A 57,270-nucleotide genomic window follows, 5' to 3' on the forward strand; every position below is an offset into this window, starting at 1 on the left:
CAGGTGGCCCAGGCCACGATCCCGACGCCGCCCGCAGGCCCCGACATGGTGTGGCGCTCCGGCGCCCAGTCGCTGCGCGGCGCCCAGCCGGGCGCCGAGGCGGGCCTCGCCGCCGTCTCGTCGATCCCGACGCCGCGTCCCCGCCCCGCCGCGCCGCAGAGCGCGGTGGCGGTCTTGGCCGCGATCCCGACGCCGACCCCGGTCGAGCGCCAGCCGCGCCAGATCGACGCCGCGACGGCCAGCGCCTATCAGGCCGAGGCGACCATGCTGCCGCCGCTGCCAGACGCCTTCCTCTCGAAGCGTCAGCCGCAGCCGGAGATGACCCTCGCCTACGCCGCGCCGCAGGCCACCGCGCCTCAGCCGACCGACAACCGCTCCCGCGCCGTGGCCGCGCCCCAGGCGCAGCACAAGGTCCCGGCTCCGGTCGTCGCCGCCGACCCGAACGTCCGCGTGCTGTCGCCGGACGCGACGCCCGCCGCGGTTTACGCCGCCGCCACCGCGGTGCGCCGCGCGGTGCTGCCGACGCCGACCGAGCCGATGGTCAGCGCCCGCTTCGAGGACGCGGTCCGCGTCGCCGTGAGCGCGACGCCGGCCCTGCGCGACGCCGACGACGCGACCTTCGTGCATCCCGACCAGACGCACGTGGCCAGCCTGATGACGGCTCCCACCGCGGCGCTGGTCGGTGGCTTCGGCGCCGACCCGAGCCACGGCGCCCGCATCGACAGGTTCTCGGGCTCGTCGGTGATGCTCCTGAGGGTGCAGTCTTTCGCCCCGGCCGGGTCCAGCACCGCGAGCCTCGCGCGCTCCCGCGGCTAACGCTGTCCCGAACGCCACACGAAAAAGCCCCGGACGTCGCCGTCCGGGGCTTTTTCGTTGGCGCCTGCGCGTCCTCTCAGGTCGTGGGCATGCCCAGCGCCTGGAGGTAGAGGTCGAGAATCGCCTCCATCTCGGCGCGCTCGTCCGCGTCCTGCTTGCGCAGCGAGATCACCTTCCGCAGCACCTTGACGTCGAAGCCGTTGCCCTTGGCCTCGGCGTAGACCTCCTTGATGTCGTCGGAGATGCCCTTCTTCTCCTCCTCGAGCCGCTCGATGCGCTCGACGAAAGCGGTCAGCTGATCCTTGGCGATATCGTCCGGATTGACCGTGCTCACATGCCTCTCCTCGAAATTTGGAGCGTCCGGTTCGCAGAACCACGCTCGGCCGTCAAGCCGGGAGACATGCGCCGTTGTGCGTCTCCGTTCCCCTCGGATCGCCGGACGCGACGGTCCGGAGAAGCGGACTGCCGCAGCGCGCGCCCCTCAGTGCTTCGCGCGGGCCTCGAAGGCGGCCTGCTGCTCGGGAGTCGCCTCGCTCTGGAAGCGCGCCTTCCACTCCTCGTAGGGCATGCCGTAGATCGCCTCGCGCGACTGCTCCTTGCTGACGTCGAGGCCGCGGGCGTCGGCGGCGTCCTTCATCCAGTTCGAGAGGCAGTTCCGGCAGAAGTTCGCGAGATTCATGAGGTCGATGTTCTGCACGTCGGGGCGGTCGCGCAGGTGCTTGACCAGCCGGCGGAACACCGCCGCCTCGAGCTCGGTGGTGGTCGCGGCGTCGACGCCCGGCAGTTCGGACGGCGGCAGACGGGTGAGATCGACCTTGGGGGCGTCGGTCATGGGGTTCTCCTGCGCGTGTCGGTGCGCGAGCCGAAGTGGGTGATCCGCCGCATCTCGGGCCGCTCGAGGATCGGCGGCAGCAGCCGCGCGAACCGGGCGGCCCAGCCGGCCTGGCCGGCCTCGTCGGCCACCAGGTCCTGCCGAAGTTCGACCAGCACGTGCGGCAAGCCGCGCTGGGTGCCGTGGCGGTGCATGGTGTCGCCCTTCAGGGCGCCGTCATAGGGCTCGTTGTCGCCGACGACGAGATCGCCCTCGGCTTCGAGGGCGGCGAGGAGGGGCTTGGCCAGCCGATCGTCCCGGTCCCACAACAGGCCCGCATGCCACGGCCGCGGACGGCCCTTCCAGGCCGGCGTGAAACTGTGGAGCGCGATCACGACGGGCGTCTCGCCGGCGTCGATCATGGCGTCGATGCGGGCGGTGATCGCATCGTGATAAGGCCGATGATAGCGTTCGAGACGTCGGCGGACCTCGGCGGCGTCGATACGGGCGTTCCCCGGCACGACGGCGCCGTCGGAGAGTCGCATGACCAGCGTCGGGTCGTCCTCGCCGCGGTTGGGGTCGATCACCAGCCGCGAGGTGGTCGACAGCACGGCCGGAACGCCGAGCGTTTCCGCCAGCCGCAGGGTCACCTCCCGCATGCCGATGTCGTAGGCGATGTGACGGTCGAACTCAGACGGCGGAAGCCCGAGGTCGCCGAGCTCCGGCGGGACGCGGGCCGAGGCGTGGTCGCATAGCAGCAGCAGCCGGGCGTCCGGACGGCCTTCGACGACCTCGAACGCGGCGTATTCGTCTTTGGTTGCGGGCGAAAATGGGTCGCAGAGCATGGTCCTGAGGACTGTAGTGACGCGCGCCCGTCGATGCCATAGGAAGGGCCGCCCGTCCCGCCGGACGGAGCCGACAACGACGAGAAGACGCCGGAGAGGATGACGACCATCGGGGGAGCGGCGGACAGCCGCGGAGAGCCGCTCGCCGGAGCCTATGCGGCGCTTCTGCTGGGCGCGCTCGCGATGGGCGCGTCGCCGATCCTCGTGCGCCTCGCCGAGGTCGGGCCGTTCGCGAGCGCCTTCTGGCGCGTCGCGACCGCGCTTCCGCTGCTTTGGGCCTGGAGCCAACTGGAGCAGCGCGGCGACGCCAAGCTCGCCCGAGGCGTCACGAAGCCCGTGGCGTTGGCCGGCCTGTTCTTCACCGGCGACCTCGTGTTCTGGCATCTCGCGATCATGAACACGACGGTCGCCAACGCCACGTTCTTCGCCACCACCTCGCCGATCTGGGTCGTCGTGTTCTCGGTGCTGCTGCTGCGTGAGCGCGTCGCGGGCCGGACGCTGCTTGGGCTCGCGCTCGCGCTCGCGGGCGGGGCCGCGCTGATCGGCGAGAGCATGAGCGTCGATCCGGCGCGTCTCGCCGGAGACCTCTACGGCGTGGTCACCTCGGTGTTTTTCGGCGCCTATTTCCTGGCCGTCAGCCGCGCCCGGCGCAGCCACGGCTCGGGCCGGCTGATCTTCCTGTCGTCGCTGATCACCGCCTCGGCCCTCGGCGCGATCGCCTTCGCCTTCGAGGACCGGCTGCTGCCCGCGAGCCTCAGCGGCGCGGCGGCGCTGCTCGCGCTCGGGATCGTCAGCCACGCCGGCGGCCAAGGGCTGCTGGCGGTCGCGCTTGGGCGGCTTCCGGCGACCTTCTCGTCGCTCGTGATCTTCCTCGAGGCGATCGCCGCCGCCCTGCTCGGCTGGGCCGTGCTCGGCGAACGCCTTTCCGCCGTCCAGGCCTTGGGCGGCGTCGTTATCCTGCTCGGTATCTACGTCGCGCGACCGCGCGCCGTTCCTGTGGAGCCTCATCCATGACGCCAGACGAACGCCGCCAGCTTCTCCGTCGCGCCTTCGACGCCGGCGTCGCGGCCGCCCACCCGGCCGTGTGCATCCCCGCCCACCTCCCGGCTCCGCCGAAGGGCCGCGTGATCGTGCTGGCCGCCGGCAAGGGCGGCGGCGCCTGCGCCGAGATCGCCGAGAAGGTCTATCGCGAGCAGTACGGCCTCGGGCCGGACCGGCTGATCGGTCTCGCCGTGACCCGCCACGGCCACGCCCGGCCGACCGAGTGGATCAAGGTGATCGAAGCGGGACACCCGGTGCCGGACGCCGCCGGCCTCCAGGGCGCGGCCGACACGCTCGCGCTCGCCGAACAGGCGGGTCCGGACGACCTCGTGGTCGCGCTGATCACCGGCGGCGGCTCCGCCAACTGGGTCGCGCCGGCGGCCGGTCTCGACTTGGCGGTCAAGCAGGGGACAACCAAGGCCCTGCTGCGCTCCGGGGCGCCGATCGACGCCATTAACACCGTGCGCAAGCATCTCTCGCGCATCAAGGGCGGCCGCCTCGCCCGCGCCGCCTACCCCGCCAGGGTGGTGACGCTTGCGATCTCCGACGTGCCGCGCGACGACCCTTCGGTCATCGCCTCCGGCCCGACCGTGCCGGACGCCTCGACGCTGGCCGACGCCCGCGCGGCGCTGGAGCGGTACAAGGTGACGCCGCATCCGGACGTCGCTCGGGCGCTGTCGGATCCCGCAAACGAAAGCCCGAAGCCGGGCGACGCCGCGTTCGAGCACGCGAGCTTCACCGTCGTGTCCCGCCCTGCGGACGCGTTGGCCGCGGCGATCAAGACGCTCGAGGACGCGGGCGTCGAGGTGCGGGTGGTCGGAGCCGACCTCGAGGGCGAGGCGCGCGAAGTCGCCGCCGAGCACGCCGCGATCGCACGTGGGCTCGAGGCGCTGGCGCGGCCGGTCGCATTGATCTCGGGGGGCGAACTCACGGTCACCATCCGCGGCCAGAACGGGCGCGGCGGACCGAACCAGGAGTATGCGCTGGCGCTGGCCCATGCGCTCAGGGGCGTCTCGGGATGGGCGGCGCTTGCCGGCGACACCGACGGCGCGGACGGCGGCGGCGGATCGCCCGAGGATCCCGCCGGCGCCGTGGTCGATCCGGGCACGCTCGAACGCGCCGACGCCAAGGGTCTCGATACCGCCCACTTCCTGGCGGAGAACGACAGCACCGGATTCTTCGAGCAGACGGGGGACGGGCTCTACACCGGCCCGACGTGCACGAATGTCAACGACCTGCGCATTCTACTCGTTGACAGCGTTTAACCATCACCGCACAAAGCGCCCCTGACGCGTCGCAACGCCAGCGTTCCCCCGCCGTATGACGATTCGCTTTCCAGAACGCTCGCGCGCATCGCGCCGCCTCCCGCATCTCGCGGTTGCAGCGGGCGTCGTCGCGGCGGGCGTCGTGGCGGCGGGCGCGGCGCAGGCGGACTTCCGGCTTTGCAACAAGACCGACAGCCGCATCGGCGTGTCGATCGGCTACAAGGACAAGGACGTCTGGTCGACCGAGGGCTGGTGGAACGTTTCCGCCAACTCCTGCGAGACGCTGCTTCGGGGGCCGCTGGCCGCTCGCTTCTACTACGTCTACGCGATTGACTACGACCGCGGCGGCGAATGGAACGGCAAGGCTTACATGTGCACCCGCGGCAAGGAATTCACAATTCGGGGGATCGAAGACTGCCTCGCGCGCGGTTATGACCGTTCCGGATTCTTTGAGATCGACACCGGCGAACAGAGGAGCTGGACGGTGCAGTTGACCGAACCGACCGCGAGGGCGGCCGACCCGGCCCAGACCCAGCCGGCCCCGCGCGCGGCCGTGCCGCCCGCCGCGACGAACGGCCTCAACGCCGGCGTCCAGCTGGGCGCAGCGGTCCGATGAGGCGGCTGCGACGCGTCAAGATCCTCGCAACCCTTGGTCCGGCGTCGTCGACGCCGGAAATGGTCGAGAAGCTGTTCCGGGCGGGAGCCGACGTCTTCCGCATCAACATGAGCCACACCAGTCACGACCGGATGCGCGAACTCGTGCAGACGATCCGCGACGTCGAGGACGAGGTGGGCCGTCCGATCGGCATCCTAATCGACCTTCAGGGCCCGAAGCTGCGCGTCGGCAAGTTCGCCGAGGGCGCCGCCATGCTGAAGGCGGGCCAGAGCTTCACGCTCGATTCCGACGAGGCCCCGGGCGATGAGAACCGGGTTCGCCTGCCGCATCCGGAGATCCTCGAGGCGCTGGAGCCCGGCCACACGCTGCTCCTCGACGACGGCAAGATCCGCCTCGTCGCGCGGTCCTGCACGCCGACGTCGACGACGGCCGAAGTGGTCGTCGGCGGCCGCCTGTCGGACCGCAAGGGCGTCAGCCTGCCGGACACGCTGATCAAGACCTCGGCGATGACGCCGAAGGACCACGCCGACCTCGAGGCCGCGCTCGCGACCGAGAGCGTCGACTGGATCGCGCTGTCCTTCGTGCAGCGGCCGGAGGACATCTCGGAGGCCCGCGACATCATCAAGGGCCGGGTCGGGGTGATGACCAAGATCGAGAAGCCCCAGGCGATGACCCGGCTCGCCGAGATCATCGAGCTGTCGGACTCGGTCATGGTCGCGCGCGGCGACCTCGGCGTCGAGATGCCGCTCGAAAAGGTGCCGGGCCTGCAGAAGCAGATGACCCGCGCCTGCCGCCGCGCCGGCAAGCCGGTGATCATCGCGACGCAGATGCTCGAATCGATGATCACGCAGGCGACCCCGACCCGCGCCGAGGTGTCTGACGTCGCGACCGCGGTGTTCGAGGGCGCGGACGCCATCATGCTGTCCGCCGAAAGCGCCGCCGGCGCCTACCCGGTCGAGGCGGTCGCAATGATGAACTCGATCGCGACCAACGTGGAGAGCGATCCCTACTACCGCTCGATCATCGACGCGCAGCACGCCGAGCCCGAGGCGACAGGCGCCGACGCGATTTCCGCCGCCGCGCGGCAGATCGCCGAGACGCTCGACCTCGCCGCGATCATCTGCTGGACAGCCTACGGCACGACAGCGCGCCGCGCCGCCCGCGAGCGGCCGAAGCAGCCGATCATCGCGCTGACGCCGAGCCTCGAGACCAGCCGGCGGCTCGCGCTCGTCTGGGGCGTGCATTCGGTGCTGACGCACGACGCCCATGATCTCGACGACATGGTCGACCGCGGGTGCGACATCGCCAAGGACCAGGGCATCGCCCAGGACGGCGAGCGCGTGATCATCTCCGCCGGCGTCCCGCTTCGAACGCCCGGCGCGACCAACATGCTGCGCATCGCCTACGTCGACGGCGACCACACGCGCGACTGACGAGGCGAACCGCATCTGAGACCGAAAACGGCGCGCCTGCGAAGGCGCGCCGTTTCACTTTTGAGCGGGCGTCTTCATGGCCAGCGCGTCGATCTCGTCGACCACGCGGTCGGTGGCGCTCCAGTGCGGCATGTGGCCGACGCCGGGGATGACGACCAGCCGAGAGCCCCGGATCTGCCGCGCAAGCGGACGCGAATGCACCTCCGGCGCCACGATGCCGTCCTTGTCGGACGTGACGATCGTCGTCGGTACGCGGATGGCTCCGTAGCGCGGCGCCTGGACGCGCAGGAAGGCCTTGAGATCAGTCAGATCCTGGGCGTTGGCCCGAAACTCCGACGGCCGCAGGATGAGCTTGGCGTCGGTGCGTTCGACGTAGCCCGGCGGCGTGGAGCGAGGCGCGAACACGCTCGCGATCGAGCGGTCAAAAGTCGCGAGGCCGACCGGCGCGACGATCGTCGCCACGAACAGGTCGCCGATCAGCGGCGTGGCGGCGAGGCTGTTGTACCAGGCGACGCCGCCTGGCCAGGGGTGCGTCGCGCCCGAGAGCAGCGCAAGCCCCGACACGTGATCCGGATGGTCGAGCGCGAGCTTCGTCGCGACCGAACCCGCCCAGGAGTGGCCCACGACGACGACGCGGCCGACCTTCAGCGCTTCCAGCGCCTGCACGACCGCGTCCGCCTGCGCCGCGGGCGACGCCATCTCCCGTCCGCCGAGACGATCGCTGCGGCCGTGTCCCGGACGGTCGACGAGGATGACGCGGTGACGCGCCGCCAGCCGCCGGCCGATCGACTCCTCGAGGTCCTTGAGGTTTCCGCTCGCGCCGTGGAGGAGAAGCAGCGTGCGGCCGGACGGGGCGCCCTGCGGATCGAGGATGACGACATTGAGCGTGCCGCCCCGCACGGGCACGCGCAGGGTCTCGGCGTTGGTCTTGGCGGCGAGCTGCTCGCCGCGACGGGCCTCGACGGCGGACGCGGCGGCCAGCAACGCCGCAAGCGTCAGCGTCGCCGCGATGACGAAGGTCGCCACCTTTGCGGGGCGCATCAGATCGGCTGGCCTTCGACCTTCAGCGTCAGCTCGTCGATCGCGCGTTTCAAGCCATCGGCGGCGGGATAGAGCGCATAGGCCTTGCGGTAGGCGCCGAGCGCCTTCGCGTCCAGACCCGACTCCTGAAGGATGCGGCCGAGTCCGATCCACACGCCGAAGTGGCGCGGCTCCCGCAGCAGCGTTTCATGCATGTCGACCATCGCCTGGTCGTAGTCGTTGGCCGCGACGTGGATCGCCGCCCGGCGGCTCCAGCCCTCGGCGAAGTCCGGCTTGAGGCTGACGACCTCGCCCAGGATCTTCAGCGCCATGCCGGTGTTGGCCTTGCGCTGCGCCTCGAGCGCGCGGGTGGTGAGAAGATCGACCGTGTCGCTGCCGGAGCGCGTCCAGAGCGCCTGAACGGCGGCCGCGATGCGTTTGGCGGTCTGCGGGTCCTCGGTCTTCGCGAGACGACCGAGCAGTTCGTCGACCGCCTTGCCGCGCCCGTCTCGCGCGTTCTCGCCGGTCGCCGCGGGATCCGCGGCTGGCGGCGACGGGGCCGCGTCGGGCGGCGCAGGGAGAATGGGAGTCGTGGTCTCCGGCGAGCCGTCGAGCGGCGGCGCGGGCTGCGCGGAGGCTCCTGCGCAGCCGAGACCGAGAGCGACGGCAAGCGCCGCAACCAAGCGAAAACGCATCATGGCCCGAAGCTTACGCTCCGGACCCGCGCGCCGTCAAAACACATGAGCCTTCAAGACATGCACGCGGCGCGTGCGCCGCGAGGGCGATCCGCAACGCGGCGGACGCCGTAGAACGCCTTCAGCCCTGGCGGGCCTTGTAGCGCTTCTGGGTCTTGTTGATGATGTAGACGCGGCCCTTGCGGCGCACGATGCGGTTGTCGCGGTGGCGGTTGCGCAGCGACTTCAGCGAGTTGCGGATCTTCATGGCTCTCGTCCTCAAGACGCCGGCCGCGTGCGCGGCGACTTGCGTCGGTCGTGTTCGTGTCTGTCGGGGCGGACAGGACGCGGATCGGCCGCGACCACGGCGACCGCCGGTTCGGGCCGCCTTCTAGTCGGACGCGGGGCAATTTGCAAGGCCGGAGACGCAGCGTCCCCCTTCGCACGCGCCATCTCGCACCTGCGAAAGGCGAGATTGTCCGCGCGGCGCGCCTGTGGTCTAGGGGGCGTCAACGACAAAACAGAATAGGGGATGCGGAAATGGCCTCGGACCTGCGTTTGCGCCGCAGCGTGCTCTACATGCCGGGCTCCAACCAGCGCGCGCTGGACAAGGCCAAGACCCTTCACGCCGACGCCCTTATCCTCGACCTCGAAGACGCGGTGGCGCCCGACGCCAAGGACATCGCCCGTGAGCAGGTCTGCGCCGCCGTGAAGGCCGGCGGATATGGCGACCGCGAGCTCATCATCCGCGTGAACGCGCCGCAAACGCCTTGGGGCGAGGCCGACCTGCACGCCGCGATCGAGGCCAAGCCGGACGCGATCCTGATGCCGAAGGTCTCCTCCCCAGCCGTGCTCGAGAGCATCGCCAACCGCCTCGAGGCGCTCGACGCGCCGGAGAGCGTGAAGATCTGGGCGATGATCGAGACGCCCGCCTCGATTCTGAACATCCGGGAGATCGCGGCCTCCCGGCGCCTTCTGCCGGGCGCCCGCCTCACCTGCCTGGTGCTCGGAACCAACGACCTCGCCAAGGACACCTGGGCGCAGATCGTCCCCGGTCGCGTGCCCATGCTGCCGTGGATCATGCTGGCGCTCGCCGCCGCCCGCGCGGAAGGCCTCACGATCCTGGACGGCGTGTTCAACGACATCGCGGACGTCGACGGCTGCCGCGCCGAGTGCCGGCAGTCGCGCGACCTCGGCTTCGACGGCAAGACCATCATCCACCCCGACCAGATCGAGCCCGCCAACACCAGCTTCGCGCCGACCGACGAGGAGGTCGCCCGCGCCCGCAAGGTGATCGACGTGTTCGACGAGCCCGAGAACGCCAAGCGCGGGGCCATCAAGATCGACGGCCGGATGTACGAACGCCAGCACATCGGCATGGCCCGCCGGGCCGTCGCCTGGCGCGAGGCGATCGACGCGAAGGGCTACTGAAGGCGCGCCTGCGGCTTGCGGATCGCAGGCTGGCCGGGGTCATATCGCCTGCAATGATCGACCTCTCCCTCATGGAGGCGCGGCGGATCGCGCTTCTTGCCTGCGGCCTCGCAGGCCCGCGGCCCGCCCGCGCCGGCCCCGCCGCCCTGACCGCGCTCTACGACCGGCTCGCGATGACGCAGATCGACAGCGTCAACGTGCTCGCCCGCGCCCACCTGATGCCGGCGTTCTCGCGGCTCGGCGGCTACGACGTGGCGCGGCTCGACCGGATGCAGAGGGGACCGAAGCGGGCGCTGTTTGAATACTGGGGGCACGAGGCCTCGCTGATCCGGACGGATCTCCAGCCGGCGCTGCGCTGGCGCATGGCGCGGGCGCGCGAGGGCCGCGGGATCTACGCGGGGCTCGCCCGGTTCGGGCGCGAGCGAAAGGACTTCGTGGAGGCGACGCTGGCCGAGGTCGCCCGGCGCGGGCCGCTGTCAGCCGGCGAACTCGGGGCGGGCGCCAAGGGCGAAGGCGGCTGGTGGGGCTGGAGCGAGGCCAAAATCGCGCTCGAGTGGTTGTTCTGGGCGGGCCTCGTCACCACCCGCTCCCGCCGCGGATTCGAGCGGATCTACGATCTCACCGAGCGCGCCCTGCCCCAGGCCGCGTCCCTGCCGACGCCGGCCGAGCCGGAGGCGCAGCGCATCTTGCTGCGGTCGGCCGCCCGGGCTCTCGGGATCGCGACGGCGAGCGACCTCAGGGCCTACTGGCGCATCGGACCGGAGGACGCCAAGGCGCGGATTCCCGAACTCGTCGAGGCCGGGGACCTCGTCCCGGCGCGCGTCGAGGGCTGGTCGCAGCCGGCCTACCTCGCGCCCGGCGCCGAACCTCCGAAGCGGCGGCCGCGGGCGGCGGCGCTGGTCTCGCCGTTCGACCCGCTGCTCTGGGAGCGCGACCGGGCCGAGAGGCTGTTCGGCTTTCGCTACCGCATCGAGATCTACACGCCCGCGCACAAGCGCGAGCACGGCTACTACGTGCTGCCCTTCGTCCTGGGCGAGCGGATCGCGGCCCGCCTCGACCTCAAGGCGGACAGGGCCGCCGGGCGGCTGGTGGTCGCAGCGGCCCATCTCGAACCCGGGGCGCCGGCGGGCGAGACCGTCGAGGCGCTCGCGTCCGAACTCCAGCTGTTGCGGGCCTGGCTCGGCCTGTCCGACGTGGCGGTCGCGCCGGCGGGCGACCTCGCGCCGGCGCTTGCGCTCCATTCGGCGATGGCCTCCGCGGTTAACATGGGTTAACCGGCGGTGAACGGGGTGTTAACGCGAAGGGGAATCGCGGGGATGCGCGTGCTGATCGTCGAGGACGACATGGTGATCGCCGGCAATCTCGGTCCGATCATCACGCGGGCCGGCCATGATCTGGTTGGGCTGGCGGCCGACAAGGGAAGCGCGATCGCGCTGCTGCGGTCCACGCGGGTCGACTTCGCCTTCATCGACATTCACCTGCTCGACGGCTGGACCGGCGTCGACGTGGCCCGCGTCGCGGGGGAGGAAGGCGCGGTCGCGGTCTTCACCACGGCGAACCGCAGCCTGGTGCCGGCCGACTTCGCCGGCGCCTGCGGGGTGATCGAAAAGCCCTACCGCGACGAGCCGATCGAGGCGGCGCTCGCCTATGTCGCCGCCCGGCTCGCCGACGGCCAGGCCGCCGCCCCGCCGCCGCCCGGCCTCGAGCTGTCGCCACAGTGGGCCAAGCGGCTGACCGCGACCCGTCGCGCCCGACCCATCGCGACCGAAAGCCGGCTCGGCGCCTGAAGCGCTTGCGCTCCGGCGCGCGCGCCGGTATCGGCGAAGCGTTCCGGGCGGCCGCTCCGCCCGGCGACCAGAGAGAGAGCGCGCATGGCCTCCAAGCTCGAGCAGCTCCGCCGGATGTCGGTGGTCGTGGCCGACACCGGCGAGATCGAAACCGTCCGCCGGCTCAAACCCCAGGACTGCACCACCAACCCCTCGCTCATCCTCAAGGCGGTGGACGGGGGCGCGGCGGCCGCCGTGGTCGACGAGGGCGTGGCCTGGGGCAAGCGCCAGTCGGGCGCGCCGGAGGCCGTCGCCCGCGCGGTCTGCGACCGGCTGGCCGTCTCGCTCGGCGTGGAGCTCAGCCGCCTCGTGCCGGGCCGGGTCTCGACCGAGGTCGACGCCGACCTCTCCTTCGACGCCGAAGCGACCCTCGCCAAGGCCCGCGCCCTCATCGCCGCCTACAAGGAGCGCGGCGTCGAGCGCGACCGCATCCTGGTCAAGATCGCCGCCACCTGGGAGGGGGCGCAGGCCGCCAGGATCCTCCAGGCGGAGGGGATCGACTGCAACATGACGCTGATCTTCGGCCTGCCGCAGGCCGCGATCTGCGCCGAGGCCAAGGCCTTCCTGATCTCGCCCTTCGTCGGCCGAATCCTGGACTGGCATGTCAAGGCCGGCGGCGGCCCCTACGCCCCCGAGGAGGACCCCGGCGTCCGTTCGGTCAAGGCGATCTACGCCGACTACAAGAGCCGCGGCGTCGAGACGGTGGTCATGGCCGCCTCGTTCCGCAACGCCGGCGAGATCGAGGCGCTCGCCGGCTGCGACCGTCTGACCATCAGCCCCGCCCTGCTCGACGAGCTGGCGGCGGCCGAGGGCGACCTGCCGCGCCGGCTCGACCCCGCGACGCCCGACGCGCCCCCCGCTCCGGCCCCAACCGACGAGGCCGGCTTCCGCTTCGCGCTCAACCAGGACCCGATGGCGACGGAGAAGCTCGCCGAGGGCATCCGCCAGTTTGTCAAAGACCTGAATACGTTGCGCGGGCTTGTGGCGAAGCGGCTGACGGCCTGAGGCCCTGACAGAACGCGACACCCCGTTTGCTGCACCGAGAGAGGCTTTGACTTCTCGTGCGCTGTCGTTGCATCGTTAGCAGATGCAGCATTAGGGGGCACGCATGACCGAAGAGATCGCCACGTCGATTGAGACTGCCGACCCGACGCACAAGATTGTCGCAATGGTCGACGGTAAAAAGAGGGTCGTCGGTCAGTCGTTCAACCGCGGCAAGGAAGCGACATTCGGTCCCTCCGAAATGCAGCTGACCCGGCCGACGGGCCTCGAGCGCTATCTCACCAAGGGCCTGATGCCGGGGGAGCGCTTCATCGGTGCCGACACCACGATCGTCGCCTTCGGCAGCTGCTTCGCGAACAACATCAGTAACTACTTAAATAACATCGGCTACAACGTCGCCACGAAGAAAGATAATGTCGCCTACATCTCGCGCATGGGCGACGGCATGGTCAATACCTACGCCATCCGCCAGCAGTTCGAGTGGGCGTGGAACAACGTGGTCCCGAAGGCTGATCTCTGGCGCGGCTATGACGCCGAGGAGTTCGGCTACGACGAGACGGTGCGGCTGCGCACGGCTGAGCTGTTTGACGCCGCCGAGGTGTTCATCATCACCCTCGGCCTGTCCGAGGTCTGGTACGACGAGCCCACCGGCGAGGTGTTCTGGCGGGCCGTTCCGAAAGACAAGTACGACCCGGAGCGCCATAAGTTCCGTGTCGCCGGGTTCTCGGAAAGTCTCGAGAACCTTAAGGCCATCTACGAACTGATCCGCGAGCGCAAGCCAGAGGCCGCAATCGTTTTCACGGTGTCGCCGATCCCGCTGGCCGCGACCTTCCGGCCGATCTCCTGCATCGTCGCGAACTCCGAATCCAAGGCCATCCTGCGCGCGGCGCTCGGCGAACTGCTGCGCGACAAGCAGCCTACCGACGACAAGCTGTTCTACTTCCCGTCATATGAGATCGTGACGGAAGCGTTCCACCACCAGTTCGGAGGCGACCGCCGGCATGTGTTCCCACACGTGTTGGACCTGAACATGAAGGCGTTCGAACGCTTCTACTGCAAAACGGAGCTTTCGGACGCGGAGCTTCAGAAGGTCTACGCCGACGCGATCGAGCGCGACAAGGAACTCGGAGGTAACGACCAAGCCGCGGCAAGGGCGCGCATCGTCGCTCAGAAAAAAGAGGCGAAGGCGAAGCTGCTTGCGGACAAAAAGGCGCGCGGCTCGAACACGACCAGCATCAAGAGGCCCAAGCGGCGCGCGGTCGACAAGAAGATTAGCGCCACCGATGGAGCAGCGGCGGGCGACGCGACCGCCCTGACCCCTTCCGATAAGCGCGAGGCGCTCGTGGCCGAACGGAGAGCGGCGAGGCGGGCGGAGCGTAAGGCTGAGGCCGCGAGCGCCGCCGCGAAGCCGCAGGACGGCAGCCGCGCGGCCTGAGCCATTAGGTTCGCTGGCTTTTGCGACGCCAAGCCTTGCGCCGCGAGGGGCGAGCCTTGGCGTTGTCGAGAGTCTTGAGGCGGACGCGGGCTACGAATGCGCTTGGCCTGCCAGTCATGGCCGTCTCTGCATGCTCGCCGATCCCGTCGGACGGCGTCAGTCCTCCCCCAGCATCTTCGCCCGGATCTGCTCGACGCGGCCGAGCCGTTCGGCGGCCTCTTGGCTCATGAGCTCCGTCACGCGCGCGACCAGCGCCTCGGTGACCGCCGTCAGGCTGGTGAAGCTGTCCCAGGCGCCGGCGCTTTCCGTCGCGCCGATCAGCGTCGCCTCGGCCGACGCCGCCGCGGGGGCGTCGGCCGCGTCGGTCAGCAGGATCACGGAAGCCCCCCGCTCCGCGGCGAAGGCGCAGAGCCGCACCACGTCCGGCTGGTAGCGCCGCACGTCGTAGGCGACCACGACGGTGCGGCGACCCACGTCGATCAGCCGGTCCGGCCAAGTCGCCGACAGCGAGCCGATCTCCTCGACCCCGCCGCGCACGATCTCGAGGTGGCGCACCAGCAGCCGGGCCAGCGCCTGGCTGAACCGCCCGCCGACGACCAGCACGCGCCGGCGCGGGTCCGACAGCCGCTTCGCGGCGGTTTCGAACGCGGCGCGGTCGAGCGCGCCGAAGGTCGCGGAGAGGTTCGCCGCCAGCTTCGCGCCGAAGGCGGCAAGCCGATCGTCGCCCTCCGTGTGGGCCGTCGTCGCGCGATGGGCGGTCCAGCGGCCAAGGGGCGAGGCGCGCTCCCCCGCCAGCTCCGCCTTGAGCTGGTCCTGCAGGTCGTGCCAGGCCGCGAAGCCGAGCTTGGCGAGCAGTCTTAAGACGGTCTGCGAACTGGCTCCGGCGCCGCGGGCGAAGCGCGCCATGGGGGCGAGGCCGGCGACGGGGTAGTGCTCGCGCAGATGAGCGGCGGCGCGCCGCTCCTGCGGCGTCAGTCCGCCGTCGATCTCGCGCAGCGCCTCCGCCACCGTCCGCGGCCGCCGCCCCGCCTCGCCATCCGCCATTCGTCGCCCCCGACCGCCTATTCGCGCGCCATGCTGAAGTTAACGGCGCATGACGCCACCACGCATATTGACAGACGATCAACCTGCGCGGAACGTTCATTCCAAACACGGGACGGTGAAGACATTCGCCGCGGCATCGGACGGGGGACGCGTCGACCGGCGCGGAGACGAGGGCGCCGCGCTCGACCACTGACGACAACGGGGATTGAGCGGCATGGCACAGGACGGCAAAGGCGGCGTCACCTACCAGACGGTGGACGCCGGATACTTCGAGAAGCGCGGACTGACCCGCTACGCGGGCGTGGCGAGCCTCTGGGCGCTCGGCGTCGGCGCCGTCATCTCCGGCCACTTCTCCGGCTGGAACTTCGGCTTCGCCACCGGCGGCTGGGGCGGCATGCTGGTCGCGGGCCTGATCATCGCGGTGATGTACCTCGGCCTTACCTTCTCGATCGCCGAGATGTCGGCGGCCCTGCCGCACACCGGCGCGGCCTACTCCTTCGCCCGCACGGCGATGGGCCCCTGGGGCGGCTTCTTCACCGGCCTCTGCGAGAACGTCGAGTACGTCATCACGCCGGCGGTGGTCGTCACCTTCATCACCGGCTACGTCAACTCGATCTTCGGCCTGGACCCGGCCTATTCGCCCGTGATCTGGCTGGCGTTCTACGTGATCTTCGTGGCGCTGAACGTGTTCGGCCTGGAGCTGTCGTTCAAGGTGACGATGGTGTTCACGCTGCTCTCGCTCGCCGTGCTGGTGTTCTTCTGGGTCAGCGCGATCCCGCACATGGATTTCTCGCGCTGGGCGCTGAACATCGCGGCCGGCCCGGACGGCGCGCCGGTGGAGCTGCCGGAGGGCGGCGGATCCTGGTTCCCGTTCGGCGTCTCGGGCGTGCTCGCCACGCTGCCCTTCGCGGTGTGGCTGTTCCTCGCCATCGAGCAGCTGCCGCTCGCGGCGGAGGAGTCGATCGACCCGGCGCGCGACATGCCGAAGGGCATCGTGCTGGGGATGGTCACGCTGATCGTCTCGGCCTTCATGATCGTGCTGCTGAACCCGTCGGTGGAGGGCGTGGGCTCGTTCCACCTCGCGACGGCGCTCGAGCCGCTGCTCGACGGCTTCAAGGCGATCTACGGCGACGGAGGCGTCGTCATCCTGGGCATCGTGGCGCTCACGGGCCTGATCTCGAGCTTCCACACCATCCTCTACGCGCAGGGCCGGCAGATCTACTCGCTCTCGCGCGCGGGCTACTTCCCGCGCGGGCTCTCGGTGACGCATTCGACCTACCGCACCCCCTACGTCGCGATGATCGTCGGTTCGGTGGTCGGGTTCGGCGTGATGCTGATCATCTGGTTCGCGCTCGGCGCCGAGACCGCGGGCTCCACCATCGGCAGCGTGCTGCTCAACATGGCGGTCTCAGGGGCGATGTTCTCCTACATCGCGCAGGCGGTCTCGTTCATCCTGCTGCGCAAGAACGCGCCGCACATCAAGCGCCCGTTCAAGAGCCCGGCCGGCGTCGCTGGAGCGGTGCTGACGATCGTGATCGCGATCGTCACGCTGTTCTACCAGGTGCAGGATCCGAACTTCACCAAGGGCGTGCTCTGGGTGCTGGTGTGGTTCGCGATCGCGACCGTCTACTTCGCGCTCTACGGCCGTCACAAGCTTGTGCTCTCGCCGGAGGAAGAGTTCGCCCTCTCCGGCGGCAAGGGCGAGTACAAATCGCACTGAGCGCCGTACGGCGCGACGTCACGCGCGCATCCCGGCCCCGCGGCCGGGATGCGGCAGCCGGGCCCTGGACACCATGAGCGCGCCCTCGCCGCACACCGCTGACAGCCTTCTCGCCCTGGCGGGGGAGCGCGGGCTCTCCCACGTCAAGGTCGGCGTAACAGACGCGGACGGAGTGCTGCGCGGCAAGTACATGAGCCGCGAGAAGTTCGCCTCGGCGCTCGCCAAGGGCTTCGGCTTCTGCGACGTGATCTTCGGCTGGGATTCGAACGACCAGCTCTACGACAACACGAGCTTCACCGGTTGGCGGACGGCCTTTCCCGACGCGGAGGTCCGCCTCGTTCCCGAGACCGCGCGCGACCTGCCGCTCGAAGGCGACATGCTGTTCGTGCTGGGCGAGTTCGCGGGGCGGGCCGAGGCGCTGTGCCCGCGGGGGCTGTTCAAGCGCGTGCTCGCCCGCGCCGCGGACATGGGCTTTTCCGTCAAGGCCGCCGCGGAGTTCGAATTCTTCCTGTTCGAGGAGACGCCGCGCTCGGTCCGCGACAAGGGTTACGCCCGCCTGACGCCGCTGACGCCCGGCTTCTTCGGCTATTCCGTGCTGCGCTCGGGCGTCCACTCCGAGCTCTACGCCGACCTGCTGAAGCTCTGCGCGGACATGCGCATGCCGATCGAGGGGCTGCACACCGAAACCGGGCCGGGGGTGCTCGAGGCCGCGATCGAGGTGTCCGACGCGCTCGAGGCCGCCGACCGCGCCACGCTGTTCAAGACCATGACCAAGACCTTCGCCCAGAAGCGCGGACTAATGGCGACCTTCATGGCCAAGTGGTCCCCGGACTACCCCGGCCAGTCCGGCCACCTGCACCTGTCGCTGCTGGACGCGGACGGCGGCTCGGCCTTCCATGACGCGGCGAAGCCGCACGGCATGTCGGACGCCATGCGCTGGTTCGTGGGCGGGCAGCAGGCGCTGATGCCGGAGCTCCTCGCCATGGCCGCGCCGACCGTCAACGCCTACACCCGCATGGTTCCGGGCTTCTGGGCGCCAACCGACGCGACCTGGGGCGTCGAGAACCGCACCTGCGCGCTGCGCGTGATCGAAGGCGGCCCGAAGGCGCAGCGCGTCGAGTACCGGATCACCGCCGCTGACATAAACCCCTACGTCGCGCTCTCCGCGGCTCTGGGCTCGGGGCTTTGGGGGATCGCGAACCGGATCGAGCCGGACGCCCCCGTGACGGGCAGCGCCTACGACATGCGCCACCCGCCGGAGCGCGCCCTGCCCCGCTCGCTCGGCGAGGCGGCGGCGCGGCTTGCGAGGTCGAAGCCGGCGCAGGAGCTTTTTGGCGCCGCATTCGTGGAGCATTGGGCCGCGACCCGCGACTGGGAGCAGCGCGCCTTCGACAAGGCGATCACCGACTGGGAGCTGCAGCGGTATTTTGAGATCATCTGACTTGCGTCGTCCCCGACGCCCGAAGGGCGCGCTGGGACCGTCATCCGCGCGAAACGCGTTCTTCTGACAACGATCCCGGCTCTGCGCGGCTGCCGCCGCTTCGGCCGGGACGACGGGTGCCTTCCATGACCGACCTCATCTGCATCTCCCCCATCGACGGCCGCGAGGTCGCGCGGCGGCCGATCGACGGCCCCGGCGTCGTCGCGGCGGCCGTCGCCGACGCGAAGCGCGCGCAGGCGGAGTGGGCGCATGTCCCGATCGCCGAGCGGGGCGCCAAGATGCTCGCCTTCCTCGACGCGCTGCTCGGCCTCAACCAGCAGATCATTCCCGAGCTCGCGCTGCAGATGGGCCGCCCCGTGCGCTACGGCGGCGAGATGCGCGGCGTCGAGGAACGCGTGAAGCACTGCGTCGCGATCGCCGAAAAGGCGCTGGCCCCGCTCGTCCCGGAGCCGAAGCCGGGCTTCCGGCGCATGATCAAGCGCACGCCGATCGGCGTCGTGCTGGTGATCGCGCCGTGGAACTACCCCTTCCTCACCGCGGTCAACACCATCGTTCCGGCGCTGATCGCGGGCAACGCGGTGCTGCTGAAGCACGCCAACCAGACGATCCTGGCCGGCGAGCGGCTGCAGGAGGCGATGGACAAGGCGGGCCTGCCGAAGGGCCTGTTCCGCAACCTCTACCTCGGCCACGACGAGACCTCGGACCTGATCCGCTCCGGCGCCGTCGGCCACATCAACTTCACCGGCTCCGTCGGCGGCGGCCGGGCCATCGAGCGCGCGGCGGCGGGAACCTTCGCGAGCCTCGGGCTGGAGCTCGGCGGCAAGGACCCGGCCTACGTCCGGGCCGACGCCGACCTCGACTTCGCGATCGAGAACCTCGCGGACGGCGCCTTCTACAACTCCGGCCAGTGCTGCTGCGGGATCGAGCGCGTCTACGTGCACGAGAGCCTCTACGACCGCTTCGTGGACGGCGTCGTCGAGGCCGCGTCGAAGTACGTGCTCGGGAACCCGCTCGACGACGCCACCACGCTCGGGCCGATGTCCGCCACCCGCTTCGCCGAGACCGTCCGCGCCCAGACCGCGGAGGCGATCGCCAAGGGCGCGAAGGCCCATCTCGACCCGCGCGCCTTCGCAGCCGACAAGGCGGGCACACCCTATCTGGCTCCCCAGGTGCTCACCAACGTCGACCACTCCATGAGCGTGATGATGGAGGAGAGCTTCGGGCCCGTGGTCGGGATCATGAAGGTCTCCGGCGACGAGGAGGCGCTGCGGCTGATGAACGACAGCCCCTACGGGCTCACCGCCTCGATCTGGACCAAGGACATCGACCTGGCCGAAGCGCTCGGCGACCGCGTCGAGACCGGCACCGTGTTCATGAACCGCTGCGACTACCTCGACCCGGCGCTGGCCTGGACCGGGGTCAAGGACACCGGCCGCGGCGCCGGCCTCTCCGAGATCGGCTTCCACACGCTGACGCGGCCGAAGAGCTTCCATCTCCGCGAGATGACCTGAGGCGTCCCGCCTCCACCCAAGCCGCTGTCATGGTCCGGCCTGACCGGACCATCCACCTCCGGCGTCGAGCGCGGCGCCGAGGGTGGGTCCTCCGTCAAGCCGGAGGACGACGGTCGAGTTTCCGAAAGCGCTTCGGCGCCGACACTGCCGCGAGACCGCCCATGACGAGCCCCTTCACCGCCGCCTGGAACTACCCCACCCGCGTCCTCGTCGGGCCCGGCCGCATCGCGGACCTTGGCGAGGCCTGCGCCCAAGCCGGGATCGCGCGGCCGCTGCTCGTCACCGATCCCGGACTGATGAGCACGCCGCTCGTCGCCCGCGCGCTCGCCGTGCTGGAGGCGGCCGGCAGCCCGGCGTCGACCTTCTCCGAGGTGAAGGGCAACCCGACCAACGCCAACGTCGAGGCCGGGGTGGCGGCCTACGAGGCGGCGGGGGCCGACGGCGTCGTCGCCTTCGGCGGCGGTTCCGGGCTCGACGTCGGCAAGATGGTCGCCTTCATGGCCGGCCAGACCCGGCCGATCTGGGACTTCGAGGACGTGGGCGACTGGTGGACCCGCGCCGACGCCGCGGCGATCGCGCCGATCGTGGCCGTCCCCACCACCGCCGGCACCGGCTCCGAGGTCGGCCGCGCCGCGGTCGTCACCAACGAGGCGAGCCACGAGAAGAAGATCATCTTCCACCCGAAGATGCAGCCGACGGTCGTCATCCTCGATCCCGAGCTGACGGTCGGGCTGCCGCCAAAACTGACGGCCTGGACCGGCTTCGACGCGCTCGCCCACTGCCTCGAAGCGTTTTCCGCCCCAGGCTTCCACCCCCTGGCCGACGGCGTCGCCGTGAACGGCGCGCGGCTGATCAAGCTCTATCTGCCCCGCGCCGTGGCCGACGGGGCCGACATCGAGGCCCGCGCCAACATGCTCGCCGCAGCCAGCATGGGCGCGACCGCCTTCCAGAAGGGCCTCGGCGCCATCCACTCGCTGTCGCACCCCGTCGGCGCGCTCTACGACACCCACCACGGGCTCACCAACGGCGTGGTCATGCCCTACGTCCTCCTCGCCAACCGCCCGGCGATCCAGGAGCGCTTCACCCACCTCGCGCGCTCGTTCGAGATCGACGGCGGGTTCGACGGGTTCATCGACTGGATCCTGCGCTTCCGCGAGGACCTGCACGTCCCCCATTCGCTGGCCGAACTCGGCGTGGATGAGAGCCGCATCGACGAGATGGCGGAGAAGGCCGAGCGCGATCCCTCGACCGGCGGCAATCCCATCCCGTTCAAGGCGGCCGACTTCGCGCGGCTCTACCGCGCCGCGATCCGGGGCGACCTCGACGCGGCGCGGGCGTGACGGCGATGCGCCCGCTGCGCCTCCTCGTCGTCGAGGGCAACCCCAAGGCCATGCGCGAGCGGCACGCGGCCGTCTCAGGGCGGACGCCGAGCGCGTTCTACGCCGACATCCTCTCGGGGCTTGCGGCCGACGAGACACTCGAGGCCACGGTCGACATCTGCTTTCCGGCGGACGAGGGCGCGAACCTGCCGGACGGCTCGGACCTCGCGTCCTACGACGGCGTCGCGATCACGGGCTCCGGGCTCAATCTCTGGAAAGCGGAGCGCGAGTCCCTGGTTCAGGTCGACTTCGCCCGCGCGGTCTACGACGCCGGCGTACCTTTCTTCGGCTCGTGCTGGGGCCTGCAGGTGGCCGCGGTCGCGGCCGGCGGGGAGGTGAAGCTGAACCCGCAAGGCCGCGAGATCGGCATCGCCCGCGCGATCCACATCACAGACGCCGGCAGAGGCCATCCGCTCCATGCCGGCCGGACCCAGGTGTTCGACGCGCCCGCGATCCACTCCGACGAGGTGGCGGCCGTGCCGCCGGGCGCGATCGTGACCGCGACCAACGAGCTCTGCGCGGTGCAGGCAGCCGAGATCCGGCATGGCGACGGCGTGTTCTGGGGCGTTCAGTTTCACCCCGAGTACACCTTCGCCGAGCTCGGCGGGATCCTGTCGCGCTACACGCCGATCATGCTGGAGGAGGGTTTCTTTCGCGACGGCGAGGAGGCGGCGGGCTACATCACCGATCTTGTCGCGCTCGACGCCGATCCCGGCCGCAAGGACGTCGCCTGGCGCCTCGGCGTCGCGCCCTCCGTCCTCGATCCGAGGATCCGCCGCACCGAGCTGATCAACTGGCTGAAGCTTCAGGTGCTGCCCACGGCGAGCGCGCGCGTGAGGGGGTGAGGCGCGGCGGCTCGGCTGGCCGCTGCGCTTGTGTGCCGGCCTTGAGCCGGGACCCAGGACCACGCCGATCGCTCATCTGGCGCCGTCATCCCCCGGCTTTTCCGGGGGATCCAGGCCGGACGTCGGGCGCGTGGATAGCTGGACGCCCCGGACACGCCGGGGGATGACAAGCCTAATTCTGTAGGTGTCGCAATTCGGGGCCGACTGCCTGCTTCGAGACGCCTCCTTACAGGAGGCTCCTCAGCATGAGGACGTTCGAGCGCATGGCGATCCGGATCCCAAACCTCCTCATGCTGAGGAGGCGCGGAACGCGCCGTCTCGAAGCACGCGCGCGGCTCCCGCCGCGCTAAAGCCCTACGGCTTCAGGTCCATCGGCAGCGCGCCGGGGGCGGCGGTGAGCGAGATCGTCACGCGGCGGTTGGCGGCGATCTGGGGGGCGTCGGGGAACATCGGATCGGTGGCCGCCTTGCCCTGCACCGAGGTGAAGCGACCGTCCGGGACGCCGTTCGAGGCCAAAAGCTCCCGCGCCGCGCTGGCCCGGTCGGCGGACAGGCGCCAGGCGTCGAGCGAGCCGGCCTCGGACACGCCGGCCGCGGTGTGGCCGGTGACGTAGATCGGGTAGTTCAGCGCGCGGATCGTCGGCGCCATGGCGGTCAGCGCGTCGACGATGCGCTGCGAAGGCCGCGCCGAGCCGGGCTGGAACATGGAGCGGCCGTCCTGGTCGATCAGCGAGATCGACACGCCCTCGGAGTTGTCCTCGACGACGATCTGGTTCGAGACGTCCGCGATTTCCGGCATGGAGCGCAGCGCCTGGCGCAGGCTCGCGGCGGCGCGGGCGTAGCCGCGGGCGACGGCCGCGGTGTCCGCCTTGTCCTTGGACAGCGGCCCCGAGAGGTTCGCGGCGTCGTTCATGGTCTTGGCGCTGTTGTTCAGCAGCTCGGTGCGCGTCGGCGTGCCGCCGATGTCGATCACGCCCGCCGCCACGACCTCCCGCTGCGAGCCGAAAGCCTCGCGCATGGAGCCGGCGACCGCCGCCATTTTCTTCTTGTCCTGGTTCGAGAACGCCACCAGCACCACGAAGAAGGCCATCAGCAGGCCCATCAGGTCGGCGAAGGTGACGAACCAGCCGTGGCCGCCGCCATGGTCGGCGTGCTTCTTCTTGGCCATGTCAGGCCGCCGCCTCGATGACGGCGGCGCGGTGCTTCTCCGGCAGGTAGGCGATCAGCATTTCCTTGACGACCGCGGGGCTCTTGCCCGCCCGCAGCTGGAGCACGCCGTCGATCACCAGCGTCTGGTTCAGCTCGTCATGGGCGAACTTGATGGCGAGCTTGTCGGCGATCGGAAGGAAGAAGAAATTGCCGACGACGGCGCCGTAGAGCGTCGCGAGCAGCGCGATGGCCATGAACACGCCGAGCTTCGACGGGTCCGACATTTCGGCGAACATCTGCACCATGCCGATCAGCGTCCCGATCATGCCGAAGGCCGGCGCGCAGTCGCCGATGCCCCGGAACACTTTGCCGGCCATTTCCAGCCGATGCAGGTTCAGGTCGCGTTCGCGCTCCAGGGTCTCGCGGATGAAGGTCTCGTCGAAGCCGTCGGCGACGTAGCGCACGCCCTTGGCGAGGAACGGATCGTGCGGCGTGGCCTTGTCGAGGCCCACCGGACCGGACTTGCGCACGATCGCCGCCATCTCGGCGATTTCAGCGATCAGGTCGCGCGGGTTGCCGTGGCTGCCGCGGAACACGGTCTTGAGCGCGGTCGGGAAGGACGAGAGGAAGGCGCCCAGTTCGAAGCGGATCAAAGTGGCGGTGATCGAGCCGCCGAAAATCACGATCACGGCGTGCTCGGAGTAGTAGCGCTCCAGCCCGCCGCCCTCGTGGATGAGGAAGCTGAGGACGCCGATGCCGCCGACGAAACCGATGATGGTCGCGAAATCCATGTCCGCCCCTTAGCGCCCGCCGCACCGGAATTCTTCCGCGGCCGTGGGGAGGAAGGTGAAGATTCCCGGTTAAGGCGGGGTGAAGGCTGGGCGCGCCTCGACGCTAACCGAAACGACAGGTCTCCTCAGTTATGCGTGGAGGATGTTCGTGCGCTTCGTCACTCACAAGAAAGACCCCCGCTCCGGTCGCCGCCAGGGCCTGTTTGCGGCGGCGCGAGACCTTCGAGAGAGCGGTCGGCTGTCCCTTTGGGACGAGCAACGTTTGGACGCTCTTCGGGAGTGGTTCGCCGACAACCTTCCCGTTCCGAACCGCTTCTCGGTGTCGGCTCGCCCGAACCGGAAGAGTCAGGCGATAAGCTGGTTCAAGTCCACGTCGAAAGACAGCATCGCGCACATCCGCGACTATGCGGCGGTGCTAGAAGAGTACGGCGTGCTCGTAGAGATGATTCAAACCGCGCGTCCAGGCTTTGTCGTCTACGAAGACCCGTATCAGATCGTCGCGTATCCATTCGCGGACACCGACACCTGACAGCGACCCGTCACGCCACGCCGAGCTTGAGCAGGTCGTGGATGTGGACGAGGCCGACCGGCTTGCCGCCGTCCACCACGAACAGGGCGGTGATCGCCCGGCTTTGCAGTTCGCTCAGCGCCTGGGCGGCGAGGTCGGTCGAGCGCACCGTGCGTGGCGAGCGGGTCATGACCTCCTCGACCGCCATGGCGGTGAGGCCGGGGCCCATGTGGCGGCGAAGGTCGCCGTCGGTGACGATGCCGACCAGCGCGCCGCCCGCGTCCGTCACGCCGACGCAGCCGAAGCTCTTCGCCGACATCACGATCAGCGCCTCGGACATCTTGGTGCCGAGCGGCGCGAGCGGCACGGATTCGCCCTGATGCATGGCGTCGCGGACGAAGGTGAGCACCGCGCCGAGCTTGCCGCCGGGATGGAACCGACGGAAGTCGGACGGCGTGAAGCTGCGGCTCTCCAGCAGCGCGACGGCCAGCGCGTCGCCGATCGCCATCTGCATGGTGGTCGAGGTGGTGGGGGCGAGGCCGTGCGGGCAGGCCTCGGTCGCGCGCGGCAGCACCAGCGCGATGTCCGCCTCGCGGCCGAGCGCGCTGTCCTCGCGCGAGGTGACGGCGATCAGCGGCACCCGGAACCGGCCGGTGTAGTGCACCATGTCGCGCAGCTCCGCGGTCTCGCCGGACCACGACAGCGCGAGCACCACGTCGTCGGAGGTGATCATGCCGAGGTCGCCGTGGCTGGCCTCGGCCGGATGCACGAAGAAGGCAGGGGTGCCAGTGGAGGCGAAGGTCGCCGCGATCTTGCGGCCCACGTGGCCGCTCTTGCCCATGCCGGAGACGATGATGCGCCCGCGCGCCGCTGCGATCGTCTCGACCGCGCAGGCGAAGGGGGCGCCCAGAGCTCCGTTCAGCGCCGCGGCCAGCTCCGAGAGGCCCGCGGCTTCGGTCTCCACGGTGCGCAGCGCCGAGGCGACGGACTGCGCCGGCGTCGTCACCACGGGGGACGGGGGGGTGCGCAGAGCTTCGGCCATCGAACGGATCAGTCCTGGTATGCGGCGGGTCCGCTAGGCGCGGGCCCTTGACGAACCCCCTAACTAGCACCGCCGCCGCGATCGCGCCAAGCAGGCCTCCAGCGGGCCCCCGGCAAGGCTTTGTTAACCACGATGGTTTCAAGGTCGTTAACCACGCCGCCGGTTCGCGCCGCGCCGGTCCCCGTCCACGCGCCGTTCCAAGGACGCCATGCCGCGCGCGCAGCGCCTTGCAGCCCTCGCCCTCGTCGCGCTCGTCGCGGCGGCCGGCGTCGCGCGCGGTCAGGAGGCTCTCGACGACGAACCGCTGCGCCGGCTCGACCCCGACACGCTCGCGGGGGGCGATTACGGCGGGACCGAGCCCCAGCCGCTCGCAGGCGGCGCCTACGGCCGGGAGCCGCAGGCCGCGCCACGCGCCGCGGCGGTCGAGGAGCCGCTGACCACCCAACTCCAGATCGGCGACCCGCTGGCGGGGTCGCGCGCGGGCCTCGGGGCGCCGCCGCGCGTGCCGCGCGCGCGCCGGCTCGCGGACGAGCCCTATAGCCCCACGGGGATCCGGGCAGGCGCCTTCATCCTGCGGCCGACGCTCGAGAGCACAGCGGGCTACGACACCAATCCGAACGAGGTGAAGAGCGGCGGCAGGGGCTCGGCCTACGGACGCCTCCGCGGCGATCTCGACGCGGTCTCCGACTGGTCGCGCCACCAGCTCGAGGTGCGGCTCAGCGGCCAGATCCGCAAGTTCACCAACGCCCCCGAGATCGGCCTCGAGCCGCAGGCCAGCGCGACCGTCGACGGCCGGATCGACGTGACCGACGACACGCAGATCGTCACCCAGCTTCGCGCCTCGATCACCACCTCGAGCCCGGGCGACCCGGAGACTCCGACCGACGTCGACGGCGACGAGATCCAGAAGTCCTACGGCGCGACGCTGGGAGTCGCGAAACGCTTCAACCGCTTCAGCCTGCAGCTCGACGGGCTGTTCGACCGCTACCTCTACGACGACAGTCCGCTCCAAGGCGGCGGCAAGCTCGACAACTCCGACCGCATCTACAACGCCTACGAGGTCCGGCTGCGCGGGGCCTACGAGCTCTCGCCACGGCTGCAGCCCTTCGCCGAGATCGCGGTGGACACGCGCGACTACGACCGGTCGGTCGACGACGCCGGCGTGCGGCGCGGCTCGGACGGCTACGCGCTGCGGGCCGGCGCGAAGTTCGAGGCGACGCGGCTGATCGCCGGCGAGTTGGCGCTGGGCTACGGGCGCCAGACGCCGAAGGACAACAGCCTCGATCCGGTCGAGGGCCTGTTGATCGACGGCTCGATCGCCTGGGTCCCGACCGCGCTCACCACCGTGCGGCTCAACGCCCGCAGCGCGCTGCAGGAGACGAACCTCTCGGGCGCGAGCGGCGTGCTGACGCGCTCGGTCGGAGTGGCGGTCGAGCATGCGCTGCGCCGCAACGTGCTGCTGACGGCCCGCGCGACCGTGGAGCGGCTCGACTACAGAGGCATCGGCCGCATCGACGACGCCGTCACCCTGGCGCTCGAGGGCGAGTACCGGCTGAACCGGTCGCTCTCGCTGATCGGCAGCTTCCAGCACGAGAAGCTCGCCAGCTCCGAGAGCGGCGAGGGCTACAGCTCCTCGATCATCGAGGTCGGCCTGCGTCTCAGGCGCTGACCGGGCGCGCCCACGTGCGCCAACGAACGTGGACCTCGACGCCGGAGGCGGGTCCTCCGGCCAAGCCGGAGGACGACGTCGCGGGTAGGATCGGCCGCAGCGTTGAGGGCGCGCCTCAGCCCCTGAGCAGGGCCTCGAGCTCCTTGCGGAAATCGCCCACCAAATCGTCGCGCTCGAGCGCGTAGGCGACGTTCGCCGTGAGGAACCCGATCTTGGAGCCGGTGTCGAACACCCGACCCTCGAAGGCGAAGCCGGAGAAAGGCTGCTCCTTGGCGAGCGTAAGCATGGCGTCGGTCAACTGGATCTCGCCGCCGGCGCCCGCCTCCTGCTTCGCAAGCAGGGTGAAGATCTCGGGCTGCAGGATGTAGCGGCCGGAAATGGCGTAGTTCGATTCCGCGGTGCCCGGCTTCGGCTTCTCGACCATCGAGGTCATCTTGAAGCCCTTGCCGATCTTCTCGCCCGCGCCGACGATGCCGTACTGGTGGGTCTGGTCGTCCGGCACCTCGTAGGTCGCGACCACGTTGCCGCCGGCGGCGTTGTAGACGTCGATCATCTCGGCGAGGCAGCTGCGGTCTTCGCTCTGGTGCAGCATGTCGGGCAGCAGCAGCGCGAAAGGCTCATTGCCTACGAGCTCGCGCGCGCACCACACCGCGTGGCCGAGGCCGAGGGGCTCCTGCTGACGGGTGAAGCTCGCCTGCCCGGCGCTCGGCAGGTCCTCCTTGAGGAGGCGCAGCGCGTCCAGCTTGCCGCGGCGCTCCAGCGTCGCCTCGAGCTCGAACTGCTTGTCGAAGTGATCTTCGATGACGCCCTTGTTTCGCCCGGTGACGAAGATGAAATGCTCGATGCCGGCCTCGCGGGCCTCGTCCACCACGTGCTGGATCACCGGCCGGTCGACCACCGTCAGCATCTCCTTCGGCACCGCCTTGGTGGCGGGGAGGAAGCGGGTGCCGAGGCCCGCGACGGGAAACACGGCCTTGCGGATGGGACGGGACATTGGTTCTCCGGGCGTTCGCGTCTTTTTGTGAACGGCGGTCCATTGGCCGTCGTCCGTGCGTAGTTTTGGGGCTGAGAGCCGCCGCGTAAAGGCGCGGCGCGGAAGGAGAGCGACGCGAGACCGTTTCGGCGCTCACGTCCTGCTGATCATCAAGGCCGAACGCGGTTAACCGAATGCAAACTCTGGCGCGTATGCTGCCCGCAGACATGATGAACGCAATCGGGCGGCTTCGGCGGCCCGGCTCAGAGGAGACGTGGACATGCGCTTTGCAGGTCGCCCCGTCCGGTTCGCCAGCGCCACGCTGACCGCCGCCCTGCTCGGCCTCGCTTCCGCGAGTCCGGCCGCGGCGGATGCGATCGACCAGCGGTTCCAGGCCTTCGTCGCCCAGCTCCGCCCGCAGGCTGCGGCCGCGGGCGTCAGCGCCGGGACCTTCGACCGCGCCTTCCGCGGCCTTAAGCCGGACCGCGAGGCGATCGAGAAGTCGCAGTACCAGCCCGAGTTCAAGACGACGATGGCGCAGTACATCGACACGCGAGTGTCGGACACGCGCATCAACGCCGGCCGGACCAACTACCAGCAGTGGGGCAAGACGCTCGCGGCGCTCGAGCGCTCGACCGGCGTCGACCGCTACGCCATTCTCTCGGTCTGGGGCATGGAGACCAACTACGGCGGCTCCATGGGCGGCCACAACGTCATCGAGGCGCTCGCGACGCTGGCCTGCTGCCAGACGCGGCGGCCGGAGTTCTTCCGCAAGGAGCTGATCACGGCGCTGCAGATCCTGCAGCGGGGCGACGTGACGCCGGAAAACATGATCGGCTCCTGGGCCGGCGCTATGGGCCACACCCAATTCATGCCGACAAGCTTCAAGGCCTACGCCGCGGACGGCGACGGCGACGGCCGCCGCGACATCTGGACCTCGGTGCCGGACGCCCTGGCCTCGACTGCGAACTACCTGAAGAAGCACGGCTGGCGCTCGGGCGAGACCTGGGGCTACGAGGTCATCATCCCGGCGGGCGTGACCGCCAAGGCCGGCGCCAAGATGCCGCTCGGCCGGTGGCAGGCGGCGGGCGTGCAGCGCGCCTCCGGCGGCGGCTTCGCCCGCGCGACCGACGTCGCGACCCTGCTGCAGCCGGCCGGCCCGCGCGGGCCGTCGTTCCTGATGATGCAGAACTTCCGGGTCATCAAGCGCTACAACAACGCCGACAGCTACGCCCTCGCGGTCGGGCACCTCGCCGACCGCATCCGCGGCGGCGGCGGTTTCGTGACCCCCTGGCCGAACCACGACAAGCCGCTCGACGAACAGGAGCGGCTGGAGCTGCAGGCGCTGCTCGCCCGCCGCGGCTTCGACATCGGCGAGCCCGACGGCAAGATCGGACCCGCGACCCGGGAGGCGATCATGTCCTACCAGCAGCGCCAGGGCCTCGCGCCGGACGGCTACGCCGGCGTCTCGCTGCTCCGCCACCTGCGCTCGGCCCGCTGAGGAGCCGGCCGCATGGTCGGGGCCGGAGGATCATGGTAGCGTTAGCGCCATGATCCGGCGCACCCCGACCGGCGCGTTCCCAGCGCGCCTGCTGGCTGTCAGTCTGGCCTTGAGCGGGCTTGCGCTCTCGCTCGCCCCGGCCTTGGCCCAGGAGGGCTACTACCGCCGCTATTACGACGCGCCCGGCGGATACGTGCGGGAGCGGTCCTACGACCGCTACGACGAAGACCGCATGATCGACGAGCGGGTCAACGCCTACCGGCGCGAGGCGCTGGCGCGCCGCGAGGCGGAGCGGAGGCGGGCCTTGGACGAGGCCGCTCGCTACGTGCGCCGGCGCGAGAGCCAGCCCAACTTCCTGCAGCGCCTGTTCGGCGCGCGGCCCCGCGATCCGGAGATCGACGACGGCTGGACCGCCCGCCGCGATCCGGGAGCGGTCGAGGTGCGGCCGAAGCCGCGCGCCCGCCGCAAGCCCGCGGAGCCCACACCGACGCCGGTGCCGCCGATCCCGACCGGCGATCCCGCCGCCCCTGTCACGCCGCCCAGCGTCTTCGTCGCCGTGCTCGGCGACAGCGTCGCGGACGGTCTCGCCGGCGGGCTTCAGGAGGCCTTCGCCGATGCGCCCGAGATCGGGATCAAGCGCTACGCCCGCCCCAACGCCGGCCTCGTGCGCGCGGACTACCACGACTTCGCGGAAGCCGCCCGAAAGGCGGCGGACGAGGGCCCGCTCGCCTATGCGGTGATCGACGTCGGCGTGAACGACCGCCAGCCGTTCCTCGACATGCGCGACGCGGCGCCGCTCTCGCCGCGCTGGCGCGAGCGCTACCTCGCGCGGGTCGACGCGCTGATCGCGCCGTTCAAGGCGAAGAACATCCCGGTCTATTGGGTCGGCCTCGCGCCCTCCTCCAGCGCCCGCGCGAACTCCGACCTGATCGCGCTGAACGCCATGGTGAAGGAACGGGTGCAGGCGGCGGGAGGCACCTTCGTGGACGTCTGGGAAGGCTTCGTCGACGAGAATGGCGACTACGCCGCCGTGGGCCCGCAGCTCGACGGCCAGAACGCGCGCCTGCGGCTCGAAGACGGGGTGCATTTCTCCAAAGCCGGCTCCCGTAAGCTCGCGCACTACGTCGAGCAGGAGATCCGCAAGTCCTACCAGCCGAAACCGGCCGAGGCCCTCGTCGGCGCGACGCCGAACGGCGGCGAACCCAACGCCTCGCCGCTCGTCGATCGGCCGAAGCCGCTTGCCGGACCGGTGGTGGTGCTGACCGCGCCGCGGCGCTCCGAGGGCGGCGCCCTCTTGGGGGGCGCGGCGTCCGGGCCGCGTTCGGACGCCGTGGAGCGTCTGCTGGTGCGCGGCGAGGCGCTCAACGCCGACCCCGGCCGGCTCGACGACCACCGCTGGCCAGGCGCGGACGCCCCGAAAGCCGAGCCCGCCAAGCCGGACGCAGCCAAGCTGGACGCAGCCAAGCCTGACGCCCCCGCTGAGCCGGCCAAGCCGAAGTCTTGAGCCTGAAGGCTCCCTGAACGTCGTCGCGCCGGCGCCGCCGCTCGGGTCCTGGACGTGATCCAGGACCAAAAACACGGCGCGGCGGGAAAACCCCAAGGGCGGCCGTTTGCTCGTTCTCCCGCCCGCGGGGTCAGGGTCCCGGATCGAGTCCGGGACGCGAGCAGAGCGATGCTTTGAGCGATCGCCCGCGGCCTCGTCAGCGCGGGAGCTTGGACGAGCCCATCAGGAAGGTGTCGATCGCGTTGGCGGCCTGACGGCCCTCGCGGATCGCCCACACCACCAGCGACTGCCCGCGGCGCATATCGCCGGCGGCGAACACCTTCGGGTTCGAGGTGACGTAGCTGGTCTCGTCGGCCAGCACGTTGCCGCGCTTGTCGAGCGCGACGCCGGACTGCTCCACGAGGCCCTCCTTCACCGGCCCGGAGAAACCGAGCGCGATGAAAACGAGATCGGCCTTGAGGACGAACTCGGAGCCCGGGATCGGCTGGCGCTTGGCGTCGGCGCGGGCGCATTTCACGCCCACGACCTTGCCGTTCTTGCCCTCGATGCCCAACGTGACCGCGGCGAACTCGCGCTCCGCGCCCTCAGCCTGGCTGGACGAGGTGCGGAACTTCGTCGGCCAGTAGGGCCAGGTCAGCAGCTTGTCCTCGACCTTCGGCGGCACCGGCCGGATGTCGAGCTGCGTGACCGAGATCGCGCCTTGGCGGAACGAGGTGCCGACACAGTCGGAGGCGGTGTCGCCGCCGCCGATGACGACGACGTGCTTGGCGAAGGCCTCGACCGGCGTTTCCGGAATGTGGTTCTCAAAGCCGACGCGCCGGTTCTGCTGCACCAGGAAGGGCATGGCGTAGTGCACGCCCTTGAGGTCCTGGCCCGGCAGCTGCGGGTCGCGCGGGCGCTCCGCGCCGCCCGCGAACAGTACGGCGTCATGGCTCTCGACCAGTTCGGAGACCGGCATGGTGACGCCGACGTTCACGCCGTAGTGGAACGTGACGCCCTCGGCCTCCATCTGCTCGACGCGCCGGTCGATGTGGCGCTTCTCCATCTTGAAGTCGGGGATGCCGTAGCGCATCAGGCCGCCGGCCTTAGGCTCGCGCTCGTAGACGTGGACGTCGTGGCCCGCGCGGGCGAGCTGCTGGGCCGCAGCCATCCCCGCGGGACCGGAGCCGATGATCGCCACCGTCTTTCCGGTCTTGGCCTCCGGCGTCTCGGGCGCGATCCAGCCGTTGGCCCAGGCCTTGTCGGCGATCGCCTGCTCGACCGTCTTGATCGCGACCGGCGTGTTCTCGAGGTTCAGCGTGCACGCCTCCTCGCACGGCGCGGGGCAGATGCGGCCGGTGAACTCCGGGAAGTTGTTGGTGGAGTGGAGGTTGCGGGAGGCCTCCTTCCAGTCGTCGGCGTAGACGAGGTCGTTCCAGTCCGGGATCTGGTTGTTGACCGGGCAGCCCTGCGGCCCGTGGCAGAACGGGATGCCGCAGTCCATGCAGCGCGCCGCCTGGCCGGCGACCTCCGCGTCCGACAGCGGCAGCGTGAACTCGCGGTAATGCCGGATGCGGTCGGACGCCGGCTGATACCGCGCTTCCTGCCGGTCGATCTCAAGAAAGCCTGTAACCTTGCCCATCGTATGGTCTCCTCCCGCGGAGGCCCTTGTCGCTAGCGCGCCCGGCGCGTCGCTCTCCGGCCCGAGCGCCTGAGGCGCCGGGCCGATCGTTCGCCGCGTTAAGCTCTATCCTGATGACGGTCCCGGAGCGACCCTGCGGGCTCCGGGACGACGATGTCCTGCGCGTGACGGAAGCCCGTCGCTCACTCCGCCGCCTGCAGCGTCCGCGCCTTCTCCATCTCACGGAGCGCGCGGCGGTACTCGACCGGCATCACCTTCACGAACTTGTTCCGGTAGGTCGCCCAGTCGTCGAGGATCGCCTTGGCGCGCGCGGAGTCGGTATGCGCAAGGTGCGCCGCGATGAGCTGCTTCAGCCGCTCCTCGTCGTGCCGGGTCATGTCGGGATCGACGTGGATCCGGCCCTTGAACTCGAGGTCGCCGCCATGGTGGTGAAGCTCCTCCAGAAGCTCCTCCTCCTCCGGCACCGGCTCGAGGTCGACCATCGAGAGGTTGCAGCGCGCGGCGAAGTCGCCGGCCTCGTCGAGCACATAGGCGACGCCGCCCGACATGCCGGCCGCGAAGTTGCGCCCGGTCTTGCCGAGCACCACCACAACGCCGCCGGTCATGTACTCGCAGCCATGGTCGCCCGCGCCCTCGACGACGGCGATCGCGCCGGAGTTGCGGACCGCGAAGCGCTCGCCCGCGACACCGCGGAAGTAGCACTCGCCCTCGATCGCGCCGTAGAGCACGGTGTTGCCGACGATGATCGACTCCTCCGCCACGATACCGGCGTCCTCAGCCGGGCGGATGATGATGCGCCCGCCCGAGAGGCCCTTGCCGACGTAGTCGTTGGCCTCGCCGGTAAGATGCATCGTGACGCCCGCCGCGAGGAACGCGCCGAAGCTCTGGCCGGCGGTGCCGGTCAGCTTCACCGTGATGGTGTCGTCGGGCAGGCCCGCGGCGCCGTGCGCCATGGCGACCGCGCCCGAGAGCATGGCGCCCGCGGAGCGGTTGCGGCTCTTGATCGCGCGCTCGATCACGACGGTCTCGCCGTTCTCGATCGCCGGCTTCGCGGCCTCGATCAGGTCGCGGTCGAGCACGGCCTCCAGATGGTGGTCCTGCACCTCGGCGTGGCGGATCGCGACGTCGGCGCCGACCACGGGCTTGGCGAACAGCTTCGCGAAATCGAGGCCCCTCGCCTTCCAGTGGCCGATGGCCTCCCGCTTGTCGAGCAGGTCGGAACGGCCGATCACCTCGTCCAGCGTCGTCGCGCCCATCTCGGCCAGGATCTGCCGGACCTCTTCGGCGACGAAGAACAGGTAGTCGATGACGTTCTCCGGCGTGCCCTTGAAGCGCTTGCGCAGCACCGGGTCCTGGGTCGCGATGCCCACGGGACAGGTGTTCAGGTGGCACTTGCGCATCATCAGGCAGCCGGCCGCGATCAGCGGCGCGGTCGAGAAGCCGAACTCGTCCGCCCCGAGCAGCGCGCCGACGATGACGTCGCGGCCCGTGCGCAGGCCGCCGTCGACCTGCAGGCGGACGCGGCCGCGCAGCTTGTTCATGACGAGCGTCTGCTGGGTCTCGGCGAGGCCGGTCTCCCAAGGGCCGCCGGCGTGCTTCAGCGAGGTCAGCGGGCTCGCGCCGGTGCCGCCCTCGAAGCCGGAGATGGTGATGTGGTCCGCGCGCGCCTTGGCGACGCCCGCCGCGACCGTGCCGACGCCGACCTCGGAGACGAGCTTCACCGACACGTCAGCCTGCGGGTTGACGTTCTTCAGGTCGTAGATGAGCTGCGCCAGATCCTCGATCGAGTAGATGTCGTGGTGCGGCGGCGGCGAGATCAGGCCGACGCCCGGCGTGGAGCGCCGGACCTTGGCGATCGCGGCGTCGACCTTGTGACCGGGCAGCTGGCCGCCCTCGCCGGGCTTCGCGCCCTGCGCCACCTTGATCTGGATGGTGTCGGCGTTGACCAGGTACTCGGTCGTCACGCCGAAACGGCCCGACGCGACCTGCTTGATCGCCGAACGCTTCGAGTCGCCGTTCGGAAGCGCGATGAAGCGCTCCGGCTCCTCGCCGCCCTCGCCCGTGTTCGACTTGCCGCCGATCCGGTTCATGGCGATCGCGAGCGCCTCGTGCGCCTCGCGGCTAATCGAGCCGAACGACATGGCGCCCGTGACGAAGCGCTTCACGATCTCGGACGCCGGCTCGACCTGCTCGAGCGGCACGGCCTCGCGGCCGCGCTCCTGAGCGGTCTTGATGCGGAACAGGCCGCGCAGGGTCAGCAGGCGCTCGGCCTGCTCGTTCATGTCGCGCGCGAAGTCCTCGTACTTGGCGAAGGACCGGGTGCGGACCGCGTGCTGCAGGTCCGCGACCGACTCCGGCGTCCAGGCATGATCCTCGCCGCGGATGCGGTAGGCGTACTCGCCCCCGACCTCGAGCGCGGAGCGCAGCACCGGCACGTCCGCGAAGGCGAGCGTGTGGCGGCGCACCGTCTCCTCGGCGACTTCCGCCAGTCCGACGCCGCCGACCGGGGTGGCGGTGCCGGTGAAGAACTTGTCGACGAAGTCCTTGGACAGGCCGACCGCGTCGAAGATCTGCGCGCCGCAATAGGACTGGTAGGTCGAGATGCCCATCTTGGACATCACCTTCAGCAGGCCCTTGCCGATCGACTTGATGTAGCGCGCGCGCACCTCGGTCGCGTCCACGCGCTCGGGGAAGTCGAGCGCCTGGTGCATCGAAGCGAGGGTCTCGAACGCCAGATAGGGGTTGATCGCCTCGGCGCCGTAGCCCGCGAGCACCGCGAAGTGGTGCACCTCGCGCGGCTCGCCGCTCTCGACCACGAGGCCGACCGAGGTGCGCAGGCCCTTGCGGATCAGGTTGTGGTGCACGGCCGCCGTGGCGAGCGCCGCCGGGATCGCGATGCGCTTCGGGCCGACCAGACGGTCCGACAGCACGACGATGTTGAAGCCGCCGTGGACGGCCGCGGTCGCGCGCTCGCACAGCCGCTCGATGGCGTCCGCCATGCCGGCGGCGCCCTTCTCGACGGGGTAGGTCGTGTCCAGCGTGCGCGACTGGAACTGGCTTTCCGCCAGATCGTCGATCGCGCGGATCTTCTCCAGGTCCTCGTTGGTGAGGATCGGCTGGCGCACCTCGAGCCGCTTCTTCTTGGACGAGCCGTCCAGGTCGAACAGGTTCGGCCGCGGCCCGATGAAGGACACGAGGCTCATCACGAGCTCCTCGCGGATCGGGTCGATCGGCGGGTTCGTGACCTGGGCGAAGTTCTGCTTGAAGTAGGTGTAGAGCAGCTTGGAGCGGGTCGAGAGCGCCGACAGCGGCGTGTCGGTGCCCATGGAGCCGGTCGCCTCCTGGCCCGTCGTCGCCATCGGCGTCAGCAGGAGCTTGATGTCCTCCTGGGTGTAGCCGAAGGCCTGCTGGCGGTCGAGCAGGCTCACCTCCGGGCGCGGCCGGGGCGCCGGCGCGTCGGGCAGGTCCTCGAGCACGAGCTGCGTCTTGGCGAGCCACTCCTTGTAGGGGCGCGCGTCGGCGAGGCTCGACTTCATCTCCTCGTCGGAGACGATGCGGCCTTCCGCGAGGTCGATCAGCAGCATGCGGCCGGGCTGCAGCCGCCACTTGCGGACGATCTTGCTCTCCGGGAAGGGCAGCACGCCCATCTCGGACGCCATCACGACAAGGTCGTCGTCGGTGACGTACCAGCGGGCCGGACGAAGGCCGTTGCGGTCGAGCGTGGCGCCGATCTGGCGGCCGTCGGTGAAGGCGATCGCGGCCGGCCCGTCCCACGGCTCCATCACGGCGGCGTGGTACTCGTAGAAAGCGCGGCGCTGCTCGTCCATCAACGGGTTGCCGGCCCAGGCCTCCGGCACCAGCACCATCATGGCGTGGACCAGGCTGTAGCCGCCCTGCACCAGGAACTCGAGCGCGTTGTCGAGGCACGCGGTGTCGGACTGGCCCTCATAACTGATGGGCCAGAGCTTCGAGATGTCGTTGCCGTAAAGCTCGCTGTCGACGGAGGCCTGACGGGCCGCCATCCAGTTCACGTTGCCCCGCAGCGTGTTGATTTCGCCGTTGTGCGCGACCATCCGGTAGGGGTGCGCCAGCGACCAGGCCGGGAACGTGTTGGTGGAGAAGCGCTGGTGCACGAGCGCGAGCGCGCTCTCGAACCGCTCGTCCTTCAGGTCGGGGTAGTACGCCGAGAGCTGGTCGGCCAGGAACATGCCCTTGTAGACGATGGTCCGGCACGACAGCGAGACGGGGTAGTACGACGAGGCGCGCGGATCGGCACCGTAGATCTCGTTCGAGACCACCTTGCGCAGGATGAACAGCTTGCGCTCGAAATCGTCCTCGCTGTCGATCGACGGCGAGCGGCCGACGAAGACCTGCAGCTGCACGGGCTCGGTCGGCTTCACGCTCTCGCCGAGCGAGGAGTTGTCGGTCGGCACCTCGCGCCAGCCGAGGAAGGTCTGTCCCTCCTCGACCACCACGCGCTCGAACACCGCCTTGAGGTTCGCGACGGCCGCGGGGTCGCGCGGGGCGAAGACGTGGCCGACCGCGTAGAAGCCCGGCTCCGGCAGCGTGAAGCCGAGACGCTCGGCCTCCGCGGCGAAGAACTTGTGGGGGATCTGCACCAGCATGCCGGCGCCGTCGCCGGCGCGCGGGTCCGCGCCCACGGCGCCGCGATGCTCGAGGTTCTCGAGAATCTTTACGCCGTGCTGGATGATGGTGTGGCTCTTGCGGCCCTTCATGTCGGCCACGAAGCCGACGCCGCACGAGTCCTTCTCATGGCGCGGGTCGTAGAGGCCCTGCGCCGGCGGAAGGCCGTGGTCGATCGCGATCGGTTTCGCGGCGGCGCGAGCGGTCGCGTCGTCGCGGTCGAAGCCGTGCGCCGGAGAGGTCATCTCGTTCTCGATCGTCTCGGTCATGGCGCACCCCATGATGCCGCCGGCTGGAAGGCCGGCATGGTTGCTCGTTCCGCGTCTCGCGATGTCACCGACGCGCGTTCCCGCAACGCGACCGGCCCCATCCTCCGCCGCCCTTTACGCTAAGGGCGCGAGCTCTGGAACCGTTCTTGAGTGAATAAGGAACGTGGCCGTCATGCAAATGGACAGCCTTACTGTCCTATCGCGGGCGCGAACATGTCAGAAAGGCGGCCTGCGCACAAGCGGCGCCAAGGGCTCATATGGCGATTTTCAGACGCCGCCGGGCAGCTATGCGCAATTTAGCATACGCGCGCCAGGGCGCCGCGACATTTTATGTCGCCGGCCCCAGCGGCCCAGCTGCCCGGCGCCCATCGCCCAGCCGTTTTCCCGGCTATCGCCCTCGACGAACGGGGGGCCACGCCGGTAGCGTCTGCGACCTTGCGCCTAAGCCTTAAGGAGCCTCCCCCATGTTCTTCGTCAGCGACAACGCCGCGCCCGCGGCCGACGCCGTGCTCTCGGCGCTCGCGCGCGTTAACGCCGGCCTGTCGGCCCCCTACGGCAAGGACGAGGCGACCAAGCGGGTGGAGCGCAAGCTCGCAGAGGTGTTCGAGCGCGACGTCGCAGTCTCGCTCGTCACGACCGGCACTGCGGCCAACGCCATCGCGCTCGCGCAGCTCACCGCCCCGTGGAAGGCCGTGATCTGCCACGAAGAGGCGCACGTGATGCACGATGAGTGCGGCGCCCCTGAGTTCTTCACCAACGGCGCGAAACTCGCTGGCGTCTCCGGCCTCGACGGGAAGATCACGCCCGACGGGCTGAGGGCGCTGCTGGACCGCGACTTCTGGACGCCGCCGACCCACGTGGCGCCGGCGGCCCTTACGATCAGCCAGGCGACCGAAGCTGGCACGGTCTACTCGGCGTCCGAAGTCGGCGCGCTCGCGGACGTCGCGAAGGCGCGCGGCTTGCGCGTCCACATGGACGGCGCGCGATTCGCCAACGCGGTCGCAAGCGCCAACGTCTCGCCCGCGGAGCTGACCTGGAAAGCGGGCGTCGACATTTTGTCGTTCGGCTTCACCAAGAACGGCGCGATGGCGGCCGAGGCGATCGTGGTGTTCGACAAGGCGCTCGCCGCCGACCTCGCGGAGCGGCGCAAGCGCAGCGGACACCTGTGGTCGAAGGGGCGCTACATCGCCGCCCAGATCGAGGCGATGCTGGCGGACGACCTCTGGATCGCCTTCGGCCGCCGCGCCAACGCCTCCGCCAACCGGCTGGCGCGCGGGCTCGAGGCGCGCGGCCTGACGCTCGCCTTCCCGCGCCAGGCGAACGAGGTGTTCGTGCATCTGCCCGCCGCGGTCGACGCCGCGCTGAAGGCTGCGGGCGGCGTCTACTACACCTGGTCGAGCGAGGCCGTGCGGCCCGAGCGGAAGGGGCGTCCCGGCGACGTCTTCGCCCGCCTGATCGCGTCCTTCGCCACGACCGACGCGGAGGTCGACGGCCTGCTCGGCGTCGTCGACCAAGCGCTCGTGGCGGCCTGACCACTAGACACAAAAAAGCGCCCCGGTCTCCCGGGGCGCTTCCTCTCGGTTCGGGCGAGCGGCGCTTACGCGGCCTGCTGCACCTGAGCCTCGATCGCGGCGGGCTTCGCGCCTGCGCCGATCGGAATCGCGCGCGGCTTCTTCGCCTCAGGCACCTCGCGGACGAGCTCAATGTGAAGGAGCCCGTTCTCGAGGTTCGCGCCGGTCACCTGCACGTGGTCGGCGAGCTGGAAGCGGCGCTCGAAGGCGCGGGCGGCGATCCCCTGGTGGAGCACCTCGCCCCGACGTTCCTCCGGCTGCTTCTCGCCGCGGACGCTGAGCGCGTTTTCCTTCACCTCGATCGCAAGGTCCTTTTCAGCGAACCCGGCCACCGCGACGGTGATGCGGTAGGCGTTCTCGTCCGTGCGCTCGATGTTGTAGGGCGGGTAGCCCGGAGCCGCCTCGCCGCCCGCGACGTTGTCGAGCAGGGAGAAGAGACGGTCGAAGCCCACGGTCGAACGGTAGAGCGGGGTGAGATCGAACTGGCGCATGGTACATATCCTCTTTCAAGCGACATGACGTGCGGCCCGCCATCGAGGCCGGGCCGTTTGTTCAACGATCGCAGCCTGTTGGCCTGCGACAGGAGTTAGGTAGGAAGGCGGTTTTGGGCTTGCAAGACCCCCCGTGGCCGTCCCGCGACGGCTCTGCTAAGGCTTGATTCCAGCCCGCCCGAACTCGGGGTTTTTGTGATCCGCGCCACGCGTTCCGCGCTTCAGCCCGTCCGCGACAGCTTCGTCAGCGCGCCCGGCGTTCCGCAGCCCACGGGCGCGGTCTGCCGCACCTTCGTTACGACGGACGGCGTCGCCCTGCGCGGCGCGGTGTGGCGGCCGGAGGGCGCGGCGCGCGGCACGGTCTGCGTGTTCCAAGGCCGGGCCGAGTTCATCGAGAAATACGCCGAGGTCGCAGACGACCTCCTGAAGCGCGGCTTCGCCGTCGCGACCTTCGACTTCCGCGGCCAGGGCGGCTCGCAGCGGCTGCTCGCGAACCCGCTGAAGGGCCATGTCGACAGCTTCGACGACTACCGCCTCGACGCGGAGGCCTTCATGCGGCAGGTGGCGCTGACGGAGGCGCCGGGCCCCTACTATGCGCTGGGGCACTCGATGTCCGCGCCGGTGCTGGTCGCGCTCGCGCTGCGCCAGCCGCAGTGGTTCGAGCGGCTGGTGCTCGTCGCGCCGATGATCGGCCTGCCCTTCGCCCGGGTCGAGTTTTTCGCGCGAGGGCTCGCCACGGGCCTCGGGCGGCTGGGATTCTCCGGCGCCTACATCCCCCGCGGTGGGGACCGGATCATGGCGCTCCGCCCCTTCGAGCGGAACCCGGTGACGCGGGATCCGGAGCGTTACGGCCGGTCGGTGGCGCTGATCACGCAGGAGCCCGGCCTCGCGCTCGGCTCGCCCACCATCGGCTGGGTGCACGCCGCCTTCCGGGCGATGACGGCGACCGCGCTGCCTGGCGTGCCGGAGTCCTTCCGCACGCCGACGCTCGTCATCTCCGCCGGCGCCGACCGCATCGTCGATCCCCGAGCGAGCGAACGCTTCGCCGCCCGCATCCGCGGCGGCGGCCACATCCGCCTCGACGGCGCCGAACACGAGATCCTGATGGAGCGCGACCGGATTCGCGAGCTGTTCTGGGCGGCGTTCGACGCCTTCGTGCCGGGCAGCCGGACGCTGGCCTGACCCTCAGGCGTCCGGCGCGTGCGGGTTTGGCCCGTAGGCGTTCGCGCCCGGGGTGCCGCGGACGAAGCCGAGGTAGATCAGCAACGCAAGCGAGACGCAGCTCGCGGCCACCGCCATCACGAAGAGCGCGCCGCTCGCCTCCTCGACCGCGTAGGACAACAGGCCCGACAGCCCGACGGCGACGAAGCCGAGCCAGCCGTTGCGGCCGAGATCATGGAAACGGCGGACCGTGATCGACGCCCAGCTGCCCAGGCTGATCGCGAGGCCGATGCCCACGAGCGCAAAGAACGCGACTCGGCTGTAGCTCGCGGCGAGCAGTCCGGCGAACACGAAGGGCAGCGCGATCAGTCCTGCCTGAAGCGAGCGCTTCCAGTAGGTCAGCCGGCTGATGCGCCCCCGGAACGACAGGAACGTGGAGCAGAAGCGCGTCAGCATCCCACGCCCTCCGAACGGCCCGGACTCACCTGCGCGCCAGCCGCTCGAGCGCGAGCGCGTGCAGACGCTTGTCGCCCGCGGCGATGATACGCCCGCCGTCGGTTGCCGGACCTCCGTCCCAGGTCGTGACGACCCCGCCCGCGCCCTCGACGATCGGGATCAGCGCGACGATGTCGAACGGCTTCAAGTCGGCTTCGATCACCAGGTCGACATGGCCGGCCGCTAGCATGGCGTAGCCGTAGCAGTCGGCGCCCCAGCGGGTGAGCTTCGCGTCGCGCGACACGGCGTCGAAGGTCGCGCGCTCCTCCTCCGTGAACATGGTCGGCGAGGTCGACATCATCAGCGCGTCCTCGATCCGCGCGCAGGAGCGGGTGCGCAGGCGGCGCTGGCCGCCGCGTCCCGCATAGCTCGCGCTCGCGCCGTCGCCGAAGAAGCGCTCGCCGACGAAGGGCTGGTTCATCAGCCCGAAGCAGGGCGCGCCGCCCCGGGTGAGTCCGATCAGCGTGCCCCAGATCGGCATGCCGAGAATGAAGGAACGGGTGCCGTCGATCGGGTCGAGCACCCAGACGAATTCGGCGTCGGTCCGGTCGTCGCCATGCTCCTCGCCGACGATGCCGTGCTCGGGGAAGGTCTCGCGGATCAGCGCCCGCATGACGCTCTCGCCGGCCTTGTCGGCCGCGGTCACCGGGTCGAAGCCGCCGCCGTGGCCCTTGTCCTCGACGCCGACCGACGTGCGGAAGAACGGCAGGATCGCCTCGCCCGAGGCGGCGGCGAGGCGATCGACGAAGGCGGTGAAATCGACGGCCGTCATGGACGAGCTCCTTGGCGCGGCGTCGCCGCGGACGCGAGGGCGCCAGAGGGCCAAAATCGCGCGCTTTGAGCAAGCGTGATGACGCGATCCCCAGCCGCAGGTGCGAAAGCAACGCGACAGAGCAAAAAGAAAACGCCGGATACTGCGACAGGCAGTCGCAGCCGGCGATTTAGGTCATTAGAGCTTGCGTTTTGTGCGGCGCGGCCGCATCTTATTGCAGCGCGGCATTGCGATCTCCGGTCGCGACGCCGCCGCCCTCCTTGGGCGTTTCCTCCCTAGACTTGGGCCGCTGGTTAACGCCGGCGGCCTTTTTTTGTTGTCTGTCGTCCAGGTGGCGGGACATTGGCGGCGATTGGCCGCGTTTGCAAGTCCTTTTCCTATCGATCCATCGGCGAAACCCTCGCAACGACTTGGACTTTCGGATAGGGCCTACGAAAGTCTATTCCGCCGCGAGTCGATGGACGCCGAGAGCCGCGAGCGGTGCGCCGGCGATCGCGCGGACCAGCGTCGTCATGTCGGCCTGGACCTTGGCGAAGCCCTTGGTCTTCGCGTGCGCGCGTTCGTCCATGTAGAGCGCGCGGTTGATCTCGATCTGGAGGGCGTGGAAGCCGCTGCCCGGCGCGCCGTAGTGTTCCGTGATGTAGCCGCCGGCGTACGGGCGGTTGCGCAAGACGAGGTAGCCGAGGTCGCGCAGCGTCTGCTCCGCGAAGTCCACCAGCGCCGGCGCGCAGCTCGTGCCGTAGCGGTCGCCGAGCACGACGTCGGCCCGTGGCCGGTCCTCGCGCAGCGCGCCGGCGGAGGGCATGGAGTGGCAATCCACCAGCAGCGCCGCGCCGTGCAGCCGGTGCGCGCGGGCGATGAGACGGCCGAGCGTCCGGTGATAGGGCTTGTAGTAGGTCTCGATCCGCGCGAGCGCCTCGTCGACCGGCAGGCGCGCGCCATAGATCTCCTGCGCCTCCCCCACGATCCGGGCGATGGTCCCGAGGCCGCCGGCGACCCGGAGCGAGCGGGTGTTGGCGAAGGGCGGCAGACGCCCGTCGAACATCCGGGGGTCGAGCTCGTAGGGCTCCCGGTTGACGTCCAGGAAGGCGCGCGGGAAATGCGCGCGCATCAGCGGCGCCCCGAAGCTTGGCGCCGCGGCGAACAGTTCGTCGACGAAGGCGTCCTCGGACCGGCGGAGGGTTCGCGGGTCGAGCCGCGAGGCCGCGAGGAAGCTTGCGGGATAGGTCGCGCCCGAATGGGGCGAGTTGAACGTGGCCGCGCCCACGCCGCCGTCCGGTTCGGCGACGTCGAAGGCGGGATCGACCGCATCGTTGGGCGAGACGTGCGTCACGGTGCGCGGAAAGCTCCGGGAAGGCTGCCGGGGAGATGGCCCGCCGAGGGGGCGATAGTTGCCGAACGGCGACGCTTCTGTCCATCGCGACGCCTGCGCAAACGCTCTGTTTACCAAGCCGGGCACTTATGGAATGACTTGATTCAGCAGCCGAGACGCAAGGCCCTCGCCCCGTGAACGCGAATTCAAAGATCCTGCTCGCCGAAGACGACGACGACATGCGCCGCTTCCTCGTCAAGGCGTTGGAGAACGCCGGCCATTCGGTCGTCTCCTTCGACAACGGGCTGTCGGCCTACCACCGCCTGCGCGAGGAGCCGTTCGAGCTCCTGCTGACCGACATCGTGATGCCGGAGATGGACGGCATCGAGCTCGCCCGGCGCGCCACGCAGCTCGACCCCGACATCAAGGTGATGTTCATCACCGGCTTCGCGGCCGTGGCGCTCAACCCCGACAGCCAGACCCCGAAGGACGCGAAGATCCTGTCGAAGCCGTTCCACCTGCGCGAGCTGGTGACGGAAGTCGACAAGCTGCTCGCCGCCTGAGGCCGCCTCCCTGCCGCTTCGCGACCTCGTTCCGCCCCTCCTGATCGTCGCCGCCCTGCTGATCTGGGCGTCGGGCGCGTTCGATCGGCCCGGCTTCGAGGGCGTGGGAGAGGGATTCGCGCTTGGCGCGGCCTGCGCCGTCCCGCTCTGGCTCCTCAGCCTGAGGCGGCGCGCAGCGGCGCGGAAACAGCGCGACGAGGCCGAGCGCTGATCCGTCTCACAAAGCGTCGCGCGACCGCTTGCAAGGCCCCTTGCATGCCCCAAAGCGATCCGATATAGCCGGCGCTCTGTTCCGGACCGCCTCCCGCGCGGTTCGGGATCACAAGGTTCGGCCAAGCGCGCAAGCGCCGCCCGGGCGTGTAGCTCAGCGGGAGAGCACTACGTTGACATCGTAGGGGTCACAGGTTCGATCCCTGTCACGCCCACCAACAGAATGAGGCGGTTCCGGAGCTTCCGGGCCGCCTCATTTTTTTTGGCCATGGAAAAGGCCACGGAAACGGTCGCATTCATCCGCCAGCCGCTGCGACCTGATGGTCGGGATGATGGTGCATTTAGACTTGCTCCAGCACCTTCATGGACACGCCGAAATAGCCCGCGGCTTCGTAAGGCGGGACACGCGCGTGCATGGCCCAGGTGATAGCCGTGTGCCGCAGTATGTGCGACGTGACGTCGTTCCCGCGCCCGGCCGCCTTGACGGCCTCGGCCTAAGGCTCGCCGTTCCTTCAAGATGGGTTCGCCGTGCCAGTGCATGCACGATGTGGCGGATTGCGGAGACTGATGATCTTCCATCCTCAGCCGCTCGCTCCGTCAGCCTAGCGAAGGCTGCCTCATCGGCCGACCGCCATCTTCTTAGGTGCGGACGAAGGCGCCTATGAAGCCGCGCCGGAGGCTGGCGCTTGCGCGTCACGCGCTGAGCTGTTCCCCGCCGATGAAGTACGTTCGTCTCTAAATCGACCCATCCACCTGTGGAGTTCGGTCCCCACTGGAGCCCGAGCAGAGCTCCATGCCGTGTTCCGGTGTAGAAGGCCGAGCAGAATGAAACGGACGAGGTGATGGTAGCCCTTTCGGTGCGCGGCGCGGATCAGCGCAGCCGCCCGACGAGCGCTGCCCCCCCCAGGACACTAGTCGGGGACGTCCGCTCGCCCTGTATCAACGGGGTGGACGACAGGACTCGCGCACGACGAGAGAGACCGGCACCCGGACGCAGCGCGGAGGTTCGGTTGTGCGGCCGGTAACGCGGTCGAGGAGCATCTGGGCGGCGTGACGGCCCATTTCCGCGCGATCCCACTGCAGCGCGGTGATCGCCGGCGTCGAAAGCTCCGCGAGGTCGGAGTCGCCGCCGCTCACGACCGACACGTCGCGGCCGATGGCGAGGCCCGCGGCTTTCAGGGCGCGCATCGCTCCCGCCAGCATGTCGATGCCCGCGACAAAGACGGCCGTCGGCGGCTCGGGCCGCTGCATGAGCGCGGCGGTTTCGCGGAACGTGAACTCGTTCGACAGCGAGTGGTCGCGGATGAGCGACGGGTCCGGCTCCAGCCCCGCCGCTCTGAAGGCGTCGCGGTAGCCCGCGATGCGGCTGCGCGACGGATGCGCATGAGGGTCGCCGACGAACAGCGCGATGCGGCGGTGGCCGAGCGACAGCAGATAATCCGTCGCCTGCCGCGCGCCAGAGCGATGGTCCGCCGCCACCCGGTCGACGCTCTGGATCATCTCCCGGTCGATTAAGACCAGCGGCATCTTGGCCTGTTCGACCGCCGCGATCAGCTCGGGGTCGTTCTCGTCGCTGATCGTCATCATCACGCCGTCGACGCGCCGTTGCGCGAACTTGCGCAACAGCGACAGCTCCACCGCCTTGTCGTTCGCCGTGCTCGCCAGGAGGAAGGTATAGTCGGCGGCGCGGAAGATGCGCTCCGCCTCCTTCACGTAGGAGACGTAGCCGGGGATGTCGAAGTCCCTGATCGCGCAGGCGATCATGTGGGTGCGGGCGCTGCGCATGCTCTGCGCCACCGCGTTCCGCTCGTAGCCGAGCGAGGCGATGGCGCGCTGGACGCGCTCGCGCACATCGCGCGTGACGGAGGGATGGTCGTTCAGCACGCGCGACACAGTCCCCACCGCGACCTCGGCCGAGCGCGCCACGTCGCGGATCGTGAACTCACGTCCTGCCTTTTTGACCACGCGACCCTCCCCCAGATGAACCGGAATCGAATCCGTTCATCGCGACAGGCCTATCCTAACGAGGGCCAGGCGTCGATCATACCCACTATTTCGAGGGATTTTTTCAACATGGGAACGCGGAGCGGACCAGATCAGAGATAAAACCCTCGACCAATTTGGAACCGGTTCATTGACCAATCGAAGCTTCGCTGCTACTCGTTTGGGCGAGATCGAAAAGCATGCAGCAAGCGAGGCCGAGCCGTGTTCCAGGTCGCTGAACGCCTGACCCGCATCAAGCCGTCTCCCACCGTCGTGCTGTCCGGCAAGGTCGCAGCCAGGGTCGCCGCGGGACACGACGTCCTCGGCCTGGTCGCCGGCGAACCGGACTTCGACACGCCGGACAACATCAAGCAGGCGGCGATCGACGCCATCCGCCGCGGCGACACGAAGTACACCGCGATCGACGGAACCGCCGCGCTGAAGCAGGCGATCTCCGCGAAGTTCGAGCGCGAGAACGGACTGTCCTACGCGCCCGACGAGATCATCGTCTCCACAGGCGGGAAGCAGGTGATCTACAACGCGCTTATGGCGAGCGTGAGCGCCGGCGACGAGGTGATCGTCCCCGCGCCGTACTGGGTGTCCTACCCTGAAATGGTGACGCTCGCCGAGGGGACGCCGATCATTGTCCCCTGCGCTGCCGAGAACGGCTTCAAGATGACGCCGGACCAGCTCGACGCCGCGATCACGCCGCGCACCCGCTGGGTGATCCTCAACTCCCCGTCCAACCCCTCAGGGGCGGCCTACTCGGCCGACGAGATGAAGGCGCTCACCGACGTTCTCGTCCGCCACCCCCACGTCTGGGTGCTGACCGACGACATCTACGAGCACCTGACCTACGACGGCTTCAAAGCGGTGACGCCGGGGCGGATCGAACCCTCGCTACTCGACCGCACGCTGACGATGAACGGCGTGTCGAAGAGCTACTGCATGACGGGTTGGCGCATAGGCTACGCCGGCGGGCCGAAGCCCTTGATTAAGGCGATGTCGGCGATCCAGTCGCACTCGACCACGAACGCCTCGTCGATCAGCCAGGCCGCCGCCGTCGAGGCGCTGAACGGCCCCCAGGGTTTCATCGCGGCGCACGTGGCCCGGTTCGAGCGGCGACGCGACATGGTCGTTGCGGCGTTCAACGCCATCGACGGTCTCGCCTGCCACAAGCCCAATGGCGCCTTCTACGTCTTTCCGAGCTGCGCCGGCCTGATCGGCGCCACAACTCCCGCGGGAGAGGTCATCCGCACCGACGAGGATTTCGTCCTCTACCTTCTGGAGACGGCGGGGGTGGGGCTCGTGCACGGCGCAGCCTTCGGCATGTCGCCGTATTTCCGGCTGTCCTACGCAGCCGCCGACGACAAACTCGTGCAGGCGCTGGAGCGCATCGGTTCGGCCTGCGCCCGGCTGAGCTTCGCCAGCACCGGCCGTTTGGCGGTCGTCGCCTGAGAAGGGGCGGATCGTCGGAGGGTGCGCCATGAGCGTCAACGCCGATCAGGACGGGCACCGGGAGCACGGACGCTGGATCAGCGCCGCGACGCTGTCGGACCAGGCGGTGGTCTGGCTGCTTAGCTCGATCGCGTTCCTCAATGCACTGGGCTCGATCATCGTGTTTCCGCTCGGTCCGTTCTTCGCGCAGGACCTCGGGACGGCGGCGCAGGACGTCGGCTTCGCCAGCGCGAGCTACTCGCTCGCCGCAGCGGCGGGAGGGTTCGGCGCCTCCTTCGTGCTCGACCGCTTCGACAGGCGCGCCGCGCTGCTCGTGGTGATGACCGGCTTCCTCTTGGCCACCGCGCTCTCCGGCTTTGCGCCGAATTTCGGAACGCTAGTCGCGACCCGAGCGCTCGCCGGTCTTTTCGTTGGGCCCATGACGGGGCTGTTGCTCGCGATCGTCACAGACACGGTGCCGCTCAACCGCCGCGGCGCGGCGGTCAGCAAGATGATCGGGGCCTATGGCGTGGCGCTCGTCTTCGGCGTGCCAGCGGGGGTCGCGATCGCCTCGACCTTCGGCGGCTGGCGCTTCTGCTTCTTCGGCATCGCGCTCGTCGGCGCCCCCCTGTTCATCGGAGCGCTGCGCTTGCTCGCCCCGCAGCGGGAGCACCTCGCGGCGCTGAAACCCTGGCGGCTGAAGGAGCGCGCGCGCGATTTCTGGATCCTGCTGACGTCCGGCCCGAGCCTGCTGTCCTTTCTGCTGATCGCCAGCGCGTCCTACGCTGCGTTGCTGATTTCGCCGAACTTGCCGACCTACCTCACGCACAATCTCGGTCTGCCGCGTGAGAAGCTTCAGGAGGTGTATTTCCTCGGCGGCGTCTTCACGCTCGTGGCGCTCCCTCTCACCGGCCGGCTGATCGACCTCGCCGGGGCCCGGCTGATGGCGGTCGGCGTCGCCGTGATCATGACGGGCCTGCTCGCGGCAGCTTTTCTCACCCACACTCCGCCGATTCCAAACGCGCTGCTGTTCGCGCTGATCGTTGTGTTTCAGTTGATCCGCAGCACGATCAACCAAGCCTGGGTGACGCGCGTGCCGGCGATTCAGGAGCGCGCGGCGTTCCAGACGCTGATCGCCGTCGCGACCAATCTGGCGCAGGCGGCGGGCGCTGCGACCGCGCCGGCGCTGCTCGCCCAGAGCGCCGACGGCCGCCTGGAAGGCATGGGACTGATCGCGGCGATCGCAATCGCGTCGGCTTGGGCCGCGCCGCTGCTGCTGGCGGCCCTCGATCGACTGCTCGCCTCCCCCGTCCCGAAGCCAGGCCCTGACGACCGCCTCAGCCCGCCCGTCATCGACGTCTGAGAAAGGAGAGACCGATGCGCGATCATCTGCTCGAAGACGACGCCGCCTCGCTGCCGAGCGTCTACGCCGACGACGGCGAACGGCCGGACGCGATCCTTCATCGTCCCCTCCCACGCATGGCGGACGTGGCGATCGTCGGCGCAGGACTGACCGGTCTGGCCGCGGCGCTCCATCTTGCCGAACACGGCGCGTCCGTCGTTGTCCTCGACGCAAACGACGTCGGGACCGGCGGCACTGGCCGTAGCTTCGGGCAGGTGGTTCCGTACCTCAAGCTCGAGCCTGCCCACGCCGAGCGCCACTTCGGACCGGAGATCGGAGGCCGCCTGATCGCCGCCGCGGGCGACGGACCCGATTATGTCTACGGCCTGATCGAGACGTACCAGATCGCCTGCGAGGCGGTGCGGAACGGTCTCCTCTTCGCGGCGCATACCCCGGAGGGCGCTGAGCGCCTCGCCGGACGCGCGGCCTACTGGCGCGCCCGCGGGGCCGCCGTCGAGTTGCTGGATCGCGCAGGGACCGCCGCGGCGGTCGGCGGAGGAAGCTACCCCGGCGCCTTGCTCGACCGCCGCGGCGGCACCCTCAATCCCCTCGCCCTTGCGCGGGGACTCGCCCGCGCCGCGGCGAACGCCGGCGCCAGCATCGTCGTCCGGGCGCTCGTCCGATCTGTCACCCAACGCGGCGGCGGCTGGGAGGTCGCGACGACACAGGGCGCGACCGTCGCGAAAACCGTGCTGGTCTGCACCAACGCCTACCGGAACGGGCTCGCGGGCCAGGCTGGAGACTGCGTGCAGCCCATTCGCGTCCATCAGGCGGTCAGCAAGGCCTTGCCTGCCGAGCTCGCCGCGCGCGTGCTGCCCGGGCGGCAGGCCCTGACCGACACGCGGCGCCTGCCGTCCGGACTGCGGGTCACCCGCAGCGGCCGGCTGATCGCGACCGTTGAGGGGCCGACCTTCGGCCATGGCTCCGGCGGAGCGACTGGCTACGCCAGCGAGCGGATCGCGCGACTGTTTCCCTTCCTGCCGCCGATAAGCTGGGACGCGCGCTGGAGCGGCTGGATCGACATGGCTCTTGACCAGTACCCGCGCATCTACGAGTCCGCGCCGGGCCTCTACGCCGGGCTTGGGCTGAGCGGCCGTGGCCTTGCGCTGGGGCCGATGCTCGGACGCGATCTCGCTCGCAAGGCGCTCGGCGCAAACGCAGACGATCTGGCCTTCCCCGTCTCGAACCCTCGCGACCATCGCTGGTTCAGGGGCGCCAAGGTGGCGATCAAGGGCGAGGTCTGGAAACGCAAGCTCTACGACCGCCTCGACGAGTGGCGGCACCAAGGGCGGGATGAGCGCGCCGCCGCCTGACGTCGCGGCGGGCATCTTGCCTGAAGAACGGAACGACGCAGGAGCTTCGGAGAAAGTCACTACGATGGCGATACTGACTTGGCTGCACACGGCCTATGGCGACGACCTGATCAACGGCATCCGCTCGTCGCTTCCGGACGAGACGATCTACGAATGGCCGGGCGACGTCGCGCATGACGAAATCGACGTCGCCATTCTTTTCCGTATGCCGCCGGGGTTCCTGAAGCCGTTCCCCAACGTCAAGCTGATCTCGGCGACGGGAGCCGGCATCGACCACTACCTGCTCGACCCGGATTTTCCCCGGGACGTGCCACTGGTCCGGGTCGTCGACCACGACTTCGCGGCGAGGATGGCGGACTACGTGCTGTGCTGGACGCTGTTCCACCACCGCGACGTGCCGCACTTCCTGAAGGCGCAGAAGGAGCGGCGCTGGGCGTACAAGATCATGCGCTCGGCTAGCGACGTCACTGTCGGCGTGATGGGGCTCGGCCAGATGGGCCGGCTGACCTGCGAGCGCTTGGCCTTCCTCGGCTACGACGTGCGCGCCTGGTCGCGCAGCGAGCACGAGATCAAGGGCGTCAGATGCTACGCCGGGAAGGACGCGCTTTCGGACTTCCTGCGCGACACCGAGATCCTGGTGAACCTGCTGCCGCTGACGGCGGAGACGCGCGGGATCCTCTGCAAGAAGACCTTCGACCAGATGCCGCACGGCGGGGTGCTGATCACCGCTGCGCGCGGCGGACACCTCGTCGAGAACGACGTGCTCGACGCGCTCGACTCCGGACGCCTCAGCGCCGCGACCATCGACGCCTTCCCGGTCGAGCCGCTGCCCGAGACGCATCCGTTCTGGACGCACCCCAACGTCTACGTGACTCCGCACTGCTCGAGCACCGCGAGCTGCGCGACGATCGTCGACACCTTCGCGGAGAACGTTCGACGGTTCCGCGCCGGCGTTCCCTTGCTGAACGAAGTCGATCTCGCGGCCGGATACTGACGCCGCCGCGCGCACTGATCCCTCGGCGGCGCCTTTCGCGTGGGCGCTGCCGCTGACGAAAGGAACGCGTCGCCCGACCGCCTCCCGTTACCTTCCTGAGCGCGAGCTCGAAATGCGCAAGCCAAACTCTGAGTTTGTAATGAAACGTTTCAATTTCAACTTGCCAAGGGCGCTTCCACCGCGTGTCTGGCCCGGACCTTGCAACTGGCACTCCGCCGTTTGCGCCGGAACGATCTGCAACGCTGGAGATCACAGATGGCATTCGAAACCACAGTGCTTACGGCGTTCCGGCGAAGCGCGAGGGGCGTTCTGGCCCTGGCGCTCGCCGTGACGCTCGGTCTCGGCCCAGGCGCTCGACCGGCGACGGCGGACGACGCGCCGCTCAAGAAACTCGACTTCGCAGGATCCGTGACCTGGCTCGGCCAGATCCCCATTCTCGTCGCGATCGACAAGGGCTTCTTCAAGGAGCAGGGGCTCGACGTCGGCGTGCAGGTGATCCTGAACTCGTCCGACCGGATCCGCGCGATCACGGCGGGCTCCGTCGCCTTCAGCAATCTCGGCCGGACCGCCGTGATCAGCGAAATGGCCCGTGGCAACAAGAGCTTCTACTACTTCGCGAACGTCGACGACTCGCCGGGGAACGAAGGGTGCTGGGCGCGCCCGGGTTTCGCGTCGCTTAGCGATCTCAAGGGCAAGAAGATCGCGGCCAACGCCTCCGCGGAGATCACCCTGGTCGGCCTCCTGAAGGAGGCCTCGATGACGACCAAGGACGTCGAACTCGTCAACCTGCCGCCGAACGAGATGGTGGTCGCGCTCGCCAACAGCGACGTCGACGCCGCCTGCGTGTGGCGCCCGGTGCTCGACAAGCTGAAGACGGCGGCGCCGGACGGCAAAATGCTCGGCACTGACAAGGACACCGAGTCGTTTCGCGCCTTCGGCACCATGTCGTCGCCGGACATCATGATCATCTCGAAGAAGGTCGTTGACGAGGACCCGGAGTCGGCGCGGAAGATCGCGATCGCGGTGATGAAGGGTGCGGACTTCGCGACGAAGGAGCCGGAAGAAACGGCGCGGACCGTCGCGCACTACTTCAAGCAGCCGCCCGAAGCGGTGCTCGCCGGTATCAAGGACTTCAAATACTTCGGCGCCGCCGGCTGGCCCGATCATATCAAGCGCCACACTGAACAGATGAAGCGCCTCGCCGCCTACCTCGCGGAGGCCGGCAAGATCCCGGCGACCCCGGCGGTCGAGGACTGGATGAACGTCAGCTTCATTCCCGCGCCCTGACGCCGCTCGAGCCTACGACCTCACGGAGAGCCGACGCATGAACGCCGTACGCGCTATGACCCGGTCCGTCGCGATCCCTCTGTTCGCCCTCGGGCGCTCGGGCGGATGGTCGACCCGCGGATCGATCCTGATGCTGAACGTCCTCGGCGTCGCGGGCTTCCTGCTGCTGTGGCAGGTCGCGACGGCCGGCGGCTTCCTGTCGCCGCTGTTCCTGCCTTCCCCCGGCCAGGTGCTGAGCGAGGCCGCGCAGGTCGCCGCCACCGGCGAACTGTGGCGCTCGATCGTGGACTCCTCCCGCCGCGTGTTCTTCGGCTTCGCGCTGGCCGCGCTGTTCGCGGTGCCGCTCGGCGTGCTGATGGGGCTGTGGGCGCCCGCGCGGGCGCTGGTCGGCCCGTTCGTCTCGCTGCTGCGCCCCCTGCCCTCGATCACCTGGATTCCTCTGACGATGTTGTGGCTCGGCATCGGCGAGGCCCAGAAGATCGCGATCGTCTTCATGGGGACCTGGGTCTACATCCTGGTCTACACGGTCGAGAGCACGAAACGGGTCGACCCGCTGCTGATCAAGGCGGCGCGCAATCTCGGGGCGTCCGACCTGTCCGTGATGCGCGAGGTGATCCTCCCCGGCGCCCTCCCTGGCATTCTCGCCGGCCTCAAGGTCAGCCTCGCGATCTCCTGGTCCTGCGTGCTTTCGGCCGAGATGGTGGCGGCCCAGAGCGGCCTCGGCGCGCTGATCTGGAACGCGAAGGACTGGAGCAACCTCGCGCTCGTCCTCGTCGGCATGGTCTGCATCTCGCTGACCGTCCTCGTCGCGGACCTCGCCGCCGGCGTGATCGAGCGCCTGCTGCAACCGTGGGAACGGCACCGCCACGTCTGACGCGAGCCCCGACACCGAGACCGGAGATCCGACCGATGCAAGCGATCCTCGCCGCCGAGCACGTCACCAAGATCTACGCCGTCCACGCCAAGGAGACGACCGCCGTCCGCGACGTCTCGCTCGACATCCGCGAGGGCGAGTTCGTCTGCCTGCTCGGCACCTCCGGCTGCGGCAAGTCGACGATGCTGAACCTGTTCGCGGGCTTCACCCAGCCGACCAACGGGCGCGTGCTGCTGCGCGGCCAGCCGATCACCAAGATCGAGCCCCGCTGCGGAATGGTGTTCCAGTCCTATGCGCTGTTTCCCTGGAAGACGGTCCGGCAGAACGTCGAGTTCGGCCCGAAGATGAAGGGATTGCCCGCGGCTCGGCAGCGGGAGCTCGCGGACCGTTACATCGCGATGGTGAAGCTGTCGGGCTTCGAGAACCATTATCCAGCGGAGCTGTCCGGCGGCATGCAGCAACGGGTGACGCTGGCGCGCAGCCTCGCGGCCGACCCGGAAGTCCTGCTGATGGACGAGCCCTTCGCTGCGCTCGACGCCATGACGCGGCAGGTGATGCAGGAGGAGTTGCTCGCGATCCAGGAGGCGAGCGGCAAGACGGTGGTGTTCATCACCCACAACATCGACGAGGCGATCCTGCTGTCGCACCGCATCGTCGTGATGGCCGCGAATCCCGGCCGGGTGACGGCCGTAATCGAGAATCCGCTCGATCGCCCCCGCGACCTCGCGGCCCAGGCGACGCCCGCCTACGCCTCCCTCAAGAGCCGGATCTGGGACCTCGTGGTCGGCGACGTCCGCGGCGCCATCGCTGGCCGCGCCGGCCGCGCCTGAGCGCTCGAGAACAGGAGGAGACACCATGACGGACGAGGGCCTCGACAGACGCCGCTTCCTCGGCGGGCTTGGCGCGGGCGCCGCGGCGCTCGGCGCCGACGTCGCCGAGGCAGCTGAGCCGGCGCCGGGCGTGACCGCCGCCTCCCCCGCCGGAGGTCCGCCGGCGCTCGCGGGCTACCAGTTTCTCAATCCCGACGAAGCGGCCTTCATGGAGGCCTTCGTCGACCACCTGATCCCCGCCGACGCGCTCAGCCCCTCGGGCACGGAGCTCGGCGTCGCGGTCTATGTCGACCGGCAGCTCGCCGGCGCGTGGGGCAAGGGCGCGCGGATGTATCTGCAGGGCCCGTGGCGCAGGGGAACGCCGAACCAGGGCTGGCAGTCGCCGATGACCCCGGCGGATCTCGTGAGGACGGGAATCGCCGCGCTCGACGCCCACTGCCGCCGCGTGGCGAAGCTGCCGTTCGAGCGACTGGGGCCGGACGCGCGCGAGGACGCCGTCGCGGCCCTCGCCCAGGGCAAGATCGAGCTTGAGGGCGTCGCTTCGAAGCTCCTGTTCGACACGCTCTACGCCCTCGCCACCGAAGGTCTGTTCGCCGACCCCATTTACGGCGGCAACCGCGACAAGGCGGGGTGGAGGCTGGTGGGTTTCCCCGGAGTGATCGCGACCCACGCCCAGGACATCGAGACCTACCGCGGGCGTCGCTACGACGCCGAACCGATGAGCATCGCCGACATGTCGTAAAGGAGACCACGATGGCCACCAGGCTGAAGCCCGTCGATGTCGTCATCGTCGGCATGGGGTGGACCGGCGGCATTCTCGCCAAGGAGCTGTCCGACGCCGGGCTGACGGTGCTCGGCCTCGAGCGCGGCGTGAACCGGACGACGGAGCCCGATTTCTCCGTCCCTATGATCCGCGACGAGTTGCGCTACGCCGTCCGGCACGAGCTCTACATGGACGTCAGCCGCGACACGCTGACCTTCCGCAACGCGGCGCGCGAGACGGCCTTGCCGATGCGCCGGCTGGGCTCCTTTCTGCCGGGCGAAGGCGTCGGCGGGGCCGGCCTTCACTGGAACGGCCAGACCTACCGGTTCTCCCCCTCGGACCATTCGCTGCGCACCCGCGTGAAGGAAAGGTACGGAGCGGCCTTCGCGCCCGAAGGCATGCAGCTTGCCGACTGGCCGATGACCTACGACGAACTCGAACCCTACTACGACAAGTTCGAGTACATGGCCGGCATCTCCGGCCAGGCGGGCAACATCCGCGGCGAGACGATCGAGGGCGGCAACCCGTTCGAGGGACCGCGCTCCCGCGGCTATCCCAACCCGCCGCTGAAGGCCAGCCTCTCGGGCGTGATGTACGAGGCGGCGGCGCGCGAGCTCGGGTACCATCCGTTTCCGCGGCCCGCGGCCAACATGAGCCGCGCCTACGTCAACCCGGACGGCATGAGCCTCGGCGAGTGCCAATACTGCGGCCACTGCGAGAACTTCGGCTGCGAGGCTAACGCCAAGGCGAGCCCGCATATCACAGTCATTCCGGCGGCGCAGAAGAACGCCAACTTCAGCCTGCGCACCCAGGCCTGGGTCACGCGGGTCGACCTGCACCCGGACGGCAAGCGCGCCAAGGGTGTCACCTACACCGACGTGCGGACGGGCGAGGAGTTCGAGCAGCCGGCCGACATCGTGGCGCTCTGCGCCTACGGGCTCGGCAACGTCCACCTGATGCTGCTGTCTGGAATTGGAGCGCCCTACGACCCTGATACGGAGACCGGGGTCGTCGGCAAGGGCTACTGCTACCAGCTCACCTCGACCGTCCAGACCTTCTTCGAAGACAGGAACTTCAACCCCTTCATGGGCGCGGGCTCGCTCGGCGTGGTGGTCGACGACGTCAACGGCGACAATTTCGACCATGGACCGCATGGCTTCATCGGCGGCGCCTCGATCATCAACGCCACAACCCATGGCCGGCCGATCGCCTACCGACCGCTGCCGCCCGGAACGCCGAAGTGGGGTTCCGAATGGAAAGCCGCGTCCCGCCATTGGTACGGGCGGTCCACGAGCATCGGGACGCAGGGCTCCAACATGGCGAGCCGCGGCAACTACCTGAGCCTCGACCCGACCTATCGCAACGCCTTCGGTCAGCCGCTGCTGCGCTTGACCTACGACTTCACTGAGAACGACTTCAAGCAGTCGGCGTTCACCACCAAGATCGCCCACGACATCGGGCGGGCGATGGGCCCGACGCACATCAGCCCCCTCGCGCCGAAGTCTTCGAGCTACTCGATCGTGCCCTATCAGAGCACCCACAACACCGGCGGCGCGATCACGGGCCACGATCCCAAGACCAGCGCGGTGAACCGCTACCTGCAGAGCTGGGACGTGTCGAACCTGTTCGTCGTCGGCGCCTCGGCCTTTCCCCAGAACGCCGGCTATAACCCCACCGGCGCAGTGGGCGCGCTCGCCTATTGGACCGCGGACGCCATCCGGACCCGCTATTTGTCGGCCCCGGGGCCTTTGGTGCCCGCATGAGGTCCCGTTCGCTCGCCCTTGCCTTCGCCGCGGCGCTCGGCGCTGCGGCCGGAGCGCAGCCCGCGTCCGCTGGCGACGCCGATCGTGGAAAGCTCGCATTCGGCCGATGCGCGGCCTGTCACGCCTTGACGCCGGACGCGGCCGGCCTGCCCGGACCATCGCTTGCAGGCGTGATCGGGCGGCCAGCCGCGCAGCTCCCCAACTTCCGCTATTCGCCCGCCCTC

General features: G+C 69.7%; 49 protein-coding genes, 1 tRNA gene and 1 pseudogene (1 of these 51 only partly in view). 33 read left to right on the forward strand and 18 right to left on the reverse strand.

Annotation, left to right across the window (positions count from 1 at the left end; all coding sequences use genetic code 11):
• Positions 1-816: pseudogene (locus tag METY_RS09545) on the forward strand (DUF882 domain-containing protein); the annotation flags it as partial.
• Between the two features lie 76 nt (positions 817-892).
• On the opposite strand, the gene METY_RS09550 reads toward METY_RS09545, so the two are convergent.
• The 3 genes from METY_RS09550 to METY_RS09560 all read right to left on the reverse strand — a co-directional run bounded on the left by METY_RS09550 (position 893) and on the right by METY_RS09560 (position 2,472).
• A complete protein-coding gene (locus METY_RS09550; protein WP_020186909.1) occupies positions 893-1,150 on the reverse strand; it encodes a DUF2312 domain-containing protein in 258 nt (85 codons plus the stop codon).
• 147 nt (positions 1,151-1,297) lie between these two features.
• Positions 1,298-1,648, reverse strand: coding sequence for a DUF1244 domain-containing protein (locus METY_RS09555; protein WP_200819644.1), 351 nt, complete (start codon positions 1,646-1,648; stop codon positions 1,298-1,300).
• A complete protein-coding gene (locus METY_RS09560; protein ID WP_103121164.1) occupies positions 1,645-2,472 on the reverse strand; it encodes an N-formylglutamate amidohydrolase in 828 nt (275 codons plus the stop codon). The genes METY_RS09555 and METY_RS09560 overlap by 4 nt, the downstream gene beginning before the upstream one ends.
• A gap of 99 nt (positions 2,473-2,571) precedes the next feature.
• Between METY_RS09560 and METY_RS09565 the strand changes: the two genes are divergently transcribed.
• Genes METY_RS09565 through pyk form a run of 4 tightly spaced genes read left to right on the forward strand, consistent with a single transcriptional unit; the run spans position 2,572 to position 6,827 of the window.
• Positions 2,572-3,486, forward strand: a complete 915-nt coding sequence (locus tag METY_RS09565; protein WP_103121165.1) for a DMT family transporter — start codon at positions 2,572-2,574, stop codon at positions 3,484-3,486.
• Positions 3,483-4,778: a glycerate kinase type-2 family protein gene (locus METY_RS09570; RefSeq protein ID WP_103121166.1), complete on the forward strand. Its 1,296-nt coding sequence runs from the start codon at positions 3,483-3,485 to the stop codon at positions 4,776-4,778. The genes METY_RS09565 and METY_RS09570 overlap by 4 nt, the downstream gene beginning before the upstream one ends.
• Positions 4,779-4,833: 55 nt before the next feature.
• Positions 4,834-5,394 carry a DUF1036 domain-containing protein gene (locus METY_RS09575; RefSeq protein WP_103121167.1) on the forward strand — a complete coding sequence of 187 codons (561 nt, stop codon included), beginning with the start codon at positions 4,834-4,836 and terminating at the stop codon, positions 5,392-5,394.
• Positions 5,391-6,827, forward strand: a complete 1,437-nt coding sequence (gene pyk / locus METY_RS09580) for a pyruvate kinase (protein ID WP_103121168.1) — start codon at positions 5,391-5,393, stop codon at positions 6,825-6,827. The genes METY_RS09575 and pyk overlap by 4 nt, the downstream gene beginning before the upstream one ends.
• 54 nt (positions 6,828-6,881) lie before the next feature.
• Here the strand turns inward: pyk and METY_RS09585 are convergent, their stop codons facing one another.
• The 3 genes from METY_RS09585 to ykgO all read right to left on the reverse strand — a co-directional run bounded on the left by METY_RS09585 (position 6,882) and on the right by ykgO (position 8,789).
• Entirely contained in the window at positions 6,882-7,868 is a 987-nt protein-coding gene (locus METY_RS09585; protein ID WP_103121169.1) for an alpha/beta fold hydrolase, read from the reverse strand.
• Positions 7,868-8,545, reverse strand: a complete 678-nt coding sequence (locus tag METY_RS09590; protein WP_103121170.1) for a tetratricopeptide repeat protein — start codon at positions 8,543-8,545, stop codon at positions 7,868-7,870. The genes METY_RS09585 and METY_RS09590 overlap by 1 nt, the downstream gene beginning before the upstream one ends.
• Before the next feature lie 118 nt (positions 8,546-8,663).
• Complete coding sequence (ykgO, locus tag METY_RS09595) at positions 8,664-8,789, reverse strand: type B 50S ribosomal protein L36 (protein ID WP_020186918.1); 126 nt, start codon at positions 8,787-8,789, stop codon at positions 8,664-8,666.
• Positions 8,790-9,061: 272 nt separating this feature from the next.
• On the opposite strand from ykgO, the gene METY_RS09600 reads away from it, so the two are divergent.
• From METY_RS09600 to METY_RS09620, 5 genes are all read left to right on the forward strand, one after another.
• Positions 9,062-9,952 carry an HpcH/HpaI aldolase/citrate lyase family protein gene (locus METY_RS09600; RefSeq protein WP_103121171.1) on the forward strand — a complete coding sequence of 297 codons (891 nt, stop codon included), beginning with the start codon at positions 9,062-9,064 and terminating at the stop codon, positions 9,950-9,952.
• A 53-nt stretch (positions 9,953-10,005) separates the two neighbouring features.
• A complete protein-coding gene (locus METY_RS09605; protein WP_103121172.1) occupies positions 10,006-11,226 on the forward strand; it encodes a winged helix-turn-helix domain-containing protein in 1,221 nt (406 codons plus the stop codon).
• 42 nt (positions 11,227-11,268) lie between these two features.
• Positions 11,269-11,739 carry a response regulator gene (locus tag METY_RS09610; protein ID WP_103121173.1) on the forward strand — a complete coding sequence of 157 codons (471 nt, stop codon included), beginning with the start codon at positions 11,269-11,271 and terminating at the stop codon, positions 11,737-11,739.
• 84 nt (positions 11,740-11,823) lie between these two features.
• The gene (gene tal / locus METY_RS09615) at positions 11,824-12,783 is read left to right on the forward strand and encodes a transaldolase (RefSeq protein WP_103121174.1); all 960 of its coding nucleotides are present in this window, start codon (positions 11,824-11,826) and stop codon (positions 12,781-12,783) included.
• Between the two features lie 103 nt (positions 12,784-12,886).
• Complete coding sequence (locus METY_RS09620; RefSeq protein ID WP_103121175.1) at positions 12,887-14,215, forward strand: GSCFA domain-containing protein; 1,329 nt, start codon at positions 12,887-12,889, stop codon at positions 14,213-14,215.
• A gap of 156 nt (positions 14,216-14,371) precedes the next feature.
• Here METY_RS09620 and METY_RS09625 read toward each other — a convergent pair whose 3' ends face one another.
• A complete protein-coding gene (locus METY_RS09625) occupies positions 14,372-15,259 on the reverse strand; it encodes a MurR/RpiR family transcriptional regulator (protein WP_103121176.1) in 888 nt (295 codons plus the stop codon).
• Positions 15,260-15,473: 214 nt separating this feature from the next.
• Here METY_RS09625 and METY_RS09630 point away from each other — a divergent pair, with 214 nt between their 5' ends.
• From METY_RS09630 to METY_RS09650, 5 genes are all read left to right on the forward strand, one after another.
• Complete coding sequence (locus METY_RS09630) at positions 15,474-16,979, forward strand: amino acid permease (RefSeq protein WP_103121177.1); 1,506 nt, start codon at positions 15,474-15,476, stop codon at positions 16,977-16,979.
• A 73-nt stretch (positions 16,980-17,052) separates the two neighbouring features.
• On the forward strand, positions 17,053-18,420 hold the full coding sequence (locus tag METY_RS09635; RefSeq protein WP_103121178.1) for a glutamine synthetase family protein: 1,368 nt from the start codon (positions 17,053-17,055) through the stop codon (positions 18,418-18,420).
• Positions 18,421-18,545: 125 nt separating this feature from the next.
• Positions 18,546-19,931: an aldehyde dehydrogenase family protein gene (locus METY_RS09640; RefSeq protein WP_103121179.1), complete on the forward strand. Its 1,386-nt coding sequence runs from the start codon at positions 18,546-18,548 to the stop codon at positions 19,929-19,931.
• A gap of 161 nt (positions 19,932-20,092) precedes the next feature.
• The gene (locus tag METY_RS09645; protein WP_103121180.1) at positions 20,093-21,271 is read left to right on the forward strand and encodes an iron-containing alcohol dehydrogenase; all 1,179 of its coding nucleotides are present in this window, start codon (positions 20,093-20,095) and stop codon (positions 21,269-21,271) included.
• Positions 21,268-22,155 (forward strand): type 1 glutamine amidotransferase, encoded by an 888-nt coding sequence (locus METY_RS09650; RefSeq protein ID WP_103121181.1) that lies wholly within the window; start codon positions 21,268-21,270, stop codon positions 22,153-22,155. The genes METY_RS09645 and METY_RS09650 overlap by 4 nt, the downstream gene beginning before the upstream one ends.
• 354 nt (positions 22,156-22,509) lie before the next feature.
• Here the strand turns inward: METY_RS09650 and METY_RS09655 are convergent, their stop codons facing one another.
• A complete protein-coding gene (locus METY_RS09655; protein WP_103121182.1) occupies positions 22,510-23,322 on the reverse strand; it encodes an OmpA/MotB family protein in 813 nt (270 codons plus the stop codon).
• Between the two features lies 1 nt (position 23,323).
• Positions 23,324-24,094: a motility protein A gene (locus METY_RS09660; RefSeq protein ID WP_103121183.1), complete on the reverse strand. Its 771-nt coding sequence runs from the start codon at positions 24,092-24,094 to the stop codon at positions 23,324-23,326.
• A gap of 148 nt (positions 24,095-24,242) precedes the next feature.
• On the opposite strand from METY_RS09660, the gene METY_RS09665 reads away from it, so the two are divergent.
• The gene (locus tag METY_RS09665; protein WP_146035703.1) at positions 24,243-24,623 is read left to right on the forward strand and encodes a hypothetical protein; all 381 of its coding nucleotides are present in this window, start codon (positions 24,243-24,245) and stop codon (positions 24,621-24,623) included.
• 10 nt (positions 24,624-24,633) lie between these two features.
• On the opposite strand, the gene METY_RS09670 is transcribed toward METY_RS09665, so the two are convergent.
• Positions 24,634-25,644, reverse strand: coding sequence for a KpsF/GutQ family sugar-phosphate isomerase (locus tag METY_RS09670; protein ID WP_103121185.1), 1,011 nt, complete (start codon positions 25,642-25,644; stop codon positions 24,634-24,636).
• A 208-nt stretch (positions 25,645-25,852) separates the two neighbouring features.
• Between METY_RS09670 and METY_RS09675 the strand changes: the two genes are divergently transcribed.
• Entirely contained in the window at positions 25,853-27,313 is a 1,461-nt protein-coding gene (locus METY_RS09675) for an outer membrane beta-barrel protein (RefSeq protein WP_103121186.1), read from the forward strand.
• A 115-nt stretch (positions 27,314-27,428) separates the two neighbouring features.
• Here METY_RS09675 and galU read toward each other — a convergent pair whose 3' ends face one another.
• On the reverse strand, positions 27,429-28,307 hold the full coding sequence (galU, locus tag METY_RS09680) for a UTP--glucose-1-phosphate uridylyltransferase GalU (RefSeq protein ID WP_103121187.1): 879 nt from the start codon (positions 28,305-28,307) through the stop codon (positions 27,429-27,431).
• Between the two features lie 259 nt (positions 28,308-28,566).
• On the opposite strand from galU, the gene METY_RS09685 reads away from it, so the two are divergent.
• The gene (locus METY_RS09685; protein ID WP_103121188.1) at positions 28,567-29,787 is read left to right on the forward strand and encodes a lytic murein transglycosylase; all 1,221 of its coding nucleotides are present in this window, start codon (positions 28,567-28,569) and stop codon (positions 29,785-29,787) included.
• Positions 29,788-29,836: 49 nt separating this feature from the next.
• Positions 29,837-31,291 (forward strand): SGNH/GDSL hydrolase family protein, encoded by a 1,455-nt coding sequence (locus METY_RS09690; protein ID WP_103121189.1) that lies wholly within the window; start codon positions 29,837-29,839, stop codon positions 31,289-31,291.
• 196 nt (positions 31,292-31,487) lie between these two features.
• On the opposite strand, the gene METY_RS09695 is transcribed toward METY_RS09690, so the two are convergent.
• Both METY_RS09695 and gltB read right to left on the reverse strand, forming a co-directional pair.
• Complete coding sequence (locus METY_RS09695) at positions 31,488-32,912, reverse strand: glutamate synthase subunit beta (protein WP_103121190.1); 1,425 nt, start codon at positions 32,910-32,912, stop codon at positions 31,488-31,490.
• 182 nt (positions 32,913-33,094) lie between these two features.
• A complete protein-coding gene (gene gltB, locus METY_RS09700) occupies positions 33,095-37,825 on the reverse strand; it encodes a glutamate synthase large subunit (protein WP_244593583.1) in 4,731 nt (1,576 codons plus the stop codon).
• Positions 37,826-38,289: 464 nt separating this feature from the next.
• On the opposite strand from gltB, the gene METY_RS09705 reads away from it, so the two are divergent.
• On the forward strand, positions 38,290-39,357 hold the full coding sequence (locus METY_RS09705; protein WP_103121192.1) for a threonine aldolase family protein: 1,068 nt from the start codon (positions 38,290-38,292) through the stop codon (positions 39,355-39,357).
• A 65-nt stretch (positions 39,358-39,422) separates the two neighbouring features.
• Here METY_RS09705 and METY_RS09710 read toward each other — a convergent pair whose 3' ends face one another.
• On the reverse strand, positions 39,423-39,887 hold the full coding sequence (locus tag METY_RS09710) for an Hsp20 family protein (RefSeq protein WP_103121193.1): 465 nt from the start codon (positions 39,885-39,887) through the stop codon (positions 39,423-39,425).
• Positions 39,888-40,082: 195 nt separating this feature from the next.
• Here METY_RS09710 and METY_RS09715 point away from each other — a divergent pair, with 195 nt between their 5' ends.
• Positions 40,083-41,069: an alpha/beta fold hydrolase gene (locus tag METY_RS09715; RefSeq protein WP_103121194.1), complete on the forward strand. Its 987-nt coding sequence runs from the start codon at positions 40,083-40,085 to the stop codon at positions 41,067-41,069.
• A 3-nt stretch (positions 41,070-41,072) separates the two neighbouring features.
• On the opposite strand, the gene METY_RS09720 is transcribed toward METY_RS09715, so the two are convergent.
• The 3 genes from METY_RS09720 to METY_RS09730 form a co-directional block, all read right to left on the reverse strand.
• A complete protein-coding gene (locus tag METY_RS09720) occupies positions 41,073-41,504 on the reverse strand; it encodes a DUF805 domain-containing protein (RefSeq protein WP_103121195.1) in 432 nt (143 codons plus the stop codon).
• A 25-nt stretch (positions 41,505-41,529) separates the two neighbouring features.
• A complete protein-coding gene (hisN, locus tag METY_RS09725; protein ID WP_103121196.1) occupies positions 41,530-42,315 on the reverse strand; it encodes a histidinol-phosphatase in 786 nt (261 codons plus the stop codon).
• A 439-nt stretch (positions 42,316-42,754) separates the two neighbouring features.
• A complete protein-coding gene (locus tag METY_RS09730) occupies positions 42,755-43,648 on the reverse strand; it encodes an N-formylglutamate amidohydrolase (protein ID WP_103121197.1) in 894 nt (297 codons plus the stop codon).
• A gap of 173 nt (positions 43,649-43,821) precedes the next feature.
• Between METY_RS09730 and cpdR the strand changes: the two genes are divergently transcribed.
• On the forward strand, positions 43,822-44,190 hold the full coding sequence (gene cpdR / locus METY_RS09735) for a cell cycle two-component system response regulator CpdR (RefSeq protein ID WP_020186943.1): 369 nt from the start codon (positions 43,822-43,824) through the stop codon (positions 44,188-44,190).
• 353 nt (positions 44,191-44,543) lie between these two features.
• Positions 44,544-44,618 (forward strand) — tRNA-Val (locus METY_RS09740).
• A gap of 721 nt (positions 44,619-45,339) precedes the next feature.
• Here the strand turns inward: METY_RS09740 and METY_RS09745 are convergent.
• Entirely contained in the window at positions 45,340-46,365 is a 1,026-nt protein-coding gene (locus tag METY_RS09745) for a LacI family DNA-binding transcriptional regulator (RefSeq protein ID WP_103121198.1), read from the reverse strand.
• A gap of 240 nt (positions 46,366-46,605) precedes the next feature.
• Between METY_RS09745 and METY_RS09750 the strand changes: the two genes are divergently transcribed.
• The 10 genes from METY_RS09750 to METY_RS09795 form a co-directional block, all read left to right on the forward strand.
• Positions 46,606-47,841: a pyridoxal phosphate-dependent aminotransferase gene (locus METY_RS09750; protein ID WP_103121199.1), complete on the forward strand. Its 1,236-nt coding sequence runs from the start codon at positions 46,606-46,608 to the stop codon at positions 47,839-47,841.
• Positions 47,842-47,869: 28 nt separating this feature from the next.
• Positions 47,870-49,183, forward strand: a complete 1,314-nt coding sequence (locus METY_RS09755; RefSeq protein WP_103121200.1) for an MFS transporter — start codon at positions 47,870-47,872, stop codon at positions 49,181-49,183.
• A 14-nt stretch (positions 49,184-49,197) separates the two neighbouring features.
• Positions 49,198-50,535, forward strand: a complete 1,338-nt coding sequence (locus METY_RS09760) for an NAD(P)/FAD-dependent oxidoreductase (RefSeq protein ID WP_103121201.1) — start codon at positions 49,198-49,200, stop codon at positions 50,533-50,535.
• A 64-nt stretch (positions 50,536-50,599) separates the two neighbouring features.
• Positions 50,600-51,529 (forward strand): 2-hydroxyacid dehydrogenase, encoded by a 930-nt coding sequence (locus tag METY_RS09765; protein WP_103121202.1) that lies wholly within the window; start codon positions 50,600-50,602, stop codon positions 51,527-51,529.
• 255 nt (positions 51,530-51,784) lie between these two features.
• Positions 51,785-52,816 carry an ABC transporter substrate-binding protein gene (locus tag METY_RS09770; RefSeq protein WP_103121203.1) on the forward strand — a complete coding sequence of 344 codons (1,032 nt, stop codon included), beginning with the start codon at positions 51,785-51,787 and terminating at the stop codon, positions 52,814-52,816.
• Between the two features lie 37 nt (positions 52,817-52,853).
• On the forward strand, positions 52,854-53,690 hold the full coding sequence (locus METY_RS09775) for an ABC transporter permease (RefSeq protein ID WP_244593584.1): 837 nt from the start codon (positions 52,854-52,856) through the stop codon (positions 53,688-53,690).
• Positions 53,691-53,725: 35 nt separating this feature from the next.
• On the forward strand, positions 53,726-54,520 hold the full coding sequence (locus METY_RS09780) for an ABC transporter ATP-binding protein (protein ID WP_103121205.1): 795 nt from the start codon (positions 53,726-53,728) through the stop codon (positions 54,518-54,520).
• Between the two features lie 25 nt (positions 54,521-54,545).
• Positions 54,546-55,262 (forward strand): gluconate 2-dehydrogenase subunit 3 family protein, encoded by a 717-nt coding sequence (locus METY_RS09785; protein ID WP_103121206.1) that lies wholly within the window; start codon positions 54,546-54,548, stop codon positions 55,260-55,262.
• 11 nt (positions 55,263-55,273) lie between these two features.
• Positions 55,274-57,046, forward strand: a complete 1,773-nt coding sequence (locus METY_RS09790) for a GMC family oxidoreductase (protein WP_103121207.1) — start codon at positions 55,274-55,276, stop codon at positions 57,044-57,046.
• Positions 57,043-57,270: the 5' portion of a c-type cytochrome gene (locus METY_RS09795; RefSeq protein ID WP_103121208.1), read on the forward strand. The gene runs 165 nt beyond the window's last position; the window shows 228 of its 393 coding nt (coding positions 1-228); it begins with the start codon at positions 57,043-57,045; its stop codon lies off the right edge, out of view. Before METY_RS09790 ends, METY_RS09795 begins: the two co-directional genes overlap by 4 nt.

The organism is Methylopila sp. Yamaguchi (assembly GCF_002897035.1).
Classification (GTDB): Bacteria; Pseudomonadota; Alphaproteobacteria; order Rhizobiales; family Methylopilaceae; genus Methylopila.

Bases quoted from the DNA above. Each gene is read 5' to 3' on its own strand.
- METY_RS09555 (WP_200819644.1), bottom strand. From the start codon at position 1,648: ATGACCGACGCCCCCAAGGTCGATCTCACCCGTCTGCCGCCGTCCGAA.
- METY_RS09560 (WP_103121164.1), bottom strand. From the start codon at position 2,472: ATGCTCTGCGACCCATTTTCGCCCGCAACCAAAGACGAATACGCCGCG.
- METY_RS09565 (WP_103121165.1), top strand. From the start codon at position 2,572: ATGACGACCATCGGGGGAGCGGCGGACAGCCGCGGAGAGCCGCTCGCC.
- METY_RS09570 (WP_103121166.1), top strand. From the start codon at position 3,483: ATGACGCCAGACGAACGCCGCCAGCTTCTCCGTCGCGCCTTCGACGCC.
- METY_RS09575 (WP_103121167.1), top strand. From the start codon at position 4,834: ATGACGATTCGCTTTCCAGAACGCTCGCGCGCATCGCGCCGCCTCCCG.
- pyk (WP_103121168.1), top strand. From the start codon at position 5,391: ATGAGGCGGCTGCGACGCGTCAAGATCCTCGCAACCCTTGGTCCGGCG.
- METY_RS09585 (WP_103121169.1), bottom strand. From the start codon at position 7,868: ATGCGCCCCGCAAAGGTGGCGACCTTCGTCATCGCGGCGACGCTGACG.
- METY_RS09590 (WP_103121170.1), bottom strand. From the start codon at position 8,545: ATGATGCGTTTTCGCTTGGTTGCGGCGCTTGCCGTCGCTCTCGGTCTC.
- ykgO (WP_020186918.1), bottom strand. From the start codon at position 8,789: ATGAAGATCCGCAACTCGCTGAAGTCGCTGCGCAACCGCCACCGCGAC.
- METY_RS09600 (WP_103121171.1), top strand. From the start codon at position 9,062: ATGGCCTCGGACCTGCGTTTGCGCCGCAGCGTGCTCTACATGCCGGGC.
- METY_RS09605 (WP_103121172.1), top strand. From the start codon at position 10,006: ATGATCGACCTCTCCCTCATGGAGGCGCGGCGGATCGCGCTTCTTGCC.
- METY_RS09610 (WP_103121173.1), top strand. From the start codon at position 11,269: ATGCGCGTGCTGATCGTCGAGGACGACATGGTGATCGCCGGCAATCTC.
- tal (WP_103121174.1), top strand. From the start codon at position 11,824: ATGGCCTCCAAGCTCGAGCAGCTCCGCCGGATGTCGGTGGTCGTGGCC.
- METY_RS09620 (WP_103121175.1), top strand. From the start codon at position 12,887: ATGACCGAAGAGATCGCCACGTCGATTGAGACTGCCGACCCGACGCAC.
- METY_RS09625 (WP_103121176.1), bottom strand. From the start codon at position 15,259: ATGGCGGATGGCGAGGCGGGGCGGCGGCCGCGGACGGTGGCGGAGGCG.
- METY_RS09630 (WP_103121177.1), top strand. From the start codon at position 15,474: ATGGCACAGGACGGCAAAGGCGGCGTCACCTACCAGACGGTGGACGCC.
- METY_RS09635 (WP_103121178.1), top strand. From the start codon at position 17,053: ATGAGCGCGCCCTCGCCGCACACCGCTGACAGCCTTCTCGCCCTGGCG.
- METY_RS09640 (WP_103121179.1), top strand. From the start codon at position 18,546: ATGACCGACCTCATCTGCATCTCCCCCATCGACGGCCGCGAGGTCGCG.
- METY_RS09645 (WP_103121180.1), top strand. From the start codon at position 20,093: ATGACGAGCCCCTTCACCGCCGCCTGGAACTACCCCACCCGCGTCCTC.
- METY_RS09655 (WP_103121182.1), bottom strand. From the start codon at position 23,322: ATGGCCAAGAAGAAGCACGCCGACCATGGCGGCGGCCACGGCTGGTTC.
- METY_RS09660 (WP_103121183.1), bottom strand. From the start codon at position 24,094: ATGGATTTCGCGACCATCATCGGTTTCGTCGGCGGCATCGGCGTCCTC.
- METY_RS09670 (WP_103121185.1), bottom strand. From the start codon at position 25,644: ATGGCCGAAGCTCTGCGCACCCCCCCGTCCCCCGTGGTGACGACGCCG.
- METY_RS09675 (WP_103121186.1), top strand. From the start codon at position 25,853: ATGCCGCGCGCGCAGCGCCTTGCAGCCCTCGCCCTCGTCGCGCTCGTC.
- galU (WP_103121187.1), bottom strand. From the start codon at position 28,307: ATGTCCCGTCCCATCCGCAAGGCCGTGTTTCCCGTCGCGGGCCTCGGC.
- METY_RS09685 (WP_103121188.1), top strand. From the start codon at position 28,567: ATGCGCTTTGCAGGTCGCCCCGTCCGGTTCGCCAGCGCCACGCTGACC.
- METY_RS09690 (WP_103121189.1), top strand. From the start codon at position 29,837: ATGATCCGGCGCACCCCGACCGGCGCGTTCCCAGCGCGCCTGCTGGCT.
- METY_RS09695 (WP_103121190.1), bottom strand. From the start codon at position 32,912: ATGGGCAAGGTTACAGGCTTTCTTGAGATCGACCGGCAGGAAGCGCGG.
- gltB (WP_244593583.1), bottom strand. From the start codon at position 37,825: ATGACCGAGACGATCGAGAACGAGATGACCTCTCCGGCGCACGGCTTC.
- METY_RS09705 (WP_103121192.1), top strand. From the start codon at position 38,290: ATGTTCTTCGTCAGCGACAACGCCGCGCCCGCGGCCGACGCCGTGCTC.
- METY_RS09710 (WP_103121193.1), bottom strand. From the start codon at position 39,887: ATGCGCCAGTTCGATCTCACCCCGCTCTACCGTTCGACCGTGGGCTTC.
- METY_RS09720 (WP_103121195.1), bottom strand. From the start codon at position 41,504: ATGCTGACGCGCTTCTGCTCCACGTTCCTGTCGTTCCGGGGGCGCATC.
- hisN (WP_103121196.1), bottom strand. From the start codon at position 42,315: ATGACGGCCGTCGATTTCACCGCCTTCGTCGATCGCCTCGCCGCCGCC.
- METY_RS09755 (WP_103121200.1), top strand. From the start codon at position 47,870: ATGAGCGTCAACGCCGATCAGGACGGGCACCGGGAGCACGGACGCTGG.
- METY_RS09760 (WP_103121201.1), top strand. From the start codon at position 49,198: ATGCGCGATCATCTGCTCGAAGACGACGCCGCCTCGCTGCCGAGCGTC.
- METY_RS09765 (WP_103121202.1), top strand. From the start codon at position 50,600: ATGGCGATACTGACTTGGCTGCACACGGCCTATGGCGACGACCTGATC.
- METY_RS09770 (WP_103121203.1), top strand. From the start codon at position 51,785: ATGGCATTCGAAACCACAGTGCTTACGGCGTTCCGGCGAAGCGCGAGG.
- METY_RS09775 (WP_244593584.1), top strand. From the start codon at position 52,854: ATGAACGCCGTACGCGCTATGACCCGGTCCGTCGCGATCCCTCTGTTC.
- METY_RS09780 (WP_103121205.1), top strand. From the start codon at position 53,726: ATGCAAGCGATCCTCGCCGCCGAGCACGTCACCAAGATCTACGCCGTC.
- METY_RS09785 (WP_103121206.1), top strand. From the start codon at position 54,546: ATGACGGACGAGGGCCTCGACAGACGCCGCTTCCTCGGCGGGCTTGGC.
- METY_RS09790 (WP_103121207.1), top strand. From the start codon at position 55,274: ATGGCCACCAGGCTGAAGCCCGTCGATGTCGTCATCGTCGGCATGGGG.